This window comes from Glutamicibacter sp. AOP38-B1-38, assembly GCF_052377485.1.
Taxonomy (GTDB): Bacteria; Actinomycetota; Actinomycetes; order Actinomycetales; family Micrococcaceae; genus Glutamicibacter.
Window position 1 is genome coordinate 114,213 of record NZ_JBQSWU010000005.1, and the last position, 50,308, is coordinate 164,520.

Below are 50,308 nucleotides of genomic sequence, written 5' to 3' on the forward strand. Positions count from 1 at the left end.
ATGCTCGGTGTCGACCAAGTCATGGCCTAGCTCTTTAGCCTCGTGCAGCGATAGCTCTAAGAGTTTCTTTACATGCTTGGTGATCGGCAGCTCGCCAGTAATTCCGGACTTCTCGTTGTCTGCCAACGTGTTGACCTGCTCGCGCACATTTTCGTAGGAGATATTCAGGGCCTCAAAAGTTTTGGCAGGAATACCGTCAGGTTCTCGCACGAGAGCGAGCAGGAAATGCTCCGTGCCTAAATGATCGTCGTGTCGAGCGGTGGCTTCTTGCTGTGCCAAGACAACGACAAGCCGTGCTCGATCGGTGAATTTCTCAAACATGTCGGCACGGTCCTTCCCACCTAGTACTTCGATGCTACGCGCTTCACGGATCATGTGAAGAGAAAATGCCGTGTAGATTCTCAAAGACACAGCGCATTGGCGAGCACGGCTAGGGGCCTTTGCAACCTTATTGAGGACAGTATTTGGTTAGGGATTTTCGCACACCGAGTCATCGGCAATGCCCGGACATTAATCTACGATCGGCTATGCCGGTCCCACAACCTGGTATACCTCAGGACTGGACGACCAGGTGCAAATGACTCTAGTTCGCCAACAATGAGCGGACGTACGCGTACTTTTCCGCCAACCGGGTTCGAACCGCATCCTCTAGCAGCGCAGTGCGTTCCGGGGAGGTATTGTCCGCGAGGTCGGCGTACTTGACCATGAGCCCGATGGGGTTTGCCCGGACCCGGGCACAATAATCTTCGATTCGTTCCCCTTCGCGTTTGGTCACCGATTCGATGGCATCGATGACCTGCTGCGGAATCCCAGTAGACCGAAGATCCGAGGAAGTGACCGCGCAATCTTCAAGGACGTCGTGTAGCCAGGCCACTGCGACGGCCTCTTCGCTACCGCCTTGTTCACTAACGTTGGCCGCCACGCGAGCAGGATGCGTAATGTAATCCGCGCCTGACTTATCGTTTTGCCCTTCGTGGGCTCGACGTGCAATCGTTTCGGCCAATGCAGGCAAAGAAGACTCAGGCATAGCGCTCCTAGATCTTTTGAGATGACTCGTAATGGTCGAGAAGTTCGGCTTCCGCGGTATCCAGGTAGCCCAGTAGGGTTTGGGCTGCTTCGTTCCGTTGGCCGGAGGCCAGCAATTCAACAAGTGCAGCGTTTCGTTCCACATAGTGCGAATGGAAATCTGGGGCATCACTCATCGAATGGAAGACCAAGCGCATTTTGGCGAGAATTCGGCCCATGAGTTCGAGCAAGTGAACGCTCCCGGTGGCTCGCACCACGGACTCATGAAAGCGTTGATTGGCATCAGCCATGCCTGGAACGTCCTGCGCTTTGGCCGCGGCGCGCGCCTCGACGATCGCCTGGGCCAGTGCCGGGACATCCAAAGCGGGACCCCACGCAAGCGCTGCGGGTTCGATGGTGCGACGCACCGCGTAGATCTCACGGATGTCTGCGGCACCCGGGGAAGACACGAACACTCCACGGTTTGGAATTCGCGTGATGATCAATTCACTGTCCAAGAGTGTGAACCCCTCGCGGAGGGTATTACGTGAGACTCCCAGCGCGTCGGCCAGCGCCTGCTCCGACAGCTTAGAGCCTGGCAACAGCCGCCCCTGGGCGATTTCTTGGCGCAACGTCGAGGCCACCCAGGTGCTGGTATGCGCATGGGTGGATCCGCTGCCCAGCGGAATCGAAGTGTAGATCTCGTTCACGCTCATTCCTCTAATCTAGCCAGTGCTTCGCAGAATCCCGCATTGGCTAAGCGATGCTTCCCAATGACTCACCACGATTAATTGCCTGTCCCGGGTTAAACGATGCCGCGGTGAAGACTCCATCGCGATGCGCGATGACCGGTGATTCCATTTTCATTGCTTCCAAGACTGCCACCGTCTGGCCTTTGGCCACCGGGGTTCCGTCCTCGACCGAGAAAGAGACCAGATTTCCGGACATGGGGGACAGCAGTGCGTCGGCGTCGACCACCGAAGCCTCGCCTCCGCCTGCCCCATCCGAGGCGGAACCACCGTGGCGGATGGCGTGCACCAGCGCGGCAGGCAGGCCCAACGCCATCGCCTTGCCGTCTAGATCGATGGTGAGCACTTCACGCTCACCGCCGACGGACGTGGTGGCGATTTCCTCGCTATTTGCCAGTTCCTCGGCGAAGTCCGATTCGATCCAAGTGGTGTAGACCTTAAAGCCTTGCTCGGCGGTGAAGTCTGGATGCTTGGCGACGGCCCGGTGGAAGGGCAAAACCGTGGGAACACCCTCGATGGTGAACTCCGCCAGAGCCACCTGGGCGCGGCGCAGAGCCTGCTCGCGAGTCGCACCATGCACGATCAGCTTAGCCATCAGCGAATCATATTGCCCGGGAATATTCGAGGTGCTGCGCACCCCGGCATCGACACGAATTCCGGAGCCGGTAGGGACCTCGAACCGGGTCACGGTCCCCGGGCCGGGCAGGAAACCACGGGCCGGATCTTCGGCGTTGATGCGGAATTCGAAGGCATGGCCTACCGGCTGCGGATCTTCCTTCAAAGACAGTTCTTTGCCCTCGGCGATCCGGAACTGTTCGATGACCAGGTCCACTCCGGCAGTCTCCTCGCTAACGGGATGCTCAACCTGCAAACGGGTATTAACTTCCAGGAAGGAGATGAGTCCGTCCGGCGCAACCAGGTATTCGACGGTTCCTGCGCCTACGTAGCCTGCCTCCCGGCATATGGCCTTGGCCGACTCGTGGATCTTGGCACGCTGCTCATCCGAGAGGAATGGGGCTGGCGCTTCTTCGACGAGTTTCTGGTGACGGCGCTGCAACGAGCAATCGCGAGTACCCACCACGATGACATTGCCGTGCGTATCGGCGAGAACCTGTGCCTCGACGTGGCGCGGCTTGTCCAGGAATCGCTCCACAAAGCACTCGCCGCGGCCGAAGGCGACGGTGGCTTCACGGACCGCCGATTCGAAGGCGTCCTCGATTTCTTCCATGGTGCGCGCAACCTTCAACCCGCGTCCGCCGCCTCCGAACGCCGCCTTGATGGCTACCGGCACGCCATGCTTCTCGGCGAAGGCGCGCACCTCGGATGCGTCGGCCGCGGGTGCATCGGTACCGGGCACCAGCGGGGCACCGGCGCGTACCGCAATTTCGCGCGCCGTCACCTTATTGCCCAATAGCTCAATAGCTTCAGGGGTTGGGCCGATCCAGATCAGCCCGGCCTCGATGACTGCGCGGGCAAAGCCGGCGTTCTCCGAAAGGAACCCATAGCCCGGGTGGACCGCGTCGGCCCCGGAGCGGTTGGCAACGGCGATGATCTTGGAAATATCCAGATAGGTTTCGGCACTCGAAGTCCCACCCAGCGCGTAGGCTTCATCGGCCCGGCGCACATGCAGGGCATCCGCATCGGGATCGGAATAGACGGCAACCGATACCAAATTGGCGTCGGCTGCGGCGCGGGCAATACGAACAGCGATTTCGCCGCGGTTGGCGATCAAGACCTTTTTCATGCCTGGGATCCTTCGGTGCTTGGGGTGGATTCGGAAAGTTCAAAACGAAGCTGTGAGCCTGGCGGCAACTGTGCCGCGGCGGATAGATCCTCGGCGATGACCGTGGCGATCACCGGGTAGCCGCCGGTGACCGGGTGATCGGCCAGGAACAGCACTGGCAATCCCGAGGGAGGTACCTGCAAGGAGCCGAGCGCGACGCCTTCGCTGGAAAGCTCGCCGGACCGAACGCGTTCAAGCGCGCTGGCGTCCCCTTCCGCGCCCAGCCGCACGCCGATGCGGTTGGACTCGCTGGTGACCAGCCAGCGCTGGTCCAGTAGTTTCGCCAGTCCGGCGGGGCCGAACCAGTCATCGCGCGGGCCAGCCTGGACGCGCAGAACATAGCAGCCCTCGGCATCTGGCCGGGGCAGGGTGCTCGGTTCGCCCTGTCCCACGATTTGCAGGTTCTCCGGCAGCGATACCGGCAGGAAGCTTCCATACATCAGTGGAGCCGGACCCACCCCGGAGAGCGTGTCGGTGGACAGCGAACCCAGAATTCGGGGCAGCTGGATCTTGCCTCGAATCGAAAGGTAGCTGCGCAATCCGTTCCCGGTGGGCTCCAGATCCAGGCGCTCGCCGTCCAGCAAGGCGAAGGGCGCGTCCATGCAAACCTCGCGTTCGGCACGGAGGTCGTCGCCGGCCGCCGGAGTGATGACCAGCCTCGCTTCGGCTCCGCACACCGCAAGGACCTGGTCGCCGTGGGCGAGCAGGCTCATCCGACCGGTCAGGTTTTCGATGCAGGCAGAATCGGCCGTATTTCCAACCAGCCGATTTGCCTGATGCAAGGAGGCGAGATCGGCGGCGCCGCTGGCCGGTACGCCGAGCCCGCCAAAGCCCTGCCGGCCGGTGTCCTGGAGCAGGCTCTGCAAACCCGAATCGAGAATGGCCAATCCGGCACCCGTTGGAGCTTCGGTTTCGGTAGCGGCCGAGGCCGCCGTTTTCACGGTCAGCGCTTGGCGTGAGGCAATAAACTGCACACGGTCCTGCGGGCGGATGAGCGCCGGATTTTCTCGACCCAGATCCCACAGCGCGACATTGGTATGGCCGATCAGTTGCCATCCGCCGGGGGACTGGCGTGGGTAAACGGCCGAGTACTCACCGGCGAGGGCCACGGAACCGGTGGGCACCTGGGTACGGGGGCTCTCGCGGCGGGGAACCTGCAGGTCGGTGTTTTCTCCCAGAAGATAGGCGAAACCGGGCGCGAATCCGCCGAACGCCGCACGCCACTGCTGGCCGGTATGCGCGTTGATAACTCCCTGGGCCCCAAGGCCGGTGAGCTCCCCGACGGTTTCCAGATCCGCACCGTCGTAATAGACCTCGATGGTGACAAGTTTGCCCGTAGTTGCCGCTGCCGTGTTCAATGTCAGCTTGGGCAACAGCTGCCTGGCCTGCCGGGCCTGTTCGACGTTTTCGAATTTCACCATGAGCGTCGCGGCGGCAGCTAGGACGTCGCGTTGCCCAGGCAACGGTTGGGCCTGCAACAGGGCGTCGAGGGAAAGGACGGATTCGAGATCATCCAATTCGACGAGCACATCGTGGCTTCCGGCGGCGTGTACCGCGGTGATGCTCATGCGAAGCTCTTGATCTGCACGCCGGCCGATTCAAGTCCGGCGCGGACCGCGGCCGCCATCGCGACCGATCCTGCGGTATCGCCGTGCACGCAGATCGACTCGGCTGGCATCAGGATAATCGAACCGTCCACCGCCTTGATGGTCCCCTCGGTGGCCAGGCGGATCATGTTTTCGGTGACCAGCACGGAGTCGTGGAGCACGGCGTTCGCCTCGCGGCGCGAGACCAGGGTGCCCTCGGGGGTGTAGTTGCGGTCTGCAAAGGCTTCGGCGACCGGACGCAGCCCGGCGGCCTCGGCCTTGGCCAGTGCCACCGAACCGGGCAAGAGCAGCACCGGAAGATCGTCGCCGAACGCTTTAATGGCGTCGATGACGGCTTGAGCGTGGACCTCATGGTGCACGATGGTGTTGTAGAGGGCGCCGTGCGGCTTGACGTACTTGATGCTGGATCCCGCAGCTCGGGCCAAGCTCTGCAGTGCGCCCAGCTGGTAGAGCACGTCATCGGCGAGTTCGGTAGCGGAGCAGTCGAGGAATCGACGACCGAACCCGGCAAGATCGCGATATCCGACATGTGCACCGATGGTGACGCCCGCGGAGACTGCAGCGCGGCAGGTCTGCGCAATGCCGGTGGGGTCCCCTGCATGGAAGCCGCAAGCTACGTTGGCCGAGGAGACGGATCTGAAAATGGCCGCATCGTCGCCCATAACCCAATTGCCAAAGGATTCGCCTACGTCGGAATTCAGGTCGATGCATGTCATTTGTGATCCCCGTCTCGCTGTGCCGTTTATCTAAGCATGCACCAAAAATAGAGATTGTTCAACAATCTTTTGACTGGATCGTAAATTTGCTGTGCGGGGCGGGGTGCGGCCGAAGTGAAGGCAATCGTTAAAAGAGCGCGGGGTTCCGCAGCCACTGGCTGCTGAACCCCGCGCAATTTTGCCCGCGCTTCGGGCAATCGTGGCTAGCCGCGCTTTTCAACCTTCACGAAGAGGGAAAGCACCACGCCGGCCGTGCCGAGCAACGCACCAACGATGAAGGCAGCGTGGGCGCCGGCAAACAAGGCTTCGGCAAGCTCGGCGCCCTCTTGGAGCTTGGCGTTTGAGAGCGCCGTCAGCACGGTGATGAAGATGGTGGTGCCGATGGCACCGCCGAGCTGCTGGCCGGTGTTGAAGATGGCCGAGCCGTGGCCGTAGAGGCGTGGATTCACCGAGGCCATGGCCGAAGACATCAAGCCGGTCATGAGCAGTGCCAGGCCAATCGAGAAGACGCTGTGACTGAGCATGAACATCCATAGCTCGGTCTCGGTGGTGACCGAAACGTACATCCACTGTCCCAGCGCGAGCATGATGGCACCGGGGATCAGCACCGGGCGTGGTCCGTGCCTGTCGTAGATGCGACCAAAGATGGGCGAAACGATGGCCTGGGCCAGGCCGCCCGGCAGCAGCATCATGCCGATTGCCAGGGAGCTGATGCCCTTGCCGGATTCGAGGATGATCGGAACCATCATGATCGAGCCGAGCAAGGTGCCGAAGGCGATCATGATCATCAGAATCGCGAAGGTGAAGGTTCGCGAGGTGAACGGGGTGAGGTTCAGCAATTCCTTGCCCTCGCGGGTCAAGCGAATCTGGCGCCTGATAAATAGGGCCAGGGAGACCAAGCCGATGGCGAAGGTTGCCACGGTGAGCAGCATGTTTTCGCTGGCCTTGTCGATGGTGGAGATTCCGTAAACCAGCAGACCGAATGCAAGCGCGGAAAGAATCACGGAGATCACGTCAACGGGAAGTTTGCGCGTATTCGAGGGAAGCTTGAGGAAGATGATGCCCAAGGCCAGGATGATCATCGATAGCGGGGCCATCAGGACGAAGATGTAGTGCCATCCCCAAGCATGGACGATCGCGCCGGATACGGTTGGGCCGACTGCCGGTCCGACGGAGATCACGATGGAGTTCAGGCCCATCACCGCGCCGCGCTTGTGCATTGGAATCAGCGTCAAGGTGGTGGTCATCAGCAACGGCAAAACGATCGCGGTACCAATAGCCTGGATGATTCGGGCGGCAAGCAAGACGGCAAAGCTCGGGGCGAAGATGGCGAGCAGCGTGCCGATGAAGAAGCTGGACAGCGCGAAGATGAACAGCGAGCGGGTGCTGAAACGCTGCAGCAGGAAGCCGGTGGTGGGAATGACCACGGACATGGTGAGCAGGAATCCGGTGGTGAGCCATTGGCCGGCCGCCGCCGAAATATTCATGTCGGACATGATTCCGGGCAACGCCACGGTCAGCACGGTCTCATTGAGGATCATCAGGAAGGCGGCAAGTGCCAGTGCGCCGATGATTCCGGTGAGCTGTTTCGTGGTCAGTTCGGGTTTCTCAGGCCGCGGAGGGGCGGACTCGGCCTTGATTTCGGTGCGCTCGGAAGTCACGGATTCCTCTTTCTAGGTGATGTCAACTTTCAAATTCTGTCACAGAGTGACAGAATTTCGTAAGAAGAACTGGCAGACTGTGACAGGAAATAAGTTTTCGCCGTGCGGTCATGGGACGATAAATGCACGCAGAATGACAGGGGGAGCGCAATGGGAATTCGTGACGAACGCAAAGCCGCGACCAAACGGGAGATTCAGGCCGCGACCCTCGACCTTGTCGAAAGCTTGGGGCTAGAGGCCATCACGGTGGCGCGGATCTCCGAACGCGTAGGGATCTCGGACCGCACCTTCTTCCGCTATTTCGATTCCAAGGAATCCGCTATAGTTCCGGGCCAGCGAGAACTGATCAACGCGCTCGTCGCCGCCGAAATGACCCCGGGAAGCTCCGCCGCAGAAATTTTTCACGCACTGCTCGAAGTGTGCCGCGGGCACTTCAGCGTTGAAGTCAGGCACCATGAATTCCGCAGGATCTCAAGGCTCATGCTGCAGGATCCGAAGCTGCTCATGATCGCCACGCGGCGTGAGCAGGAACTGGTCGTAGCGCTGAGCCAATCGTTGATTGACCGCGAGCTGCTGGATTCGATCCAAGCCCTGCTGCTTGCCGAAATGCTGGCGACTACCTGGCGCGTTGCGTGGCAATGTTTCGCCCATGAAGAACGGGCGGGAATTGATTCAAAGCCTGCTGAACTTTTTGAGAAGGCGGTACTGGGTCTGGCGCAAATCGCTTCATTGCCCGCTCCGAGCGCCGAAAAGACGCCATAGCCCGCTTTGAGTTATTGCGCATTAACTTAAATGTGACGAACTGCTCTACCGCCATTCATCCCGGCATTTCGGGGCTAAACGCTGTGCTGCCCGGGGAAATCTGGGCACCCAAAAGTGTGGTGCAGGCCAAAATCAGGTAAGTTTGGAACGTTGAGTTTAGGGCGGTTAGCCCGCTTCCGCACGACGTTCAGGGAGACGCCACACCTATGGCCAAGATTATTTACACCCACACCGACGAAGCCCCGATGCTGGCAACCCACTCGTTCCTGCCGATCGTGGAGGCCTTCGCGTCGACCGCCGGTGTTGAACTTGAGACCCGCGACATTTCGCTGGCAGGACGCATCATCGCCACCTTCCCGGACTACCTCGCCGAGGAACAGCGCATCTCCGATGCCCTGGCAGAGCTTGGCGATTTGGCCAAGACCCCAGAGGCAAACATCATCAAGCTGCCGAACATCTCGGCTTCCATCCCGCAGCTGAAGGTCGCCATCGCCGAGCTCCAGGCAGCCGGCTACGCGCTTCCGGATTACCCGGAAAACCCATCCTCGGATGAGGACACCGACGTCCGCGCACGCTACGACAAGCTCAAGGGCTCGGCAGTGAACCCTGTGCTGCGCGAAGGCAACTCGGACCGCCGTGCGCCGTTGAGCGTGAAGAACTACGCACGCAAGTACCCGCACTCCATGGGTGCCTGGGCAGCCGACTCGAAGACCAATGTCGCCACCATGTCCGCCGATGACTTCGCCTCGAACGAGAAGTCCGTCGTCATCGACAAGGACAAGAGCATCTCCATCCGCTTCGTGGGCGAAGACGGAGAAGTCAAGGTTCTGAAGAAGCCATTCAAGGTCCTCGAAGGCGAAGTCATCGACGGCACCGTCCTGCACGTGGCGGCACTGTCCGAATTCCTGAAGAACGCAGTGGCCCGCGCCAAGGAAGAAGGAGTGCTCTTCTCGGCACACCTGAAAGCCACCATGATGAAGGTTTCGGACCCAATCATCTTCGGACACGTCGTCAAGGCGTACTTCGCCGAACTCTTCGAGACCTACGGCGACGAGCTGGCAGCAGCCGGCCTGAACCCGAACAACGGCCTGGCGGCCATCATCGCCGGACTGGACGAGCTCTCCGACGACGTGCGCGCCGGTGTGGAGAAGCTGATCGCCAAGGGACTTGAAGAGGGCCCAGCGGTTGCCATGGTCGATTCCGACAAGGGCATCACCAACCTGCATGTCCCTTCGGATGTGATCGTTGATGCTTCGATGCCAGCAATGATCCGCCTCGGCGGCAAGATGTGGGGCCCAGATGGCAAGGAAGCCGAGACTTTGGCAGTCCTGCCAGATTCCTCCTACTCGGGCGTCTTCCAGACCGTGATCGAGGATTGCCGTGCAAACGGCGCCTTTGACCCAACCACCATGGGCACCGTGCCAAACGTTGGCCTGATGGCTCAGAAGGCCGAAGAGTACGGCTCCCACGACAAGACCTTCGAACTGGCGGCCAACGGCCACGTCCAGATCCTGGACGAGAACGACGCGGTCCTCATCGAGCACCAGGTCTTCGCCGGTGACATCTGGCGTGCCTGCCAGACCAAGGACGTTGCCATCCGCGACTGGGTCAAGCTTGCCGTGAACCGTGCCCGCGCCTCGGCCACCCCGGCCGTATTCTGGCTGGATGAAAAGCGCGCGCACGACGCGGTGCTGATCACCAAGGTCAACGAGTACCTCAAGGATCTGGATACCGCCGGCCTGACCCTCGAGATCCTGGATCCGATTGCGGCCACCAAGTACACCATCGAACGTATCCGCCGTGGCGAGGACACCATTTCGGTGACCGGCAACGTGCTTCGCGACTACCTGACCGACCTGTTCCCAATTCTGGAACTGGGCACCTCGGCAAAGATGCTCTCGATCGTTCCGCTGCTTGCCGGCGGCGGGCTGTTCGAGACCGGTGCCGGTGGTTCGGCTCCAAAGCACGTCCAGCAGCTGGTGAACGAAAACCACCTGCGTTGGGATTCGCTCGGCGAGTTCCTGGCCCTGGCCGCTTCCTTCGAGCACCTGGCCACCACCAATGACAACGCCCGCGCTCAGGTGCTGGCTGACACCCTTGATGCCGCGACCGGCACCTTCCTGTTGGAAGACAAGTCGCCAAAGCGCAAGGTTGGCCAGCTGGACAACCGTGGCAGCCACTTCTACCTGGCTAAGTTCTGGGCAGAAGAACTGGCCAAGCAGGACAAGGACGCTCAGCTTGCTGAGGCCTTCTCCGCAGTTGCCAAGGCACTGGGCGAGAATGAGGAAGCAATCGTTTCCGAGCTTGCCGAGGTCCAGGGCAAGGCAGTGGATATCGCTGGTTACTACCGTCCGGACGAGGCCAAGACCTCAACCGTAATGCGTCCAAGCGCCACCCTGAACAAGACGCTGGAACTGCTGACCAAGTAGTCCTAGCCGGCCAAAAACCGTGGGCACCAACTCGAAAGAGTTGGTGCCCACGGTTTTAACCTGAAGTATCTGAACTCGTGCATAGAGTTTCCAGGATCAGCCTTCGACCGCGGCAATCGAGATGGTCACTTCGCTGGCGCGCAGCTGCTGAAGCTGGAATGAGACGGCCTCGGCGTAGTCAGGAAGCTCGATCTCTGCGTACCTGACCGGGCTCTCTGGCGAGCAAAGAATCTCCAGCTGGCCTCGATTGTTCTCGGTGCCGCCAGCCCAGGGGATGTGTGTTGCTTGGTCCTGACCGTTGCACCGGACCGCAATCGAATAGCGACCGCCGGCGATAGCGCGGCCGATGGAAATTTCTTGATTATTGTTCTGAACAACCGTAGATAATACGGCGATCTCATGGCCCTGCAAGGACGGCGGGGCATCGTCGTTCGATCCAGCTGGCCGTATGTCACCTGTGGCATCGCAAGCAGCCAGCTGCGTCGCCACGGCAAATGCCGCAGCCACGACTGCGAGAGGTCTTAGCTTCAATTTCATTCCTCGCTGAGTTGGTTTCGGAGCAAGCCCACGAGGGGCCGCTTATTAGCCTAGCCACTAAAAGTAAAACTACGGTAGAGAGCTCCGACGGTGTCCGACCGATTGAGCGGCGAACATACGTTGTCCAAGAAAGTAATGGTCTGTGCCTCCGAGCGCACGGGTTGATTGCCCGCTGGCACATGGCGAGTGAACGCTTCCTCCAAGGTGTTGGCCGACGCTGTGGCACACCACGCGTGTTGTTTCGCGTGGCTCCAACTGCCAGACTCTACCTATGCAAGAAGTCTGGGAACTAGTACATGCCGAACGCAAGGCACTGATCGATGACCTGTCCGTCCTGAGCCCGGAGCAGTGGGAGCGTCCATCGATGTGCTCGGGGTGGACGGTTCACGACGTCGCCGCTCATCTCGTGAACAACGCGCGCACCACCACCCCTGGGCTGCTGCTCGCCATGCTCCGGGCGCGCTTTGATTTCGACCGGCAAAACTCAAATGGAGTCGCCGCCGAAAAGGGCGCGACTCCGCAACTGACCTTGCAGCGGCTGCGCGAAGTAGCTGTGCGCAAGAGCGGGCCGCCGGCTCCGCTCGCCAGCCGACTCGTCGAAGAAGTCGCCCATGGCGAAGATATCCGCAGGCCCTTGGGGATCACCCGCAGCTATCCGGCGCAGGCCGTCACCGCGGCTATTCGCTACCAGACCCGGACGAGCCAGTCCTTTGGCGGCGCGAAGGAACTGGCCCAACGCGTCAGCCTCGTGGCCGAAGATGCGGGTGTCATCTTTGGCACCGGACCCGAAGTCCGCGGCCCGGCGCTAGAGCTGCTGATGATCGCCACCGCCCGCGAGGCGCGCGAGGGCAGCCTCTCCGGACCCGGCATCGAGTTGCTTTAGTCGGGCAATGGCTTCGGCGAGCTACAGCCCGCGCCCGGCCTCCCAGAGGTTATCCGCCGTACCTGCCAGCAAGGCATTCAGCGAGACCGCCTGGGCATCAGTGAACGAGGCAATGTAATCCACGATCGCTCGGGCCTGGCCCAAACGCTGCACCTCATCCGGTCCGGCCTGCAAGAAAAGCTCGGGGGAGTGCGCGCGCAATTGACGGTATTCGTCGGTAGCGGCTTCCACCGAATCAAGCAGCCGGCGCGGGGCACGCGCCGCATCCTCCGCGTCGTTGAGCCAACTATGGAAGCCCTCGGCCAAGGACCTGACGATGCGCGTCTGGCCACGCTGGTACACGGCCAAATCCGAGCGGTCCAGCACAAAGCGCGAGTGCACGAACTTCAGCACGCCCACATCGTGCCAGGCCTCCTTGGTGAGGCGGACGTGTCCGCTGCGGATCGTCGGATTGCGTTCCACCGTGACGGATTCCTGCAGCCGGTCGATCCAGCGCCGGGTGAAAGCGGTGACCGCCCGATCCGCCTCCAGGCCACCGTCATAAGGAACCGCCAGCAGCCCCTCGACCAGGTCATGGCCCACGCGTTGCACCGAGGCGCGGAAGGCCTCCGCGTCGGCGATCCACGGGTCCTTTGCAAAGGCGCGCCGCCAGGTGGATTCCAAGGCGTGGCCCGGCTTGCGCAGGTCGAGATCGGCCTGGCGCATGGCAGCTAGCTGCGCCGTTTGATCGAGCCAGGCACGGAACTCGGCCGAAACGGTGGTGTACTGCAAGATCCCTGCACGGTAGAAATCGTCGAGGTCGTGGACCGCGTAGGCGATATCGTCGGCGATATCCATCACGGAGCTTTCCAGGGTCTGCTGGAATTTGCCGATGGCGGGGAACACCGAGAGCACATCGCGCATTTCGGCGGCCTCGATGTCGTAGGCGGAGTACTTCAAGGCTCCCGCCGCCGGGTCGGTCCCCACCCCGCGGGGCAGCATTTCCGGGGCGAGCGGAGCCATAGTGCGCCATTCGTTGCGAGTCCACGGGTATTTCAGCACCGCGCCGCGTACGGCACGGGTCAGATTCATCCCGCGTGGTGTGGCATCGCAGCTATCCAGCGCGGTGAGGATGCGGAAGGTCTGCGCGTTGCCTTCGAAGCCGTCGGGCAACCCCAAGGTATTGCGGGCAACACGATCCAATTCCTGCTCACCCAAATGCCCGAATGGCGGGTGGCCCAAATCGTGGGCCGCGGCCGCCGCCTGCACGACCACGGGGTCGCAGCCGCCGAGCTCGGCGACGAGTTTTCGGGTTGGCTCATCTGCGGTGCGCAAGCGGATCGCGATGGTGCGGGCCACCGCGGAGACCTTCAAGGAGTGCGTCAACCGGTTGTGCACGGTGGTGCCCGAACCCGCCTGCGGAATCACCTGGGTCACCGCCGAGAGGCGCGAGAAGTACGGGGAGAATCGAATGCGCTCGATATCGATGCGGAACTCGTCCTCACCTGTACGGTTAGCCTCGTCGATCGCGCGTTCCCGGCCGCCGGTGTCATGGGTTTTCTGCCTGATATCCATCGTAGGAACCAGCCTAGGTGATCGGACCCCGGGGAGCAGGCAAGCTAGGAAAATTTGGTGATGCTAATTTTGCTTCTCCGCATGGCGGACCACATGCAGTGGCTCGACTCCCGCGGCGATGCGTTGGATCTGTTCAACGGCCAGATTCATGGACAGATCGATGAACATCCACGTGTTTCCGGCAATATGCGGGGTGATCAGGCAATTCGGGGCCGCCCACAAGGTGTGGGATTCGGGCAATGGTTCCGGATCGGTGACATCCAATGCCGCGCGCAGCCGCTCGGACTGCAATTCGGCAAGCAGCGCGTCGGTATCGACCACTGGACCACGTCCCACATTTACCAGCAGGGACTGGTCCGGCATATGGGCCAAGAACTCGGCATCGACGAGTCCGCGTGTCGACGGGGCATCGGGCAGAGCCACGATCACGACCTGTACTTGGGGCAATAGCGCTGGCAGCTCATCGATCCCATGGACCGGTGTGCCATCGGGCAGTTGCCGAGCACGGCTGGCTACCGCGATCACTTCCTTGGGCTTGAAGGGCAGCAGACGGTCGCGGATTTCCTGTCCGACGCCGCCGAATCCCAAGAGCAAGACGGTGGCTCCGTGGAGCGTGCCACCCCAGAGCGGATTCCAATCCCGCTTGAGCTGTTGAGCCCCGGCCTCCGGAAGCTCACGCAGCGAAGCCAGAACCAGAGCCAGCGTGTGCTCGGCGGTGGCGTCTTCCACCGCCCCGCGGGAATTGCTCAAGCTGACGTCGGGGTTCAGGTGTTCCAGGACCCATTCATAGCCAAGGGAGAGCAGGTGCACGTGGCGCAACCCTGGAATCTGCGCGACCCGTGCACGCCGTTCGACCAGCAGCGGACGCTCGGTGATCAGCACCTCTGCTTCCGGCGCTTCTTCGTTCGAGTCGTTGAGGTGCCAGTAGATCGGAGTGATGCCAGGTAAATCCAGTTTCATTGCCAGCCGGCCATTGGGCACGAGCACACGTAAAGTCAAAGGGTTCCCTCCAGAGCTGGCTACACCGGTGACGTAAGTTTTTGGTGCGAGCCTCGGAGCTTATTCTGCGCATCTTTGCCACACCGTGCAAGTGCCTTGTCCTTGTGTGAAGCGCGCGCTGAGTAGGCGAGTCAGGCGCTTCATGAAACCCTTCTGATTGTCAAGATGTTAGAGTTTAGGCATGCCGCAGCCGGAAGAATACGTGAATACCTCCAACAAGTCCCAGGCGAATACCAGCTCGTCGATCTTCATGTATTTGGGATGCACGGTGATGGTTCTTGGCCTCGCCAGCCTCATCCTAGGTGGTGGAATCAGCGGTGGATTGCTGCTGCTCTCCGGTGCCGTGCTCTACGTGGGAACCACCATCACCGAGGCAATCCGCACCAAATAGCCTCGCCGGCCGCGTTGGCACCTCGGTGCCAAGGTGTTGCCGCAGATCCGGATGTGCCATCCTGGCCTTGCAGTTCCGATGGGTGCCGCAGGTAGCTCTGCGATCTTTATCTTGTGATATTTCCTGCGGGATCTTCCATAGCCTGTGCGAGTATCGATTCGACGATTCTCAAATCTTCAGCAGGCTTTCGAACGATCTTGCCGCGCTTGTTGCTGAAGTCCTTGAAATCAATGATGACAAGCTTCAAGTCGTGCTCCGGAATGAGTTCTGCTTTGCGGGCATCGTAGATTCTGCGCTGTTCGCCGCGTCGTCGTCCGCTCGCCGTGATTTTGTCGTCGAAGAACGGCACCGATTCGGTGTGCTGCCTTTCGTGATATTCCACGACTACTCCTAGTTCAGCCCAATAACCGTCCACCGGTAGCGGCTTAACTTTTCCATTCTTGGCTGACGGATCGCCGACGAGCCAGGGGAACGTTTGCTGGCCTGTCCGCTTTGCCTCCAGCACCTGATCGCAGAGCTCGAGCACGTAGTGCTCGTCGCTGTCAGCGCGTTTGCTGAGCGTGGGTGCGGGCAGATGTTTCGGCGGCGCCGGCACACGGTGCCTGCTGCACCACCCCAGCTCCCAGCCGAGTGAATCGTCGAAGTAGTCGGCGTAGGCAACGGGGAGATCAGTCAGGCTATGAACTTGGGACAAAAGCATCGCGTACCAGTTGGTGTATTGCTGGTTTCCGCTCTCTTGGCGCATACCGCGCTGGAGCGACGGCATCGCCTCAAGAATTGCTTCCGCAACGCTCACATGGCTGACGTCTTCGGGAAATTGGATGTCATTGTTGAAGACGTTCTGGCCAGCGGTGGAGTAGAGGCAACGCTCTTCCGCGTTATAGGGGTCGCCGAACTCATCCTCGAAATTCCATTCCGTGACGTTGAAAATAACAATCCGCCAGGCCGTACCTGAGGCATTCATTCCGGGCAAAACACGCAGACCGTAATAGCCCAAGCGGTGCAGCAGTCCAACGGCTTCAAGTATTCGCAGAGGCAGCTGAGAGTCCAATTAATATCCTTCGATAGTGGTCTGACTCAATGCTGACATGTCCGACCGACAGTTAGGATCAACGTAGTTTGCGCAAGGTCGCATCGGCTCGATTACTTGAGAACCCGGAGAATCAGCCTAGGCGGCGGAACCGCACGAAGTAGCATCGTTGACCGTTTTGCGCATCGTGGACAGGGAGCTGGCCCCTCAGCCTTCGGTGTCGGTGGCTTCCAGCTCGGCCAGGAACTTGGCAAGCCGCGCGCTCCGGGTCTTCTCGGTCCGGGCAATCATCAGCTGGTGCAGGATGTGATAGCGCGGCTGTGACTTCAACGCGGCGAAATTCTTGGCAGCAAGCGGGGCGCGGTCCAGCGCATCTTGGAGATCTTGCGGCACCTGGGCGGTGGCTTGGCCTTGGTACGCGCGTTCCCACCGTCCATCGTCCTTCGCCTTTTGGATCTCCGCATACCCTCGCGGGCGCATGCGGCCTTGGTCGATCAGCTCCTGGGCATATCCAGTATTCTTCTCCGACCAGACAGAGGCCTTGCGCCGAGGGGTGTAGCGCTGGAGGAAGGTCGTCTCATCGCGCTTGCGACGAATGGCATCAATCCATCCGCTGCATAGCGCCTCGGGCAGGGCTTGGGTGACCGTCAGCGTTGTCGGAGTAGTTGTACCTTTTTTGGCAACTACCAGCCAAATCCCATCACTGGTTTCTTCGTGCTCGTCGAGCCATGCGCGCCAAGCGGCAACGTCGGGAAGAATCAAAGCATCGTCAGGATCCATGGCACCTATCCTGCCCCTAGTTGCTGATTGCCGCTAGGGATGCATCCGGCGCCAGGACGATTGCTCTGGACCGGTCCCTGCAATGGTGATTGTTTCCGTCCAGTGGTGGCCGGCACGCGGGTCAGAGATTGGCCCTATTTCCCGGCTCTGGAACGGCGAGACCCATCAGCCTCCGGCTGGTGCCGGGGCTGATGGGTCTTCGGCCTTCATGCAAGAACTTCGCTAGGGCCTTCCGCAGCCGGCGGCTGAGACCCAGCGTGCAAGATGAAGCCGATCCGTGAATTGGCCGTCGCCAGCTCAGACGCGTGCGGCAACCAGCTCCTCGCGCAGGATGCCGGCTCCCGCGCTGAGCGCGCTCAGCTTGGCCAGCGAGACGTCGCGGGGGAACGGTGCCATGCCGCAGTTCGTGCTGGGCACCAGCTTGTCCGCGTCGACGAATTCAAGTGCATTGCGCAGCGTCTGCGCGACCTCTTCGGGGGTTTCCACCGTTTCACTGGCCACATCGATGGCGCCGAGCATGACCTTTTTGCCGCGCACCAGCTCAACGACCTCGAGCGGGACATTGGAGTGGTGGGACTCCAGGGAGATGGTGTTGATGGAGGAGGCCTGCAGCAGTGGGAAAGACTTCTCGTAGTGGCGCCACTGGGCGCCGAGAGTTGCCTTCCAATCGTTGTTCGCCTTGATCCCGTAGCCGAAGCAGATGTGCGCCACGGTCTCAGCTTTCAGCCCCTGGCAGGCGCGCTCCAGCGCGGCGACGCCCCAGTCCGCGACCTCGTCGAAGAACACGTTGAACGCCGGTTCGTCGAATTGGATGATGTCCACCCCGGCTGCTTCGAGTTCTCTGGCCTCCTGGTTGAGGATGGCCGCGAACTCCCAGGCCAGTTTCTCGCGGCTTCGGTAGTGCGCGTCATACAGCGTGTCGACCATGGTCATCGGGCCGGGAAGGGTCCACTTGATCTGGCGGTCGGTGCACGAGCGCAGGAACTTCGCGTCCTCAACGAACACCGGCTTCTCACGCCGCACCGCACCGACCACGGTCGGCACGCTCGCGTCGTAGCGGTTGCGGATGCGCACCGTTTCGCGCTTTTCAAAATCGACCCCGGTCAGGTGCTCGATGAAGGTGGTGACGAAGTGCTGGCGGGTCTGCTCGCCGTCGCTGATGATGTCGATGCCGCGCCGGGTTTGCTCCAGCACCGCTGCGCGCATGGCGTCCTGCTTGCCTTCGCGCAGCTGCGCGCCTTCCAGCTTCCAATCAGACCAGAGGGTTTCGGGCTTCGCCAGCCAGGAAGGCTTGGGCAGGCTGCCGACAATGGAGGTGGGAAGTAGCTTTGATGTCATCGTGTGTCTTTCGGTTCTCAGGCGACGGGAGCGGGGCAAGTGGCGGCCCACTGGTCCAGCAATTCGCGGTTCGGGGTGATGAAGTGCTCCGCGGTGTACTTGCCCTGCACTGCGCCGAGCCGGGTGCGCTCTTCGCGGTCGTAGGAGATCCTGGTCGGGGCGAAATCCTGTGCCCCCAAGCTTGGGCGATAGACGGCCGGTGCAGCGGAGCTTGCGTTGTAAATCTCGGGGCGGTAGATCTTCTGGAAGGTCTCCATGGTGGCGATGGTGCTGATCAGCTGCAGATTGGTGTAATCGTTGAGCAAGTCGCCACGGAAGTAGAACGCCAGCGGAGCGACGGCGCCCGGTGGCATGAAATAGCGCACGCGCAGCCCCATCTTGCCGAAGTACGCATCGGTCAGGGAGTTCTCATCCTGCTGGTATTCCAAGCCGAGGACCGGGTGGCTGTTGCCCGTGCGGTAGTAGGTTTTGGAAGTGGAGACGCTGATGCAGACCACGGGTAGTTGCGCAAAGCGCTGACGATAAGCCTGCGAATCCAGGAAGTGCTGGAAGAGCTGGCCATGAAGTTCGCCAAAATCTTCAGGCAATTTAGGGGCACCGGAGCCGTTGCCGGCCGCCGGAAGCACCACGCTGAAGTCGTAATCGCGCACATAGGAAGAGAAATTATTGCCCACCATGCCGTGGCTGCGGGTGCTGGTGGCTCGGTCCACGATGGTGGTGTCTAAGACTTCAAGCAGCGGGAACTGCTCCGCTGCGTTCGCCGAGTCGAAGTGCACATTGGCGGAGATGATCTCCAGCTCGAGTTCATAACGATCGCCCTGAGGATTGTCCCAGTGAGCCAGGGAATTAAAGCGGCGGTTGATCATCGTCAGAGCGTTGCGCAGGTTCTCCTGGCGGTTTTCCCCGCGGGCCAGGTTGGCGAAGTTTGTCGTGACTCGTGAGCTCGCACAGGGGGTGTAGTCTTCGTCGAATTTGGTGGTGCTGATGCTGAAGGTGAACGCGTCTGCCATGGTGGCCTATCTGGTGCTCAGTGGCCTGGGCCGGCCGAAAGTAAGTCGATGCGTCCATCATGCAGTGAGATCGAGGATATCAGGTAACTCGATATAACTATGGATTCGTATAGACTCGCACTATGGTTCAGGGGACGAGTGGTTTGACACTGCAGCAGTTGCGCTATTTCATTGCGGTCGCCAGCGAGGGGTCGATCTCCGCGGCGGCTGATCTGATCTACGTCGCACAGCCGAGCATGTCGGCGGCGATGAAGGAGCTCGAAGCCCGCGTGGGACGCACCTTGCTGGTCCGCTCGGCCAGGGGAGTGACGCTCACCGCCGAGGGAGCAGAATTCCTCGGCTACGCCCGGCAGGTTCTGGAGCAGGTGGAGCTGCTTGAGCATCGCTACCTCGGGCGTCCCTCGGTCCGTCGCCTGCTCGGCGTCTCCACGCAGCACTATTCCTTCTCGGTGGATGCGTTTGTCAGGATGGTTCAGGCCAGCGGGGCCGAGGAATATCAATTCTCGCTGCGCGAGACCCGCACCGAACAGATCATCGAGGACGTGCGCACCCTGCGCAGCGACATCGGCATCCTCTATCGCAACGACTTCAACCGGAAGGTCATCGACAAGCTGCTGCGCGAGTCCCGGCTCGTCTTCCACCCGCTGTTCCTCGCCGATCCGCACATCTTCATTTCGCGCAGCAACCCGCTGGCCTCCCGGGCGCGGGTGACGCTCGAGGACCTCGAAGACCTGCCGCGCTTGACCTTCGACCAGGGTGCGAACAACTCGTTCTACTTCGCCGAGGAAGTGCTCTCCACCAGCTCCAGCAAGCGCGAAATCCAGGTTTCGGACCGCGCGACGATTTTCAACCTGATGATCGGCCTGGGCGGGTACACCATCTCCACGGGCATCATCAGCGACGAGCTGGACCCGTCCATCGTCGCCATCCCGCTGGATGTCGATGAGCGCATCGAGATCGGCTGGATCGACCATGCAGCGATTCCGCTGACCGAGCAAGCGCGGCGCTATCTGGACGAGGTGCGCTCGGTCGTCTCAAGCTTCGGAGTTGAGCTCCTGGACTGAATCCCCGGCCCCCAAGACGTAACACCGTGTCATTTGGCGGACCGCCGGCGACATAATAGTTGCGCAAAACCCTGGCTCTTCAAGGATTCTGGCGGTTGCCGCGCGTCACAAAGGGACTGCGGGCCGGGCCCCATTACGGGACTGGCGCGGGATGTGAAGCCAGGTGCCCCTGTATGAAGCGCGGGTGTGGGCGTCGTTTGCGCCGCCGGATGCCGATGTCCAACCATGGAAGAACAACAACCCATCAAGAGCGACCGAGAGATCTGGCTCGTAGACGTCGCAGCAACCATCGGGAAACCGAAAGGTGCTACTGCCAGGAACGATGGAGCAGTTCCGAACGTGCCATAAGGCGCCATGCTTCGTACCGTTGTGGCCTCAGGTCGGCCGAGGGGCGGTATGTCGCCGGGTGTTCGGTGCACTCTCTCGTGGATCAGAAACGAGAAGGAGCTATGAGCCAACGCCAAGGAACCGACGCGGTCCATGCAGGGTATCGTCCGAGCGGAGATTTCCGCCCGATGCTGCCGCCACTGCACAATTGCGCAGCGTACCAGTTCGAATCGCACGCAGAAGCGATCGAAAAATTCGCGTTGCGCCAGGCCGGCTTCACCTATTCACGCACCGGCAACCCCACCGTGGCCATCCTGGAGCAGCGCGTGGCCGCTTTGGAAGGCGGAGCCCAAGCGGTGGCCACCGCCACCGGGCAGTCCGCGGTCGCTCTTTCCCTGCTGGCCTTGACCCAGGGACCCAAGCACCTTGTGGTTTCCTCCTCGCTGTACGGCGGCACCGTGGACCTGTTTACCGACACCTTTGCCGACTTCGGCATCCGGATCAGCTTTGTCGACCAGGCCGACCCCGCAGCTTGGGCCGGGGCCATCGAGGAAGACACCCGGGCGTTCTTCCTGGAGTCCGTCTCCAACCCGCTGTGCACCGTGGCGGACCTGCCCGCCATCTCGGCGATCGCCCACGAGCACAACATTCCTGTGGTCGTCGATAATACGCTGGCCACCCCGCTGAATATTCGCCCGCTGGATTTTGGCGCCGACATTGTGGTGCACTCGGCCACCAAGGGACTAGCCGGACACGGCTCGGTGCTCGGCGGCGTGGTCGTGGACTCGGGGAAGTTCGATTTCTCGGATTCCACCCGCTGGCCGCAAATCGCCGCCCCGCGAGTGCGGCTGAACAATGCCTCGCTGCTTGAACGCCACGGATCGGCCGCCTACGCCATGCTGGTCCGCTCCAAATTCCTGCACGACCTGGGGCCGGCCTTGGCCCCGGCCAGCGCCCAAGGCATTCTGACCGGCATCGAAACCTTGCCGGTACGTGCCGCACACGTGCAGCGCAGCGTGAGCACCCTGATCCAGGAACTTGCAGATCACCCGGGCATTGCGGCCATCCACCACCCTTCGCTGCCGGCCCACCCGAGCCACGAGCTGGCCAAAAAGCTCACGCCCAAGGGCACCGGTTGCGTGCTGGCCATCGAACTGGCCCACCCCTCGCTGGTGTCCCCGGTGATCGACGGGCTGCAGCTGATTTCCCTGGCCGCAAATGTGGGCGATACCCGCACCATGGTCGCCCACCCGGCCACCATGACGCACTGCCGGCTCTCCGCGGAGCAACTTCTCGCCGCGGGCCTGAACACCTCCACCCTGCGCATTTCGGTGGGGCTTGAAGACCCCGCCGATCTGCTCGCCGACCTCACCCAAGCGCTGGACGGCGCACTAAACCGGGCCCTGGCCCCGCAAACCCAAGGAGCATCATGAGCGGCTTCAACACCCTCGCCGTGCACGCCGGCCAGCATAAAGACCCGCACACCGGAGCCGTGGTCCCACCGATCTACCAGACCAGCACGTTCATCCAGGACGGAATCAACGTCTTGCGCTCCGGGCACGAATACTCCCGCGGCTCGAACCCCACCCGCGATGGCTTCGAAGCGCAGCTCACCGCCCTGGAAGGCGGAGCCGCGGGGTTCGCCTTCGCCTCGGGCATCGCCGCCGAAGACGCACTGCTGCGTGCGGTCCTCGAACCCGGCGATCACATCGTCCTTGGCGCCGACGGCTACGGCGGCACCAACCGGCTGATCTCCAAATTGCACAGCAAATGGGGCATCACCTCTTCCGCGGTGGATATCACCAACCTGGACTCGGTGCGCGCAGCGGTGCGCCCGAACACCGCGCTGCTTTGGGTGGAGACTCCCTCCAACCCGCTGCTGGGCATCGCCGATCTTGCCGGCTGGGCGGACATCGCCCGCGAGCACGGCGCCCTGCTGGTAGTGGACAACACCTTCGCCACTCCCTACCTGCAGCGGCCTTTGGACTTCGGGGCCCACGCGGTGGTCCACTCCACCACCAAGTACATCGGGGGACACTCGGATGTGCTCGGCGGCGCGGTGATCGTCGCCGATCACCTCTTCCGTGGCCAGGCGCTGGCCGAAGCCGTCGGCTTCCAGCAATTCGCCGGCGGCGCGGTGGCCGGCCCGCAGGATTCCTACCTGGCCGCACGCGGCCTGAAGACCTTGGGATTGCGCATGGAACGCCACTGCGCCTCCGCAGCTAAGCTGGCACGCTGGCTTGATAGCCAGCCTGAGGTGACGCGGGTCTATTACCCCGGGTTGGAATCCCATCCCGGCCATGAGCTTGCGGCGCGTCAGCAGCGGGGTTTTGGCGGCATCGTCTCGTTGCAGCTCACCGACGAACCCGCCGCGCGCGCATTCGCCGAATCCATGGAGTACTTCCAGCTCTCGGTCTCCCTGGGCGGGGTGGAATCCCTGGTCTGCTACCCGCGCGAAATGACCCATGCCTCGCTGATCGGCACCGAGCTGGAAATCCCGGCCAACCTGGTCCGCCTTTCGGTGGGCATCGAGGAACCCGAGGACCTCATCGCGGATCTTTCCCGCGGGTTGGCCGCCGCGCGTAACGCCGCCGGCCCGGCACGCAACACTTGTCCACAGCCGGCGAGAGAACCCGCACTGCAGCTTTAACCACCGCGCACACTGGGGCCATGGACAACTCCCGCAGCACCGCAGAGGCCCTGGGCCAGCTGGCCCGGGGCCTGGCGCTGATGACCGCCGCGACGCAGGCCATCGCCGCCGAGACGCCCGCCCCGGGGCACGCCGCCTACTTCGCCTGGCTCACCGAGCGGGCCGCCGCGGCCGTGGCCCACGCGCAGATCCATGCGGCCGACGCGCTGCGCCGCAGCGGAGCGCACAAGCTGGACCAGCAGTCCCTCCAGAAGATTTCCGACGCCGGCTCGCAGACGGCACCCGAAGAGCTCGACGCACTGCACGGGCAGACCACCACCGGCCGGACGCAGTTCAAGGCGACCGCGGAGTTGCTGCACGGCTGGCTGGGCGTGCCCGCAACCACCGCGCGGGAACGCCTGGTGCAGGCCGATTGCCTGATCGCCGGGGTCGACGAAGCCGGGCAACGCCTCGACCCCTGGCTGCCGCAATTGGCAGAGCAGTTCGCCGATCCCGCCGCAGATCCGCGCCTGGTCGTGGGGACGGCGAAGAAGATCCACGCGGCCCGCAACGATCTGGGCCAAGGAGCCGAGGGCGAGGCCGCCAAAGCGCGGCTGCAGGCCGAAGCGGTGAGCTTTATCAAGAACGAACCGGAAACCGCGCGCAAGCATGTGGCGGATCTGGTCGCGCAGGTGAAGGCCGGGAAGCGGCCGATGAAGGCGCTGCTGGCGGAAATCGGCTTTTTCAAGCTCGGGGTGCGCAACGGGCTGGTGGAGTACTTGCTGCGCGTGCTGCCTGCGCAGGCGGCGCAGATCGAAGCGTTCCAGCAGGCGCTGAACAATCCGAAGACGATCGCGGGCAACCGGGAGGCGTTGAAGGATTTGGATGCCGAGCTGACCGGGGAGCCAGGCAGCGCGTGGGACGACTCGGATTCGATGCCCGGCTGGGCCAAAGGCGACGCGGATGCCGAGAACGTCGAAAACCGCCCAGCGCATGCCGAGCCCGGCAACGACGCCACCGAGCCCGCGGAAAACGACGAGCCAGGCAACGCCGTGGAGCGCGGCAGCGCAGCCCAGGATGAAGAACCGGCGGCTCCGGCGGCGGAAGCCGAAAGCCGCCCAGCGGATCTGCCCGGCGGCTGTCCTGCAGCGCCGGCGCTCCCGGGCACCGATGCGCCGCGGTTCTCGACCCCGGTGGCGCAGAGCCGCGATGCCGAGGACCTTCCCGATTCCGCGGTTGACCCGCCAGATCTTGCCCGTGCCGGCCCTGAGGCGCAGGCGCCGTGGGAAGAGCTGCGGCCCGAACGCCGGTATCTGATCGGCTTCATGGCGCTGCTGATGGCCGACCGCACCGGTTCGGGTGGTTCGAAGGGGAAGCGGCCGGGACTGGTCGCCCCGCAGGTGAGCATCATCTTGGACTACGAGAAGATGCGCGAGCGCGGCAAGGATTTCGCCGTAACCTCCTCGGGCATCGAGTTGTCGGCAGGCGAAACCCGGGCGGCGTTATGCAACGCGGGAGTGTACCCGTTGGTGCTCAACGGCAAGAGCCTGCCATTGGACTTGGGACGCACCCAGCGGTTGTTTTCCAAGGCTCAGGGCCGGGCGATACGCGCCGCCTATCGGGGGTGCGCCTATCCTGGATGCAGCATGCCCGCCGAGCGGTGCGAGCTGGATCATCTGGACGCCTGGGAGAAGGGCGGAGCCACGGATGTGGAATCCTCGGAGTTGGGCTGCTCGGTGCACCATATCGAGCGGCACTGCGGATTGTTCCACGCGGTGAAGATCAAGGGGTGCCGGCCAATGGTGCTGCTCTCCAAGGAGCTGGATCCACAACAGCGCCTGCGGGTCAATACGTTTTTCATGACGCCTTCGGAGGCCTTGGAAGCCGAGGAGCTGGCGCAGCGGATGACGCGGTTGTGGCGCGCGGGGCAGCTGGACGTGGAAATCGTCGATCCCTGACCGCCTGCGCTTGATCGAATTGCCGTCACAATTGGCGCAACGATGATCGATTTGCCAAGATTATCCCATGTCTTCTGATCTTCCTGTTCACTCCGCGCCCGAAAAGGCCGGCGAGGAACACAGCGCCAAAGTTGCGGTCACCCTCTTCCCGCTGCTGGTGCTGGCCGGCGGCGCGCTCGCACTGCTCACCCCCGAAACCTTCTCCGGCTTCTCCAAGCTGATCAATCCGCTGCTGATGGTCATCATGTTCGGCATGGGGCTCACGCTCACCTTGCCCGATTTTGCCCTCGTGGTGCGCAGGCCACTGCCGGTGCTCCTCGGAGTCATCGCCCAATTCGTCATCATGCCGCTGCTGGGCCTGGGCATCGCCATGGCGTTGGCGCTGCCGCCGGCGCTGGCCGCCGGCGTCATCCTGGTCGGTTGCGCCCCGGGCGGCACCGCCTCGAATGTGGTCACCTACCTGGCCAAGGGCGACGTGGCCCTCTCGGTGACGATGACCTCGGTCTCGACGCTGCTCGCGCCGGTCTTCACCCCGCTGCTGGCCCTGTGGCTCGCCGGGCAATACCTGCCGGTGGCCGCGGGAACCATGGCGCTGTCCATTGTGCAGATCGTGCTCATTCCGGTGGTCCTGGGCCTCGTCTTGCGCACGATCCTGCCGCGCCTGGTCAACATGGTGCTGCCGGCCCTGCCGTGGGTTTCGGTCATCGCGATCACCTTCGTGGTGGTCATCGTGGTGGCTGGCAGCTCGGCGGCCATCTTCAGCGCGGGCCTGCTGATCCTGCTCGCGGTGATCCTGCACAACGCCGGGGGCATCGCCCTGGGCTATGGCACCGCGAAGCTGTTCAAGCAGCCGATCGCGAGCCGCCGCACCATGGCCGTGGAGATCGGCATGCAGAACTCCGGCCTCGCCTCGGGGCTGGCCAAGGACTTCTTCACCCCCGAGGCGGCGCTTCCCGGCGCGGTCTTCTCCGTCTGGCACAACCTCTCCGGCGCGCTCATTGCCGCCTACTGGCGGCGCAGCAGCGCCAAAAATGACCAGCTGGCCACCGCGGAACAGCCCCTCAACTAGCCGCACGGCTGCACCACGCAAAAAGCGCCGGCCTCACGTTGAAATTCAGCGTGGGGCCGGCGCTTTTGTGCCGCAGAGCTTTGACGCGACCGGAGCTCAGCGCGTCACCAGATCGTTCGGGTAGACGACCCCTACAGACTCGCGGATCGTATCGAAGAGCTCCATGGTTTTCACCGAGTGCTCCCAGGGCATCGTGGGCGACTGGGTGAGCCCCTGCTGGATGCAGCGGGTCGCCTCGCGGAATTCGTATCCGTAGTTCTCGCCTACCGCCTCGAACTCTTCTACGCGGGGCGGGCCATCGGTGGGGTGGATGAATAATTTGCTCGCGTTGTTCAGCGGCGCGTTCGTGGCCAGCCATCCGCCGGTGCCGGTGACTCGCGCCTGCTGCGGGGCGCCCCCGTTGAGCGTCAGCAGCAACTGGGCATGCTTGCCACCGGCGTATGAGAGGTTCATCGCGGTCTGCGTATCCACGCCGTCCTGATTGAGCTGAGCTACCGCGTGCACCGACTCGGGGAAGCCGAGCGCGCCGATGGCCCAGGTCAGCGGGTACACGCCCAGATCCAGCAGGGCCCCGCCGCCGGCCTTCGGGTCGAAGAGGCGCGAGGCCGGATCATAGGCGGCGTGGAACCCCAGATCCGCCTGCACCCAGGTGACCTCGCCCAGTTCCCCCGATGCGAGGATCGCCAGGGCCCGGGCGAATGCCGGAGTGAAGCGTGCCCAGAGCGCTTCCATCAGGAACAGCGAACGTTCGGCCGCGAATTCCACCAGCGTGCGCGCCTCGGATGCGTTGATGGTCAGCGACTTCTCGCAGACCACATGCTTGCCGGCCGCCAGCGCAGCCATGGCGATCTCATAATGCTGCCCATGCGGGGTCGCGATGTAGACGACCTCCACCTGCTCGTCCGCGAACAGCTCCTGGTAGGACCCGTAGGCCCGATCGATGCCGTGCTCGTCGGCGAATTCCCGCGCCTTGGCCGTATTCCGCGAGGACACCGCGCAGACTTTCGCGTCGGCCAGCGCCTGCAGGTCTCCGATCACCTTGGAGACGATCCGCCCGGTGGACACCACACCCCAGTTCAGCGTCCGCCCGGTAGCTTCGGCGGCCGGCGGAGCCGCGGGCTGTGCGGTGGGCGGCGTGCGGATATGCGAGGTCATCGGCGGTGTCCTTGTACTGGGAGTCGAGAAGCGGCGGGGCGGTCAGGAACCGTTGGCGGCCAGGTGCTTGGCGGCGAGCACCAGATAGTGCTCGGCATTCACATTCAGGCTGGCGACCTCTTCCTCGGTCAGTTCGCGGCGCACCTTCGCCGGAACCCCGGCCACCAGCGAGCGCGGCGGCACCTGCGTGCCCTCAAGCACCAGGGCCCCGGCCGCCACCAGCGACTGCTCGCCGATGACCGCGCCGTTCATGATCGTCGCGCTCATCCCGACCAGGCAGCCATCGCCCACGGTGGCGCCGTGCACCACCGCGCTGTGGCCGACGGATACCGCGTCCCCGAGCGTGCAGGGGAACCCCGCATCGGCATGCAATACGACGTTGTCCTGCAGATTGGTGCCCTTGCCCACCCGGATCGGGGCCGAATCGCCGCGCACCGAGACACCGTAGAAGGCGCTGGCGCGATCTGCCAGGTGCACGTCGGCGCTCAGCGTCGCGGTCGGGGCAAGGAAAACTTCGGCGCCCACGGTAGGGGTAACGCCGTCAATGGTAATGATGTGAGCCATGGCACCCATCCTATCCGCAGCCGGGGTCCGGCTCAGCGAAGCGCTGCGCGGTGCGCGCCGCGCAGCAGTGCCTTCGAAACTAGGAGAAGACGATGGTGCGCTGCCCGTCGAGCATCACCCGGTGCTCGGCGTGCCACTGCACCGCACGGGTCAGCGTGCGGCCCTCGACGCTGCGCCCGAGCGCGACCAGCTGGGCGGGGGTGCGCGCATGGGAAACCTGGGTGACCTCCTGGTCGATAATCGGCCCCTCATCCAGGTCCGCGGTCACGTAATGGGCGGTCGCGCCGATCAGCTTCACCCCGCGGGCGTGGGCCTGGTGGTACGGCTTCGCCCCCTTGAAGGAGGGCAGGAAGGAGTGGTGGATGTTGATCACCCGTCCGGCCATCCGCTCGCACAAGGCGTCGGAGAGGATCTGCATGTAACGGGCGAGCACCACCAGTTCGATATCGTACTCATCGGCCAGGGCCAGCAGCTCCGCCTCGGCCTGCGACTTGTTCGCCGCGGTCACCGGCAGATGCACGAAGTCCACCCCGTAGAACTCGGCCATCGGCTTCAGATCCAGATGGTTGGAGACGATCACCGGCACCTCGATGGCCAGATTTCCGGCGCGCTGGGCGAAGAGCAGGTCGTTGAGCGCATGCCCCGCCTTGGAGCACATGATCATGGTTCGGGTGCGCTTGGCCGCGTCGTCCACGCGCAGCGACATCACAAAATCCTCGCGGATCGGCGCGAGCGCCGCGCGCACCTGGACCAGGGACTGTTCGGTGGCCACCTCGATGCGCATGAAAAAGGTGTTCGAATCCGGCGATTCATACTGCTGGGACTCGGTGATATTGCAACCAGCGCCCAGCAGCCCGCCGGAAATTGCATGCACGATGCCCGGTCGGTCCAGGCAGGAAAGGGTCACGATGTACTGGTTGCTCATGGATCGAGGTTAACCTCCCGGAGCCCCCTGCGCCGAATCCGGCGTCTTGCCAGCGCGATATTTACCTGGCCGTTGTCATCTGCGGCGGGCGATTTTCGGCCCCCGCTTCGCTCGCGTCCGCGGAACCAGCCGCCACCCCGAGCTCGGCCAGCCGGCGCACCGCCGCCACCGCGGCTTTCCGCCCGGCCCGGGTCGCCCCGATCGTGGAGGCCGAGGCGCCGTACCCGACGAAGAACATTCCCGGCAGCGCCGCCGCGCTCACCGAATCGGCAAGCACCCGGATCCCGCCGGCGCTGGTGTGCAGCTTCAGCCCGCGCAGGTGCCGATGGGCATGGCGGAACCCCGTGGCCCACAGGATCGCGTCGATCTTTTCGCTCGTGCCGTCGGCAAAGCGCACCGACCGTGCATCCAGCCAGGAGATGGCCCCGCGGGAGATCAGCGCGCCGGAGTCGATGCCCGCCCGCATCGCCTCGGTGAGAATCAGCCCGGTGGTGCCGACCACGGATTTCGGCGGCAGCCCGGCGGCGGTCCGCGCGTTGACCTCGCGCTCCACGGCCACGCCCCATTCGGGATCGTGGCCCACCTCCCGCCAGTCCGGGGCGCGCCGGGTGGACCAGAGGGTGTCGATCCCGGCGGCCCGCAGCGCCACGATGAACTGGGTGGCGCTCGCCCCGCCGCCGACCACCAGCACCCGCTGCCCGGCAAACTGCTCCGGCGCCACAAATCCGGCCGTATGCACCTGCGTCCCGGCAAAATCCTTGCTTCCGGGGTAGACCGGCCAGAAGGGGTTGGTCCAGGTGCCGCTGGCGTTGATCAGCGTGCGCGACGCGAGCTCCTCGCCGCTGGAAAGCCGAACGCTGAACCAGGTTCCGTCGTGGCTGACCGCCGCTACCTTCGCGGGCCGGCGCACCGCCAAGCGATGCAGCGCTTCGAACTGCGCATAGTAGTCGGAGACCACCGCGGAGGCTGGCCGCGTGGGGTCCTGGTTTTCGAAGGGGAAGTCCGGCAGCGGGTGGATCCGGTGCGTCTTGCCCAGGGTGAGGGTGTCCCAGCGGTGCTGCCACGCGCCGCCGGGGCGCTCGTTCGCGTCGAGCACCAGGAAATCCTCGCCGGGTACCAGTCCGCGCCGGTGCAATTGATAGGCCGCCGAAAGCCCCGCCTGGCCGGCGCCGATCACGATGCTCTGGTAGCTCACCCGAACCTGCTTTCTCCACGTTGCGCTCACCGGGTACAACAATCCCGGAGCGGTGCGCATTCCCGCCGCACCCGCTACATGGTGCACAGCCTTCGGCCGAGGAAATCACATTTTTCGCCCGTCATCCACCGGTGTGCGCACCGCGAAGTTCGTTAGACTTGTGCGCAGAAGCATCGTGACTGGCGTGAGGTGGATAACCACCGGGGAGCGAGCAACCTGCAGTGAATACGGACCGCGCGCCTGGGTCTGGTACCGAACAGCATCGTGAGCCGCGCAGCAGCTGCGCAGGCCACAACGGAAGGAACAGTGTGAGCGCACGTATTCTCGACGGCAAGGCCACCGCGGCAACCATCAAGGCGGAGCTGGCCGAACGCGTCGCCAAGCTCAAGGAGCAGGGTTACGCCACCGGGCTGGGCACCATCCTGGTGGGCAACGACCCGGGCTCGGCCTGGTACGTCGGCGGAAAGCACAAGGACTGCGCCGAGGTCGGCATCGAATCGATCCGCGTGGATCTGCCGGAGGAAACCACCCAGGAGGAGCTGCTGGCCAAGGTGCGCGAGCTGAACGAGAACCCGGCGTGCACCGGCTACATCGTGCAGCTGCCGCTGCCCAAGCATATCGACCAGGACACGATCCTGGAGGCGATGGATCCGCAGAAGGACGCCGACGGGCTGCACCCGATGAACCTGGGCCGCCTGGTCGCCAACGTGAACCGCCCGATGGCCTCCCCGCTGCCGTGCACCCCGCTGGGCTGCGTGGACCTGCTGGCCCGGCACGATATCGACCTGAACGGCAAGCACGTGCTGGTCCTGGGCCGCGGCGTGACCATCGGACGTCCGGTCGGACTGCTGCTCACCCGCCGGTCGGTCAACGCGACCGTCACCCTGGCGCACACCGGCACCACCAACCTGCCCGAGCTGCTGGCCCAGGCCGACGTCATCATCGCCGCCGCCGGGGTCCCGCACATCGTCAAGGCCGATGCGATCAAGCCCGGCGCGATCGTGCTCGACGTGGGGGTCTCCCGCGTGGACGGCAAGGTCACCGGCGACGTGGACCCGGCGGCCGCCGAGGTCGCTTCGTGGATCAGCCCGAACCCGGGCGGCGTAGGCCCGATGACCCGCGCGATGCTGCTGAACAATGTGGTCGAGGCGGCAGAACGCAACGCCGCCCACGCCGCCCACGCCGCCAGCTAGGCGCAACGCAACCCGAAGGCCCGTAGGCCATCCCCGCCGCGGCGGGGATGGCCCACGGGCCTTTTGCGTACCCGGAGCGCCGTCCGTCGCGGACACGCAAGTGGCATATGTGCAGCGTTCTGGGCAGCCCGGGCACGGCAATGCCCCGGCAGGAAACCGAGTTGTTTTCCTGCCGGGGCATTGCTGCATGCCAGGTGCCGTTTAGCGGTTGCTCAGATCCTTGGCAGGTTCTGCCACGCGCTTGTCGAAGACCAGCGCGCCGACTTCCTGTTCGGCCTGATTGCGGAAGGACAGGTCGATGCCTTTCCGATCGCGGATCATCGAGACTGCGATCAGCGAGATCGCCACCACGATCAGCAGGTAGGTGGCCACCGCGTTCGTCCCGCCGGTCGCTTGCACCAGCGCCTGGGCGATGGTCGGGGCGAAAGCGCCACCGACGATCGCGCCGATCGCGTAGGAGATCGACACGCCGGAGAAGCGGACCGAAGCGGGGAACATTTCGGAGTACAGCGCCGACTGGGCGCCGTAGGTCAGCCCCAGCCCGATGCCGAAGATGCCGAAGGCCAGGTAGAGCAGGCCCAGCGACCCGGTGTTGACCAGCGCGAAGACCGGGAACATCGACAGTCCCAGAATCACGAAGCCTACCTGGTAGGTGCGCACGCGGCCCAGCACGTCGGCCAGCAGTCCAGAGACCAGGGTCATGATCAGCCAGATTGCGGCCCCGAAGACCACCGCGATGAGCACGTCGGTGCGTTCCAGACCGATTGGCCCATCCGGGTCGGTGGTGTAGGACTGGAAAAAGCCGCCGGTGGTCATGTAGCCGGCCGCGTTGTTGCCCGCGAAAACCAGTGCCGCGACGACAACCAGACGCCAGTGCTTGCGGAACAGCTCGAGGATCGGCACCTTGGTCTGCGCCTTCTGCTCGGCGATCTCTTCGAAGACCGGGGACTCGTCGACCGCGCGGCGCACGAAGTAGCCCACGGCGATCAGCACGATGGAGGCCAGGAACGGCACGCGCCAACCCCACTGCACGAATTCTTCGCCCGGGGAGATGACGCCGGTCATCAGCGCCATGGTGCCCGAGGCGAGCAGCATGCCCAGCGGCACGCCGATCTGCGGGTAGGAACCGGCACGTCCGCGATGGGTATCGGGTGCGTGCTCGACGGCCATCAGGACCGCGCCGCCCCATTCGCCGCCGGCGGAGATGCCCTGCAGGATGCGCAGCGACAGCAGCAGGATCGGCGCCAGGATGCCTGCGGTCTCGTAGGTTGGCAGCACGCCGATGAGCATCGTCGCGGCGCCCATCAGGCTCAGCGTAAGCACCAGCATCGCCCGGCGGCCGATCTTGTCGCCGTAGTGCCCGGCGAGGAACGCACCCAGCGGGCGGAAGAGGAAGGACAGGCCCACCGAGGCGAAGGAGATCAGCAGGCCAATTTCCTTGCCGGCCGGTTCGAAGAACAGCTGGCTGAAGACCAGGCCGGCTGCGGTGGCGTAGATGAAGAAGTCGTACCATTCAACGGTGGTGCCGATGATGGTGGCAAAAGCGACGCGCCGTTGATTGGACTTGGCGCTCCGTCCTGCGATGTTTGCGGTGTTACCCATGGTGCTCCTCGCTGAGCTGCGCTGGCCCCAAAAAACCAGTACTGCGTGAGTTGTAAGTCACTACAGTGTCGCACCGCACAAACCTTAGGTAAACTTCAAAGATCTGCAGAACTATTGAAGGTAGACTTAACTGTATGCCGAAGTTCACCCTGCGCCATCTGGAAATCATTGCCGAATTGCCCGAACATGCCACCCTAGGCTCGGCCGCCAGCGAGCTGAAGATTTCCGAATCGGCCTTGTCCCAATCGATTACCGCAATCGAAAAAATCGCCGGCGAACCGTTGTGCCTGCGCCGCAAGGCCCATGGCGTTTCGATGACCGCCTCGGGGGAGTACTTCGCATCGATGGCGCGAAAAATCATTGCCCAGGTCGATGATCTGCAGGCGACCTTTCCGCACCAAGAGGGAAAGCTGCGCGGTCCGGTGCGTTTTGGCTGCTTCGCCTCGCTCTCACCCCATGTGGTCCCCGCGCTGCTCGAGGGCTTTCCCCGGGTGCATCCGGAGTTGGACGTCAGCGTGCGCGTGGGCACCCACGAGGAACTGATCCCGGCGTTGAACTCCGGGGATCTCGATGTTGCCTTCGTCTACGACCTGTTGCTGCCGCAAGAGATGAATAAGCAGGTCATCTACGAGACCGAGATGCAGGTGGTGCTGCACCCCGAGCATCCGCTGGCGCGCCTTGAGCGGCCACTGGAACTAAGCGATCTCGTGACGGAACCGTTGATCATGTACCAGTCGGTACCGAGCACCGAATACACCATGCAGCTTTTTGCGGCGCGCGGGCTGGTGCCGAGGATCACCGCCTCGGTGCCGCAGATGATCCTGGTCAACGCGATGGTTGGCCGCGGGCTGGGCTACGGGCTGCTGATGTCACGGCCAAACAATGCCGAGCTATCGCTCGAGGGGCGCAAACTGGCAATTCGCCGGCTCAACCCGCCGAATTATCCCAGCGCCGTCGTGGCGATCTGGCCGCGCAAGGCGCAGCTCTCGGCGCGGGTGCTCGCCCTGATCGACTATGCCATTACCGCGATGAACGAGTCCTGGCAGCGTGCGAAACCGGAGAACCAGAGCTCTGCCGGCAGTTAGTCCGAATCGGCAAAAACCCATCGCACCAAGCCATATGCCAAACCGCCGCCTAGCGTGGAATCTTGCGCCGACGGGCACTATCGCCGGGGCGTGCGGCTGGGCATAATGGGAAGCATCCGAAGCACACACGACTTTTCAAGGCGAAGGGCTAAGGAAATGATTGGCACATGGCAGGCCATGGTCATCGACTGCGAGGATCCCAGCGCGTTGGCCACATTCTATGAGCAGCTACTGGGCATGATCCGGCTCGACGATGAGCCGGACTGGGTGAGCATCGGTGACGCACCGGACCGTCCCGGACTGGCTTTCCAGGCGGTCAGCCCGTATGTGGCTCCCGAATGGCCGGGGCATCTGCACCCGCAGCAGGCGCACCTCGATGTGAAGGTCAAGGATCTGGATCTCGCGGAGCAGCAGGTGCTCGCGCTCGGCGCCGCGCTCACCGGTGAAGGCTCGAAGACCTTCCGCGTGTATTTGGACCCGCAGCAGCATCCGTTCTGCCTGGTGAGCTGGTAAGCCGCGCGGGTTTTGCCTAGCCCCAGTGCGCAAAGGCGATCTTTGCCGCCTGCAATCTGGAGCTGACCGACAACTTGCCCATCACCCGGGATACGTGGGTTTTCACCGTCGTTTCCCCGATGCCCAAGCGCGCGGCGATCTGCGGGTTGCTCAGTCCCGCGCCGAGCCCGGCCAGCACCTCCAATTCCCGCTCGGTGAGGGTCTCGGGCAGCGGGGGCGGCGCCGGTTGCGGGTCCAGTGCCGCCATCGCCTGCGCCACGACGCGGGAGGTCACTTCGGGGTCCAGCACCGAACAGCCGCGCGCGGCCGTTTTCACCCCGTCGAGGATTTGCGCCGGCGTGGAACTTTTCAGCAGGAACCCGTGAGCGCCGGCCTGCAGCGCACCGAAGAGGTAGGCGTCGTCGTCAAAGGTGGTCAGCACGAGCACGCGGGCCAAGCCAGCGGAGCTGATTTCGGCCGTCGCCGCGACCCCATCGAGGATCGGCATGCGCAGATCCATGAGCACCACGTCGGGGCGCAGCGCCCGCGCCATGCTCACCGCCTGCCGGCCGTCGGCCGCCTCGCCGAGGACTTCAATGGACGAGTCGGCCTCGAGAACCAGCCGGATCCCCATGCGCACCGTGGAATGATCGTCGACGATCAAGATTTTGACGCTCATCTCATGCGGCTCCCTTGCTGGATTTCCGGGACGGTGGGGAATTCGCACCGCGTCCAGAATGTGCTGCCGCTGCCAAATTCGCAGTGCCCGCCCAGGGCCTGCACGCGGGCACGGATATTATTCAGCCCGCTGCCTGCTCCGCCAGCGCTAGGGGCGCCGGCCGAATCGGGCGCGTCGCGCAGCGGATTGCTGGACTGCACCACCAGGGCCGCCGGCGCCTGGAGCAGCTCCAGGTGCAGCGCGCTGCCCGGCGCATGCTTTGCGTGATTGACCAGCAGCTCGCGCACCGTCCGGTAGATCGCCGTCTGGGTCTGCTCGGCTACCAGGGCCAGATCCGAATCCACGCCGGTGTCATAGCGGATTCGCTGCCCGGCCTGTTGGAAGGACTGCACCAGTTCGGGCAGCCCGCTAAGGTCCGCGCGCAGGGCCGAGCTGCTGCCCGCGTGCAGCATCCGCACCATCGAGGTCATCTCCTGCAGCCCGGCTACCGATTCGGCACGGATGCTTTCCAGCGGGGCGTGCAGATCAGGCCGGCTGGTCACCGGCTCGCGTTCGAGCAGTGCGCCGCTGAGCAGCGCGATGGAGGACAGCCGTGCGGAAAGCACGTCGTGCATCTCCCGGGCCAGCGCGGTGCGTTCCTCGATATTCGACGCCCGATGCTCGGCCACCAACAGTTCCTCGCGATCCGCCGCGGCGGCGCCTACCGCGGCGGCCCGCGCCGATTCGCTGTGCGCCAGTTCCTTGGCGGTACGCACGTTCTCGGCCCAGAGCATCGGGGTGAAGAAGACAAACCCGGCGATGAAGATCGCCAGCACCGCATCGGAGGTGGATCCGGTCTTCGCCCAGATGTACCCGGCCACGGTGAGCGTGACCAGGCTCAACACGATCAGCGTCCAGCGCCGCACCGGTGCGCCGGCCAGCAGGTAGATGGTGAATACGGATTCGAAGAGCAGGAAATACCCGCCGATGCTGCCCATCGCCAGCAGCAATGCCGCGAACAGCAGCAGCCATAAGGCGCAGAGCGTGGGCATCCGGCGGCGCAGAAACAGCGGAGCCGTGCCAAGGGCCAGCACCGGGAACCACCATCCGGCCAGCGCAGCAAAACCCGCCAGCGGCGGATTGACCAGATTTGCCAAGTGCAGCACGGAGGTGAGCAGCAAGTACATGCCTACGGTTTCGGGTTCCTGATCCCCGCTGCCCAGGCGGCGCAGCAGCTGCGCTAGTTTTCTTCTCACCCATTAAGCATGCCCGTTATTCCGGCCGCCTCGCGTCCTCCTAAAGTAGGAGGCCAGGTGGCCCGTTGCCCGATTTTCAAGCACGTAGCGAAGCCGCACAGTGAGAAGCATGAACTTCTTGATGCAGTCCCCGGGCCTGATGCTGCTAATCCTCGCGCTCATCGACGCGACAAGCATCGGCACCCTGGTCATCCCGATCTGGTTGCTGCTGCGGCGCGACTACCGGCGAGCCATCCCGCGTGTGATTGTGTATCTGGGGCTGCTCGCGGCGTTCTACTGGGTGATTGGCGTGCTGATCGGCTCGGGATGGAACCTTGGTGCGGGACTGGTTCCGGCTGGCTTCTTCCAACACCCGACGATCAGGCTGCTCAGCCTGTTGCTCGGGGCGGGCATGATCATCTGGGCGTTGACCTACAAAACCGATGCGCAAAAGGCCGCTGCGCTGCGCAAATCGGCCGTCGGTGGCGCGTCCCGAGAGCGCGCGGAGCCAACGGACCCAGCTGCGCCGGGGGCTGCCGGGCCGCACATACCGAAGAACCTGCGCGGGTTCCTGGCCCGGGCACTGGATAGCAAGTCCGGGATCGCGGTGCTGGCGCTGGTCGCGGGGTTACTGGAACTGCCCACGATGCTTCCCTACCTCGGCGCCATGGCGATACTCAAGCAGAGCGGTTGGTCCGAACCGATGCAGCTGTCCTTGCTGGCGATCTACTGCGTGGTGATGATCGTCCCGGGCCTCATTTTCGTGGCCATCCGCGCGGCGGCCGGAGACCGCTTGGATAACTGGCTGCAACGGGTGGGCAGAAAACTGGGCGGCTACGCGCAGGAAACCCTCGGTTGGGTGGTGGGCATCGCCGGCTTTCTGATCATCCGGGCGGCGCTGGACGGGATGTCTCTGGGGGACTTCATGAGTCGCGTATTCAATTCCTAGCGCCACCGAGGCACGCTGTGGGCGAACCGGGGGCCTGAAAATTGGTCAGCGCGGAGCCAAAATGAGATAATTTCAGCTATGGAACCTCTAGGCAGCACCGCGAAGCAGGGCAAGAAAGTCACCCTGAACGCATCGACTCTGGCCATGGCAGTGATGGTCGTCGTCCTCCTGGTGGCGGTCGTGTTCGCCGCCAACTCGAACGAGGTCGTCGGCTGGTTCATCGTCGCGATCTCCGCCGGCTGGCTGCTGCTTGCGGCGTTCATGATGTTCGGCCTGAAGCGTGGGGCGGATAAGATCAACAGCTCGCTGCGCGAAGCCACCGCGGCAGCCACCGGCCGCGCGCAAGGTGGCTCCACCGTCGTCGTCGACGAAGGCACGAGCCAGCGCGATATGAAGCTGGATCACTCCTTCAAGATCATCCAGGTGCAGGCCCGGGTGATCGCCGAGCAGCGCGAGCAGAACGCGGAGAACTCCGCGGAAATGATCGACCGCGCCCTGGAAACCATCCAAATGACCGCGACCAACGCGCGCGACATGATGAAGCCCTCCGGCGAGGCCATCGACGGCGAGATCGTCAACTAAATTATTTTGTTACCGCGCAGCGCAACGTTCACGCCGAACGTTGCGCTGTCTTTTTGTAAGGTGGAACTGTGATACCTACCAGCGTGGAAATTTTGAGCAAGCTTCAGGGCGCCGTGCGCGTCGCCTCGGTCAACGTCAACGGCATTCGCGCAGCCTACAAGCGCAATATGGCCGACTGGATCGCCGCCCGCGACGCGGACATCCTGTGCCTGCAGGAGGTGCGCGCGCCGGATGCGATCGTGCGCGAGCTGATCGGCGAGGGCTGGCACATTCTGCACGCCGAAGCCAAGGACAAGGGCCGCGCCGGGGTGGCGGTGCTTTCGCGCGCCGAGCCGACCGCGGTGCGCGGGGATATCGGCGAGGAGTACTTCGCCGAATCCGGGCGCTGGGTGGAAGCGGACTTCAGCATGGAAGACGGCAGCACGCTGTGCGTGGTCTCCGCCTATGTGCACTCCGGGGAGCTGAACACCCAGAAGCAGGTGGACAAGTACCGTTTCCTTCAACGCATGAACGTGCGCCTGCTCGAGCTGAAGAACGAGAAGGACCACGTGCTGGTGGTGGGCGATTTGAACGTCGTGCACACCGAGAAGGACATCAAGAACTGGAAGCCGAACCACAATAAGCGCGCCGGCGTGATGGACGAGGAGATCGCCTACTTCGACGGGTTCTTCGGCGCGGAGATCGGGTACAAGGACGTGGCCCGCGAACTGGCCGGCCCCGAAGCCCAGGGTCCCTACACCTGGTGGTCTTTCCGCGGGCAGGCCTTCGACAATAATGCCGGTTGGCGCATCGATTACCAGATGGCCACGCCGCAGCTCGCGGCGAAGGCCATCAAATCCCACGTAGACCGTGCCTCGGCCTACGATCTGCGCTTCTCCGACCATGCACCGCTGGTCGTCGACTACCAGTTCTAAAGGACCACTTCATCCCATGAGCGAAACATTCGCCACCACCACCCGTCCCCGCGTCCTGTCGGGCATGCAGCCCTCGGCCGACTCGCTGCACCTGGGCAACTACCTCGGCGCGCTGGTCAACTGGGTCAAGGCCCAGGACGACTACGAGGCGTTCTTCTTCATCCCCGATATGCACGCGATCACCGTGCCGCAGGACCCGGCCGAGCTGCGCAAGCGCACCCGGGTGACCGCGGCCCAGTACATCGCCGGCGGCATCGATCTGGAGAAATCCACGCTGTTCGTCCAGTCCCAGGTCCCCGAGCACGCGCAGCTGGCCTGGGTGCTGAACTGCCTCACCGGTTTCGGCGAGGCGAGCCGGATGACCCAGTTCAAGGACAAGAGCTCCAAGGGCGGGTCCGACCAGTCCAGCGTCGGGCTGTTCACCTACCCGATGCTGATGGCCGCGGACATCCTGCTCTACCAGCCCCAAGGCGTGCCGGTGGGCGATGACCAGCGCCAGCATGTGGAGCTGGCCCGCGACCTGGCCAAGCGCTTCAACCACCGCTTCGGCGAGACCTTTGTGGTGCCCGAGGCCTTCATCCCGAAGGAAGGGGCGCGCATCTACGACCTGGCGAACCCGACCTCCAAGATGTCCAAGTCCGCAGAGTCCCCGGCCGGGCTGATCAACGTGCTCGACGAGCCGAAGCTGATCGCCAAGCGGATCAAGTCCGCGGTCACCGATGCCGGCAGCGTCGTCGCCTACGACCGGCAGGAGCAGCCCGGCGTCTCCAACCTGCTGGACATCCTGGCCGCGGTCACCGGCAAGCACGTGCCGGAGCTGGTCGCCGAATTCGAGGGCAAGATGTACGGGCACCTGAAGGTGGCCGTGGCCGAAGCCGTGGTGGAACGGCTCACCCCGATCCGCGAGCGCACCCTGGAACTGCTGGCGGACCCGGCCGAACTGGACCGGCTGCTGCTGGCCGGCGCCACCAAGGCGCGCACGGTGGCCTCGGCCACCATAACCGACGTCTACGCAAAGGTCGGCTTCCTGCCGCCGCTGGGAAGCCACAGCTAACCGTGGCCGAGCCGCAGGACGGAATGCTCGAGCCCCGCTTCACGCTGGGGGTCGTCATTCCCGTGCCCGAACCACAGCGCAGCCTGCTGCGCGAATGGCGGCGGGTCTATGGGGGAGCGGGGACCGAGCCGATCGCCCCGCATATCACCCTGGTCTCGGGGTCCTACCGCGATTCGTGGGAGCAGGCGGCCAAGCAGGTGCGCCGAGTTGCCCAAGGCAGTGCGTGCTTTGAAGTGCGGCTCGCCTCGGTCGGTTCGTTCCGCCCGGCTAGCGAGGTGGTCTACCTGCCGCTGGCCGCGGGGGCCGAGCAGTGCTGGCAGCTGCATCGGGCGCTGCTGGCCGACCAGCTGCGCCACGAATCGCAATTCGAGTACCACCCGCACCTCACGATCGCGCAGAACGTGCCCAGCGCGGACCTGGATGCCGCGCAGGAGCAGCTGCGCGAGGTCGAGCTGAGCTTCGAGGTGCGGAGTTTGCAGTTGTTCGAGACCCGCGGCGGGGCGTGGAACCTCAGCGAGGAACTTGCGCTGGCCCGCTAGCGGAAACCGAACGCACAACAAAAATCCCGTGGAACATTTTTGTTCCACGGGATTTTTGCGTGCCGCCTCTTGCGGCCCGACAACCGGCTACTGGGCGCGCACGTTGGATTCGATCTTCGCTCCGACGTCCGGGTCGATATTCTTCCAATACTCGATGGCGTTGGTGAGCACCGGCTCGATCACTCCGCCCAGCGCGCCGGTGACGGTTTCCACGAGTTCGGCGCGCTGGGCGTCGTCCATCACCTCGCGCACCAGGATGCCCGGCTGCACGAAGTCCCCATCGTCCTCACGCAGGGTGTAGGCCTCGCGTACCAGCTCGCCGTCGGACTCGAAGGAGTTCTCCGCCGGACCGGTCTGGTCGCTGTAGCTGTCGCCGAAGGAGTTCGGGGCGTAGACGCTGCGGTCGCCGGTGTGCTCGTAGGTCATGCTTCCCTCGAAGTTGTACGAGGTGACCGGGCATTTCGGCTTATTGACCGGCAGCTGCTGGAAGTTCGTGCCGATGCGGTAGCGCTGGGCGTCCGCGTAGGCGAAGTTTCGGCCCAGCAGCATCTTGTCCGGGCTCATGCCCATGCCGGGAACCATATTGCCCGGGGAGAATGCCGCCTGTTCGATCTGCGCGAAGAAGTTCTCCGGGTTGCGGTTCAACGTCATCGTGCCCACCTTGATGCGCGGGTAGTCCTTTTTCGACCAGACCTTGGTCAGGTCGAATGGGTTGTACCGGTAGGTCTTGGCTTCCTCATAGGGCATGACCTGAATGTACAGGTCCCACTTCGGGAAGTTGCCGGCCTTGATGGCCTCGAACAGGTCGCGGCGGTGGAACTCGGCATCGGAGCCGGCCAGGGCTTCTGCCTGGTCCCCGCGCATCGTCTCGAACTTCCCGGACTGCTGGTTCAGGAAGTGGTACTTCACCCAGAATTTCTCGCCGGCGGCATTGACCCACATGTAGGTGTGCGATCCGTAGCCGTTCATTTCGCGCCAGGTCTTCGGCAGGCCACGCTGGCCCATGATGTAGGTGACCTGGTGGGCGGATTCGGGGTTCTGTGTCCAGAAGTCCCACTGCATGGTGCCGTCGCGCAGCCCCGAGTCGGGCAGGCGCTTCTGCGAGCGGATGAAGTGCGGGAACTTCATCGGGTCGCGCACGAAGAATACCGGGGTGTTATTGCCGACCAAATCGAAGTTGCCTTCGGTGGTGTAGAACTTCATCGAGAAGCCGCGCACGTCGCGCCAGGTGTCGGGGGAGCCGAGCTCGCCGGCGACGGTGGAGAAGCGCATCAGGGTCTCGGTTTTCACCCCGGGCTGGAACAGGGCCGCTTTGGTGTACCGCGAAACGTCTTCGGTGGTTTCGAATTCGCCGAAAGCGCCGGAGCCCTTGGCGTGCGGGCGGCGTTCCGGAACGTTCATCCGGTTGAAGTGCTGCAGGGTTTCGACTAGGTGGTGGTCGTGCAGGACGATCGGCCCGTCGGCGCCTACGGTGAGCGAGTTGCGATCGCTGACCGTCGGAATGCCAGCCTGGGTGGTCGAACCAGAGGGGTTCACGTTCTTGTTCTCAGCCATTGTTTCTCCTTTGCGTGGAAATTACATATTTGCCAGGAACGGGTTTACCCCGTGCGCTCCGCGGGCAGCTGCGACGCGGACGCCCTGTGCATGGGCCTCAACCACGGACGGGTGGCGTGCGTGGAAGTCTGTGAAATTTTTAGGGCTGCTGGCGTCGCCGCCAGCTCCCTTGTTGCTCATCATGCCACAAATCAGAATCGGTCAAAATACGCTGGCGGGAATTCCTCTGCTGGTTGCCAGCAGTTAACGCGAAGGGGCCCGAACCGGATGGTTCGAGCCCCTTGGCGGGTTAAGGAAGAATCCTTAGATGGTGCGCGACAGGATCGCCTGCTTGACCTCGGCGATAGCCTTGGTCACCTGGATGCCACGTGGGCAAGCTTCGGAGCAGTTGAAGGTGGTGCGGCAACGCCACACGCCTTCCTTGTCGTTCAGGATCTCCAGACGCATGTCGCCTGCATCATCGCGCGAGTCGAAGATGAAGCGGTGCGCGTTGACGATGGCTGCCGGGCCGAAGTACTGGCCGTCGGTCCAGAAGACCGGGCAAGACGAGGTGCACGCGGCGCAAAGAATGCACTTGGTAGTGTCCTCGAACTTGGCGTGGTCTTCTGCCGACTGGTAACGCTCGCCGGAAGGCTCATGGCCTTCGTTGATCAGGAACGGCATGACCTCGCGGTAGGACTGGAAGAACGGTTCCATGTCAACGATGAGATCCTTTTCAAGGGGCAGGCCCTTGATGGCTTCAACGGTGATCGGCTTGGAGGTGTCCAGATCCTTGAGCAGGGACTTGCAGGCCAGGCGGTTGCGGCCGTTGATGCGCATCGCATCGGAACCGCAGACGCCGTGGGCGCAAGAGCGGCGGAAGGACAGCGAACCGTCGTGCTCCCACTTGATCTTGTGCAGGGCGTCCAGCACGCGGTCCGTGCCGTACATGGTCAGCTTGAAGTCTTCCCAGTAAGCGTCAGCGGTGCTCTCCGGGGTGTACCGGCGAACACGCAAGGTGATGTCGAAGGTAGGGATCTCTCCGCCGCCGCCGACACCTGGCTTGAGTTCAATCTTTGATGCTGGTTCCGGAAGTTCCGTGCTCATTAGTACTTACGCTCCATCGGCTGGTAACGGGTGAAGATTACGGGCTTGGTTTCCATGCGAATGCCGGAAATGCCCTCGGTGGTAGCCGTTGCGTCGCGGTACGACATCGAGTGCTTCATGAAGTTCTCGTCGTCGCGGTTCGGGTAATCTTCGCGGTAGTGTCCGCCGCGTGATTCCTTGCGGTGCATGGCTGCAGCGGTCATGACCTCTGCCATGTCCAGCAGGAAGCCGAGCTCGATGGCCTCAAGCAGGTCAAGGTTGAAACGCTTGCCCTTGTCTTGGACCGAAACGTTCTTGTAGCGCTCGCGCAGTTCTTCGATGACTACCAGTGCACGATCCAGCGAATCCTTGTCACGGAACACCTGGACGTTCGCATCCATGATGTCCTGAAGTTCCTTGCGCAGTACCGAAACGCGCTCGGTGCCGGTGGAGTTCAGCATGGAGTCGATCTGGGAGCTGGTGAACTTCTCTGGATCTTCCGGAAGTTCCACGAAGTCCGCGGTGGCCGCGTACTTGGCCGCGGAGAGGCCAGCGCGCTTGCCGAACACGTTGATGTCCAGCAGCGAGTTGGTGCCCAGACGGTTCGAGCCGTGGACCGAAACGCAAGCAACTTCGCCGGCGGCGAAGAGGCCCGGGATCACGGTGTCGTTGTCCTGCAGGACCTCGGCCTCGATGTTGGTTGGCACGCCGCCCATCACGTAGTGCGCGGTCGGGAAGACCGGAACTGGCTCGGTGTACGGCTCAACGCCCAGGTAGGTGCGGGCGAACTCGGTGATGTCTGGAAGCTTCGCATCGATATGCGCCGGTTCCAGGTGGGTCAGGTCGAGCAGCACGTAGTCCTTGTTCGGGCCGCAGCCGCGGCCTTCACGCACCTCATTGGCCATCGAACGTGCGACGATGTCACGCGGAGCGAGGTCCTTAATGGTCGGAGCATAACGCTCCATGAAGCGCTCACCCTCGGAGTTGCGCAGGATCGCGCCTTCGCCACGGGCCGCTTCGGAAAGCAGGATGCCCAAGCCGGCCAGGCCGGTCGGGTGGAACTGCACGAATTCCATATCTTCCAGCGGGATGCCCTTGCGGAAGGCGATGCCCATGCCGTCGCCGGTCAGGGTGTGTGCGTTCGAGGTGGTCTTGAAGACCTTGCCCGCGCCGCCGGTTGCGAAGACAACCGACTTGGCCTGGAAGATGTGCAGCTCGCCGGTAGCCAGATCGTAGGAAACGACGCCGGCAACGCGCTTCTGCTTGTAGGCGGTGCCGTCCTCGCGGTAGGCATCCTCCTCAACCATGAGCATATCCAGCACGTAGTACTCGTTGTAGAACTCAACGTTGTGCTTGACGCAGTTTTGGTACAGGGTCTGCAGAATCATGTGACCGGTGCGGTCAGCTGCGTAGCAGGCGCGACGCACGGCGGCCTTGCCGTGGTCACGAGTGTGGCCGCCGAAGCGGCGCTGATCGATCTTGCCATCCGGGGTGCGGTTGAACGGAAGACCCATTTTTTCCAGGTCGAGCACGGCGTCGATGGCTTCCTTCGCCATGACCTCCGCTGCGTCCTGGTCCACCAGGTAGTCGCCACCCTTGACGGTGTCGAAGGTGTGCCACTCCCAGTTGTCTTCCTCGACGTTGGCAAGTGCTGCGCACATGCCGCCCTGGGCCGCACCTGTGTGCGAACGGGTTGGGTAAAGCTTGGTAAGCACTGCGGTGTGCGCGCGCTGACCGGACTCGATCGCGGCACGCATACCTGCACCACCGGCACCGACGATGACTACGTCGTACTTGTGTACCTGCATTCTTGATGCTCTCTTTTCTGAAAAATCTGTGTGGCTAAAAAAGGGGTTTTAGCACTGTGGCAACGGGCTGTTCACAACGCAAGGATCGAAGGTGAAGATCACCAGGGAGCCAAGCACGATGATGAAGATCGTCGACACATAGAGGACGCCCTTGAGCCAGGCACGGGTTGCGTGCTTCTCGGCGTAGTCGTTGATGATGGTACGCACACCGTTGGTGCCGTGCAGCATCGCCAACCAAAGCAGCGCCAAATCCCAGAACTGCCAGATTGGTGAGGCCCACTTGCCGGCAACGAAGCCGAAGGACAGGGCGTTGATGCCCGTGCCGGTCAGCAGGTTGGCGATCAGGTGACCGAAGATCAGAACGACCAGTACTACGCCGGATAGGCGCATGAACAGCCATGCGAGCATCTCGAAGCTGCTGCGGGACTTTGGTCCGCGAACATACTTCGGGTCTATACGCTGGCTACGGGGGGCAGCAATTTCTGCGCTCATGGTTTAGTGTCCTCCGAATGCAAGCGAGAGGTGGCGGATTGCGAAGCCGGCGAATACAACGACCCAAACGCCGATGACGCCCCACAACAGCTGGCGCTGGTACTTGGTGCCCTGCTTCCAGAAGTCAACCAAGATCAGACGCAGTCCATTGAATGCGTGGAAGAGGATGGCGGCGACCAAAGCGGTTTCACCGAGTGCCATCAGGGGGTTTTTGTACGTGGCAATCACTGCGTCGTATGCACTGGCATCGACGCGTACAAGTGCTGTATCAAGCACGTGCACTAAAAGAAAAAGGAAAATAACGACACCGGTGACCCGGTGTCCCACCCAGGACCACATGCCTTCACGGCCGCGGTATAGGGTGCCTGACGAAGTCTTCGACACTGAACTAAACCTCCAAGGCTCGCAACGGCGCATGTGTATATTGCACACAATGAGATTTGACGCACTTGTGCGAGCGTTCCTTGTGCGAGTCTAAACCACATATGAGCCTCGGTTCTATCTTGAGTCTCGCGCTTGTGAGTATGTTCACCGAATAGTGGCAAATATGCGCCAGAAGGCCGGAAATACGCGCGTAATAACGCATAGACACGTTTCGTATTTATTGATCGCCCGAGAGCTTCAATGACCGGGTTTGCCCACCGAATGAATTAGTGTTGTGCTCGTGAATGCAGACCTTTTAGCGCGATTCCATGGCGTGATTCCGGCCGGTGGCGTCGGAACCCGACTGTGGCCCCTCTCCCGAGCCTCGGCTCCCAAATTCCTGCACGATCTCACCGGCTCGGGTTCTACCCTGATCCGTGCGACGTACGACAGGTTGGTGCCATTGGCCGGTGAGCGGATTATGGTCGTCACCGGTCGTGCCCACCGCGGCGCGGTCATGGACCAGCTCCCCGAACTGTGTGACGAGAACCTGGTGCTCGAACCCGAGCCACGCGATTCGGCGGCCGCGATCGGACTCGCCGCAGCCATCCTGTATCGCCGTGACCCGAATATCATCATGGGTTCTTTCGCCGCCGACCAGGTCATCGGCCCGGTGGACATCTTCCAGAAGGCGCTGAGCGAAGCGATCCATACCGCGGCCACGGGCAAGATCGTGACGATCGGCATCCATCCGACTCATGCCTCGACGGCCTTTGGCTACATCAAGGCCGGCGATTTGCTAAAAGTTGCCAACGCGCCCACCGCCCGCGCCGTCGTGGAATTCGTGGAGAAGCCGGATGAGGATACGGCCCGCGGCTACCTGGCCGGCGGCGGATTCCTCTGGAATGCCGGAATGTTCGTCGCCCCCGTGGGGCTGATGCTCGAGCACCTCAAGTCGAACGAGCCAGATCTGCATGCCGGCCTGATGCGCATCGCCGAGGCGTGGGATACCGACGAGCGCGAAGCCGTCATGAACGAGGTCTGGACCGACCTGCCCAAGATCGCGATCGACTACGCGGTGGCCGAGCCCGCCGCGGCCGCCGGCGACGTCGCGGTGATTCCCGGCGTTTTCAACTGGGATGACGTCGGGGACTTCGCCGCCATCGGTCGGCTGAACAAGGCCAGCGAGGACACCGGGGTGATCTCCCTGGGGGAGAACGTTCGGGTGTATTCGGATAATGCCACCGGCGTGGTCTACGGGGACCGTCCCCGGGTGGTCGCGCTGATCGGAATCGACGATGTGATCGTCGTGGATACGGCGGACGCCTTGCTCGTCACGACCAAGGAGCACGCGCAGAAGGTCAAGCAGACGGTGGAGAAGCTCAAGGCCTCCGGAGCTACCGACGTGCTCTAGCGCACGCAGTTTCCGACGCCCGCGGCCGACTCGAAAGGTTAGGTCACGGGCGTTTTTGCTGGTTGTGAGGACTATCTCGAAGCAGCGGATGGCGAAGGCGGCCAGGCGCGCCAGCAAGCCGGTATAACTAGACCCGGCGGCACAAATTCGGATGCTCGCGATGCCTCGGATTCACGGTTTCGGGTGCTTTTCGGAAGGAATATGAGTAAGTTTGAAGCCATGTCAACGGCTAAGAATGTTTCCGAACCGCCAAGCAAACCCAACGACCAAGCCAAGGTGCCCGAACCGGTCCAGAAAGAAACTCGAATCAATCGAGTTGTCTTTTTCGGTTCGGCCTCGCTGGTGCTCGGCATCGCCCTGTGGGCCATTCTCGACAGGGAGTCTGCCGACGCGGTGATCGGAGCCACGGTCGCCTGGATCGGCAAGAACTTCGGCTGGTACTACACGCTCATCGTCGTCTCGGTGCTCGTCTTCGTCATCAGCATCGCCATTTCGAAGGTCGGCAAGACCCGGCTGGGGCCGGATCATTCACGGCCGACCTTCAACGTTTTCACCTGGGCTTCGATGCTTTTCGCGGCCGGCATCGGCATCGACTTGATGTTCTTCTCGGTGGCCGAACCGATCACGCAGTACCTGGCGCCACCTACCGGAGAGGGCTCAACCGTTGAGGCGGCCCGCCAAGCGGTGGTCTGGACGCTCTTCCACTACGGATTGCTGGGATGGGGGCTCTACGCGCTGATCGGACTGGCGCTGGGCTATTTTGCCTACCGGCACAATCTTCCGCTGTCGATCCGCTCCGCCCTCTACCCGCTGCTGGGCCGCCGGATCAATGGCTGGATCGGCCACTCCGTGGATATCGCGGCCATGCTGGGTACGATTTTCGGCATCGCGACCTCGCTGGGCATCGGCGTGGCCCAGCTGAACTATGGGTTGAATTTCATGTTCGGAATTCCCGAGAACATGAGCTGGCAGATCGTGCTGATCGTCTCGGCCGTCTTCATGGCCACGATCTCGGTACTGACCGGTGTGGAAAAAGGCATTCGCCGGCTATCCGAACTCAACGTGTTGCTGTGCATTGCGCTGATGCTCTTTGTGCTGATCGTCGGCGGTACCGCCTACCTCTTCGACGGCATCATCATCAACATCGGCGACAGCCTCGCGAACTTCCCGGGCATGGCGCTGGATACCTTCGCCTATGACCGGCCCGATGAGTGGCTCAATGGCTGGACGCTCTTCTTCTGGGCGTGGTGGATTGCCTGGGCGCCCTTCGTCGGACTGTTCCTCGCCCGCATTTCGCGTGGGCGAACCATTCGCCAGTTTGTCACCGGCGTTCTGGTAGTTCCTTTCGCCTTCATCCTGTTGTGGATCTCGATCTTCGGCAACAGCGCGCTGGCGCTGGTGCGCGGCGGAAATGAGGCCTTCGGCGAGGTCGCCATGAACACCCCCGAGCGGGCCTTCTATTCGCTGCTCGAGCAGTACCCGGGTACCCCCATCACCGCGGCGATCGCCACCTTCACCGGCCTGCTGTTCTACGTCACCAGCGCCGACTCCGGTGCCCTGGTGATGGCGAACTTCACCTCGCACCTGAAAGATGCGCAATCGGACGGTTCGAAGCCGGTGCGCCTGTTCTGGTCGCTGGCCACGGGCCTGCTGACCTTGGGCATGCTCTTCGTCGATGGCGTGCCCACCCTTCAAGGCGCGACCGTCATCATGGGTCTCCCCTTCTCCTTCGTGCTGCTCTTCATCATGCTGGGACTGTTTAAATCGCTGCGGGTTGAATCTGCGCTGGCCGATAGCTATCAAGGGGCCATGCACAAGGTGCTGAGCAGCCGGATGGGTCCCAGCTCCGAACGGCGCAGCTGGAAGCAGCGTCTGTCCCGGGCGATGAATTATCCCGGGCACCGGGCGGTGCAGCGTTACCTCGCTGAGGTGGCCGAGCCTGCACTGCGCGAGGTGAGCGAGGAGTTCACCGCCCGCGGCGCAGCTGTTCAGCTGGAGACCGAAGCGGTGCATAACCTGAACCTCGACTCCCTGGACCTGGTGGTCGGCAACGGGCAGGAACGTCCCTTCAAATACCAGGTGTACCCGGTCCAGCTTCCGGTACCGAGCTACGCGAGAGTCTCCGCGGGCGACGACATCTATTACCGCATCGAGGTCTTCTCCCAAGAAGGCAGCCACGGATACGACCTGATGGGGCTGAGCAAAGAGCAGCTCATCTGCGATGTGCTGGACCAGTACGAAGCGCACCTCACCTTCCTGAACGCACAGATCGAATCCGATGGACCCAGCCAGATCAACGCGGCGGGAGCCGGAAAGTCTGACTGGGAGTCGGACTTTGAAACTTCCTCTATTCCCCTGATTACTAAGACGAAGGACGAGTCATGAGTTTTCCGCAGAACCAAAACGAGCTACTGCTCAATGCAGCGACGATTTATATTGACGGCAGCTTTGGTCCGGCCAGCTCGGCCGCGACCAGGCAGATTTTCTGCCCGGCCAATGGCGAGCCGGTAGCCCTCGTCTCCGAGGCCGGGCCCGCGGACGCCGAGGCCGCGATCGCCGCGGCCCGCCGCGCCTTCGACACCGGGACCTGGTCCCAGCTCCCGGCCCCGGAACGCGGAGACTTCCTGCTGCGCGTCGCGGACCGGCTGGCCGAACGCAAGGACGAATTCGCGCTGGCCGAAACCCTGGACACCGGCAAGCGCCTGGTCGAATCCGAACTGGACATGGACGACATCATCAACTGCTTCCGCTACTTCGGCAAGCTCTCCGGAACCGATGCCGGGCGGATCGTCGACGCCGGGGACCCGCAGGTGCTCAGCCGCATCGTCTACGAACCGGTCGGCGTCGCGGCGATGATCACCCCGTGGAACTACCCGCTGCTCCAAGCCGCGTGGAAGATCGCCCCGGCGCTGGCCGCCGGCTGCTCGTTTGTGCTCAAACCGGCCGAGCTGAGCCCGTCCACCGCGATCCTGATGATGGAGGTGCTCCATGAGCTGGGTCTGCCGGCCGGGGTGGCGAACCTGGTCACCGGCACCGGCGCGCAGGTCGGCGCGGTCCTCTCCGAGCACCGCGACGTGGATCTGGTCTCCTTCACCGGCGGCCTGGCTACCGGGCGCAAGGTCGCGGCCGCGGCGGCCGGAACGGTGAAGAAGGTCGCTCTGGAGCTGGGCGGGAAGAACCCGAACGTGG

At 63.2% G+C, this 50,308-nt stretch carries 47 protein-coding genes and 2 riboswitches (1 of these 49 running past the window's edge); of the genes, 20 read left to right on the forward strand and 27 right to left on the reverse strand.

The window, feature by feature from the left end:
* The 7 genes from ACT3TP_RS04585 to ACT3TP_RS04615 all read right to left on the reverse strand — a co-directional run.
* Positions 1-375: the 5' portion of a Clp protease N-terminal domain-containing protein gene (locus ACT3TP_RS04585; RefSeq protein WP_444619551.1), read on the reverse strand. Its footprint begins 141 nt before the window's first position; 375 of the gene's 516 nt are visible here — the first part of the coding sequence; the start codon lies at positions 373-375; its stop codon lies beyond the left edge, outside the window.
* 208 nt (positions 376-583) lie between these two features.
* The gene (locus tag ACT3TP_RS04590; RefSeq protein WP_444619553.1) at positions 584-1,027 is read right to left on the reverse strand and encodes an HD domain-containing protein; all 444 of its coding nucleotides are present in this window, start codon (positions 1,025-1,027) and stop codon (positions 584-586) included.
* A gap of 7 nt (positions 1,028-1,034) precedes the next feature.
* Positions 1,035-1,721: a GntR family transcriptional regulator gene (locus ACT3TP_RS04595; RefSeq protein ID WP_444619555.1), complete on the reverse strand. Its 687-nt coding sequence runs from the start codon at positions 1,719-1,721 to the stop codon at positions 1,035-1,037.
* A 40-nt stretch (positions 1,722-1,761) separates the two neighbouring features.
* Positions 1,762-3,498 (reverse strand): acetyl/propionyl/methylcrotonyl-CoA carboxylase subunit alpha, encoded by a 1,737-nt coding sequence (locus ACT3TP_RS04600; RefSeq protein ID WP_444619556.1) that lies wholly within the window; start codon positions 3,496-3,498, stop codon positions 1,762-1,764.
* Positions 3,495-5,105: a carboxyltransferase domain-containing protein gene (locus tag ACT3TP_RS04605; RefSeq protein WP_444619557.1), complete on the reverse strand. Its 1,611-nt coding sequence runs from the start codon at positions 5,103-5,105 to the stop codon at positions 3,495-3,497. Before ACT3TP_RS04605 ends, ACT3TP_RS04600 begins: the two co-directional genes overlap by 4 nt.
* Entirely contained in the window at positions 5,102-5,860 is a 759-nt protein-coding gene (locus ACT3TP_RS04610; protein WP_096289068.1) for a LamB/YcsF family protein, read from the reverse strand. The genes ACT3TP_RS04605 and ACT3TP_RS04610 overlap by 4 nt, the downstream gene beginning before the upstream one ends.
* Positions 5,861-6,063: 203 nt before the next feature.
* Entirely contained in the window at positions 6,064-7,521 is a 1,458-nt protein-coding gene (locus tag ACT3TP_RS04615; protein ID WP_444619558.1) for an MDR family MFS transporter, read from the reverse strand.
* A 150-nt stretch (positions 7,522-7,671) separates the two neighbouring features.
* On the opposite strand from ACT3TP_RS04615, the gene ACT3TP_RS04620 reads away from it, so the two are divergent.
* Positions 7,672-8,283, forward strand: coding sequence for a TetR/AcrR family transcriptional regulator (locus ACT3TP_RS04620; protein WP_096289066.1), 612 nt, complete (start codon positions 7,672-7,674; stop codon positions 8,281-8,283).
* Positions 8,284-8,489: 206 nt separating this feature from the next.
* Positions 8,490-10,712 (forward strand): NADP-dependent isocitrate dehydrogenase, encoded by a 2,223-nt coding sequence (locus tag ACT3TP_RS04625; protein WP_096289064.1) that lies wholly within the window; start codon positions 8,490-8,492, stop codon positions 10,710-10,712.
* A gap of 96 nt (positions 10,713-10,808) precedes the next feature.
* On the opposite strand, the gene ACT3TP_RS04630 is transcribed toward ACT3TP_RS04625, so the two are convergent.
* Positions 10,809-11,243: a hypothetical protein gene (locus ACT3TP_RS04630; protein ID WP_141393620.1), complete on the reverse strand. Its 435-nt coding sequence runs from the start codon at positions 11,241-11,243 to the stop codon at positions 10,809-10,811.
* A 277-nt stretch (positions 11,244-11,520) separates the two neighbouring features.
* On the opposite strand from ACT3TP_RS04630, the gene ACT3TP_RS04635 reads away from it, so the two are divergent.
* The gene (locus ACT3TP_RS04635) at positions 11,521-12,132 is read left to right on the forward strand and encodes a maleylpyruvate isomerase family mycothiol-dependent enzyme (RefSeq protein WP_096289060.1); all 612 of its coding nucleotides are present in this window, start codon (positions 11,521-11,523) and stop codon (positions 12,130-12,132) included.
* Between the two features lie 21 nt (positions 12,133-12,153).
* Here ACT3TP_RS04635 and ACT3TP_RS04640 read toward each other — a convergent pair whose 3' ends face one another.
* On the reverse strand, positions 12,154-13,686 hold the full coding sequence (locus tag ACT3TP_RS04640; RefSeq protein ID WP_096289058.1) for a deoxyguanosinetriphosphate triphosphohydrolase family protein: 1,533 nt from the start codon (positions 13,684-13,686) through the stop codon (positions 12,154-12,156).
* A 63-nt stretch (positions 13,687-13,749) separates the two neighbouring features.
* Positions 13,750-14,685 (reverse strand): 2-hydroxyacid dehydrogenase, encoded by a 936-nt coding sequence (locus ACT3TP_RS04645; protein WP_141393619.1) that lies wholly within the window; start codon positions 14,683-14,685, stop codon positions 13,750-13,752.
* 181 nt (positions 14,686-14,866) lie between these two features.
* Here ACT3TP_RS04645 and ACT3TP_RS04650 point away from each other — a divergent pair, with 181 nt between their 5' ends.
* On the forward strand, positions 14,867-15,076 hold the full coding sequence (locus ACT3TP_RS04650) for a hypothetical protein (RefSeq protein WP_096289054.1): 210 nt from the start codon (positions 14,867-14,869) through the stop codon (positions 15,074-15,076).
* Between the two features lie 106 nt (positions 15,077-15,182).
* Here the strand turns inward: ACT3TP_RS04650 and ACT3TP_RS04655 are convergent, their stop codons facing one another.
* The 4 genes from ACT3TP_RS04655 to ACT3TP_RS04670 all read right to left on the reverse strand — a co-directional run bounded on the left by ACT3TP_RS04655 (position 15,183) and on the right by ACT3TP_RS04670 (position 19,234).
* Positions 15,183-16,127, reverse strand: coding sequence for a hypothetical protein (locus tag ACT3TP_RS04655; protein ID WP_444619559.1), 945 nt, complete (start codon positions 16,125-16,127; stop codon positions 15,183-15,185).
* Positions 16,128-16,313: 186 nt separating this feature from the next.
* A complete protein-coding gene (locus ACT3TP_RS04660; protein WP_096289052.1) occupies positions 16,314-16,886 on the reverse strand; it encodes a YdeI/OmpD-associated family protein in 573 nt (190 codons plus the stop codon).
* 297 nt (positions 16,887-17,183) lie between these two features.
* A complete protein-coding gene (locus ACT3TP_RS04665) occupies positions 17,184-18,224 on the reverse strand; it encodes a methionine synthase (protein ID WP_096289050.1) in 1,041 nt (346 codons plus the stop codon).
* A 17-nt stretch (positions 18,225-18,241) separates the two neighbouring features.
* The gene (locus ACT3TP_RS04670) at positions 18,242-19,234 is read right to left on the reverse strand and encodes a DUF1852 domain-containing protein (RefSeq protein ID WP_096289048.1); all 993 of its coding nucleotides are present in this window, start codon (positions 19,232-19,234) and stop codon (positions 18,242-18,244) included.
* A gap of 122 nt (positions 19,235-19,356) precedes the next feature.
* Here ACT3TP_RS04670 and ACT3TP_RS04675 point away from each other — a divergent pair, with 122 nt between their 5' ends.
* The 5 genes from ACT3TP_RS04675 to ACT3TP_RS04695 all read left to right on the forward strand — a co-directional run bounded on the left by ACT3TP_RS04675 (position 19,357) and on the right by ACT3TP_RS04695 (position 26,281).
* On the forward strand, positions 19,357-20,298 hold the full coding sequence (locus tag ACT3TP_RS04675) for a LysR family transcriptional regulator (RefSeq protein WP_444619561.1): 942 nt from the start codon (positions 19,357-19,359) through the stop codon (positions 20,296-20,298).
* A gap of 238 nt (positions 20,299-20,536) precedes the next feature.
* Positions 20,537-20,627, forward strand: a riboswitch (SAM riboswitch).
* A 120-nt stretch (positions 20,628-20,747) separates the two neighbouring features.
* On the forward strand, positions 20,748-22,058 hold the full coding sequence (locus tag ACT3TP_RS04680) for an O-acetylhomoserine aminocarboxypropyltransferase/cysteine synthase family protein (RefSeq protein WP_444619563.1): 1,311 nt from the start codon (positions 20,748-20,750) through the stop codon (positions 22,056-22,058).
* On the forward strand, positions 22,055-23,275 hold the full coding sequence (locus ACT3TP_RS04685) for a cystathionine gamma-synthase (protein WP_444619565.1): 1,221 nt from the start codon (positions 22,055-22,057) through the stop codon (positions 23,273-23,275). Before ACT3TP_RS04680 ends, ACT3TP_RS04685 begins: the two co-directional genes overlap by 4 nt.
* A 20-nt stretch (positions 23,276-23,295) precedes the next feature.
* Entirely contained in the window at positions 23,296-25,212 is a 1,917-nt protein-coding gene (locus tag ACT3TP_RS04690; RefSeq protein WP_096289040.1) for an HNH endonuclease, read from the forward strand.
* A gap of 67 nt (positions 25,213-25,279) precedes the next feature.
* Positions 25,280-26,281: a bile acid:sodium symporter family protein gene (locus tag ACT3TP_RS04695; RefSeq protein WP_444619567.1), complete on the forward strand. Its 1,002-nt coding sequence runs from the start codon at positions 25,280-25,282 to the stop codon at positions 26,279-26,281.
* Between the two features lie 96 nt (positions 26,282-26,377).
* On the opposite strand, the gene ACT3TP_RS04700 is transcribed toward ACT3TP_RS04695, so the two are convergent.
* From ACT3TP_RS04700 to ACT3TP_RS04715, 4 genes are all read right to left on the reverse strand, one after another.
* Positions 26,378-27,436, reverse strand: coding sequence for a Gfo/Idh/MocA family protein (locus tag ACT3TP_RS04700; protein WP_444619569.1), 1,059 nt, complete (start codon positions 27,434-27,436; stop codon positions 26,378-26,380).
* Positions 27,437-27,478: 42 nt separating this feature from the next.
* Entirely contained in the window at positions 27,479-28,000 is a 522-nt protein-coding gene (locus tag ACT3TP_RS04705) for a gamma carbonic anhydrase family protein (RefSeq protein WP_444619571.1), read from the reverse strand.
* Between the two features lie 79 nt (positions 28,001-28,079).
* Positions 28,080-28,925: a formyltetrahydrofolate deformylase gene (gene purU / locus ACT3TP_RS04710; RefSeq protein WP_444619573.1), complete on the reverse strand. Its 846-nt coding sequence runs from the start codon at positions 28,923-28,925 to the stop codon at positions 28,080-28,082.
* A gap of 61 nt (positions 28,926-28,986) precedes the next feature.
* On the reverse strand, positions 28,987-30,207 hold the full coding sequence (locus ACT3TP_RS04715; protein WP_444619575.1) for a flavin-containing monooxygenase: 1,221 nt from the start codon (positions 30,205-30,207) through the stop codon (positions 28,987-28,989).
* Between the two features lie 78 nt (positions 30,208-30,285).
* A riboswitch (ZMP/ZTP riboswitch) is annotated at positions 30,286-30,373 on the forward strand.
* 55 nt (positions 30,374-30,428) lie between these two features.
* Between ACT3TP_RS04715 and ACT3TP_RS04720 the strand changes: the two genes are divergently transcribed.
* A complete protein-coding gene (locus ACT3TP_RS04720) occupies positions 30,429-31,313 on the forward strand; it encodes a bifunctional methylenetetrahydrofolate dehydrogenase/methenyltetrahydrofolate cyclohydrolase (RefSeq protein ID WP_444619577.1) in 885 nt (294 codons plus the stop codon).
* Between the two features lie 201 nt (positions 31,314-31,514).
* On the opposite strand, the gene ACT3TP_RS04725 is transcribed toward ACT3TP_RS04720, so the two are convergent.
* Complete coding sequence (locus ACT3TP_RS04725; RefSeq protein ID WP_105650233.1) at positions 31,515-32,915, reverse strand: MFS transporter; 1,401 nt, start codon at positions 32,913-32,915, stop codon at positions 31,515-31,517.
* A 134-nt stretch (positions 32,916-33,049) separates the two neighbouring features.
* On the opposite strand from ACT3TP_RS04725, the gene ACT3TP_RS04730 reads away from it, so the two are divergent.
* Entirely contained in the window at positions 33,050-34,000 is a 951-nt protein-coding gene (locus ACT3TP_RS04730) for a LysR substrate-binding domain-containing protein (protein WP_444619580.1), read from the forward strand.
* Positions 34,001-34,156: 156 nt separating this feature from the next.
* Positions 34,157-34,513 (forward strand): VOC family protein, encoded by a 357-nt coding sequence (locus ACT3TP_RS04735; RefSeq protein ID WP_096289022.1) that lies wholly within the window; start codon positions 34,157-34,159, stop codon positions 34,511-34,513.
* Between the two features lie 16 nt (positions 34,514-34,529).
* On the opposite strand, the gene ACT3TP_RS04740 is transcribed toward ACT3TP_RS04735, so the two are convergent.
* Positions 34,530-35,171, reverse strand: coding sequence for a response regulator (locus ACT3TP_RS04740; protein WP_444619582.1), 642 nt, complete (start codon positions 35,169-35,171; stop codon positions 34,530-34,532).
* The gene (locus tag ACT3TP_RS04745) at positions 35,168-36,406 is read right to left on the reverse strand and encodes a sensor histidine kinase (protein WP_444619584.1); all 1,239 of its coding nucleotides are present in this window, start codon (positions 36,404-36,406) and stop codon (positions 35,168-35,170) included. The genes ACT3TP_RS04740 and ACT3TP_RS04745 overlap by 4 nt, the downstream gene beginning before the upstream one ends.
* A gap of 109 nt (positions 36,407-36,515) precedes the next feature.
* Between ACT3TP_RS04745 and ACT3TP_RS04750 the strand changes: the two genes are divergently transcribed.
* The 5 genes from ACT3TP_RS04750 to ACT3TP_RS04770 all read left to right on the forward strand — a co-directional run bounded on the left by ACT3TP_RS04750 (position 36,516) and on the right by ACT3TP_RS04770 (position 40,423).
* A complete protein-coding gene (locus ACT3TP_RS04750; protein WP_444619586.1) occupies positions 36,516-37,334 on the forward strand; it encodes a GAP family protein in 819 nt (272 codons plus the stop codon).
* A gap of 78 nt (positions 37,335-37,412) precedes the next feature.
* A complete protein-coding gene (locus ACT3TP_RS04755; RefSeq protein WP_105554139.1) occupies positions 37,413-37,916 on the forward strand; it encodes a hypothetical protein in 504 nt (167 codons plus the stop codon).
* Positions 37,917-37,984: 68 nt separating this feature from the next.
* A complete protein-coding gene (locus ACT3TP_RS04760) occupies positions 37,985-38,830 on the forward strand; it encodes an exodeoxyribonuclease III (protein WP_181148545.1) in 846 nt (281 codons plus the stop codon).
* A 16-nt stretch (positions 38,831-38,846) separates the two neighbouring features.
* The gene (gene trpS, locus ACT3TP_RS04765; protein WP_444619588.1) at positions 38,847-39,884 is read left to right on the forward strand and encodes a tryptophan--tRNA ligase; all 1,038 of its coding nucleotides are present in this window, start codon (positions 38,847-38,849) and stop codon (positions 39,882-39,884) included.
* 2 nt (positions 39,885-39,886) lie between these two features.
* Positions 39,887-40,423 (forward strand): 2'-5' RNA ligase family protein, encoded by a 537-nt coding sequence (locus ACT3TP_RS04770; RefSeq protein ID WP_444619590.1) that lies wholly within the window; start codon positions 39,887-39,889, stop codon positions 40,421-40,423.
* A gap of 87 nt (positions 40,424-40,510) precedes the next feature.
* Here ACT3TP_RS04770 and ACT3TP_RS04775 read toward each other — a convergent pair whose 3' ends face one another.
* The 6 genes from ACT3TP_RS04775 to sdhC form a co-directional block, all read right to left on the reverse strand.
* Positions 40,511-41,977 (reverse strand): catalase, encoded by a 1,467-nt coding sequence (locus ACT3TP_RS04775; RefSeq protein WP_444619592.1) that lies wholly within the window; start codon positions 41,975-41,977, stop codon positions 40,511-40,513.
* A 21-nt stretch (positions 41,978-41,998) separates the two neighbouring features.
* Entirely contained in the window at positions 41,999-42,160 is a 162-nt protein-coding gene (locus ACT3TP_RS04780) for a hypothetical protein (protein ID WP_176484302.1), read from the reverse strand.
* Between the two features lie 120 nt (positions 42,161-42,280).
* Positions 42,281-43,063, reverse strand: a complete 783-nt coding sequence (locus ACT3TP_RS04785; protein ID WP_096289000.1) for a succinate dehydrogenase iron-sulfur subunit — start codon at positions 43,061-43,063, stop codon at positions 42,281-42,283.
* Positions 43,063-44,850: a succinate dehydrogenase flavoprotein subunit gene (gene sdhA / locus ACT3TP_RS04790; protein ID WP_105554137.1), complete on the reverse strand. Its 1,788-nt coding sequence runs from the start codon at positions 44,848-44,850 to the stop codon at positions 43,063-43,065. Before sdhA ends, ACT3TP_RS04785 begins: the two co-directional genes overlap by 1 nt.
* 48 nt (positions 44,851-44,898) lie before the next feature.
* A complete protein-coding gene (locus ACT3TP_RS04795; RefSeq protein ID WP_096288996.1) occupies positions 44,899-45,342 on the reverse strand; it encodes a succinate dehydrogenase hydrophobic membrane anchor subunit in 444 nt (147 codons plus the stop codon).
* 3 nt (positions 45,343-45,345) lie between these two features.
* Positions 45,346-45,759 carry a succinate dehydrogenase, cytochrome b556 subunit gene (gene sdhC, locus ACT3TP_RS04800; RefSeq protein ID WP_170947871.1) on the reverse strand — a complete coding sequence of 138 codons (414 nt, stop codon included), beginning with the start codon at positions 45,757-45,759 and terminating at the stop codon, positions 45,346-45,348.
* Positions 45,760-46,006: 247 nt separating this feature from the next.
* Here sdhC and ACT3TP_RS04805 point away from each other — a divergent pair, with 247 nt between their 5' ends.
* The 3 genes from ACT3TP_RS04805 to ACT3TP_RS04815 form a co-directional block, all read left to right on the forward strand.
* A complete protein-coding gene (locus ACT3TP_RS04805) occupies positions 46,007-47,119 on the forward strand; it encodes a mannose-1-phosphate guanylyltransferase (RefSeq protein ID WP_105570080.1) in 1,113 nt (370 codons plus the stop codon).
* Positions 47,120-47,338: 219 nt separating this feature from the next.
* Positions 47,339-49,504, forward strand: coding sequence for a choline BCCT transporter BetT (gene betT, locus ACT3TP_RS04810; RefSeq protein ID WP_444619597.1), 2,166 nt, complete (start codon positions 47,339-47,341; stop codon positions 49,502-49,504).
* On the forward strand, positions 49,501-50,308 hold an 808-nt coding region (locus ACT3TP_RS04815), incomplete at its 3' end, for an aldehyde dehydrogenase family protein (protein ID WP_444619595.1). The genes betT and ACT3TP_RS04815, both read left to right, overlap by 4 nt.

Bases quoted from the DNA above. Each gene is read 5' to 3' on its own strand.
- ACT3TP_RS04590 (WP_444619553.1), bottom strand. From the start codon at position 1,027: ATGCCTGAGTCTTCTTTGCCTGCATTGGCCGAAACGATTGCACGTCGA.
- ACT3TP_RS04595 (WP_444619555.1), bottom strand. From the start codon at position 1,721: ATGAGCGTGAACGAGATCTACACTTCGATTCCGCTGGGCAGCGGATCC.
- ACT3TP_RS04600 (WP_444619556.1), bottom strand. From the start codon at position 3,498: ATGAAAAAGGTCTTGATCGCCAACCGCGGCGAAATCGCTGTTCGTATT.
- ACT3TP_RS04605 (WP_444619557.1), bottom strand. From the start codon at position 5,105: ATGAGCATCACCGCGGTACACGCCGCCGGAAGCCACGATGTGCTCGTC.
- ACT3TP_RS04610 (WP_096289068.1), bottom strand. From the start codon at position 5,860: ATGACATGCATCGACCTGAATTCCGACGTAGGCGAATCCTTTGGCAAT.
- ACT3TP_RS04620 (WP_096289066.1), top strand. From the start codon at position 7,672: ATGGGAATTCGTGACGAACGCAAAGCCGCGACCAAACGGGAGATTCAG.
- ACT3TP_RS04625 (WP_096289064.1), top strand. From the start codon at position 8,490: ATGGCCAAGATTATTTACACCCACACCGACGAAGCCCCGATGCTGGCA.
- ACT3TP_RS04635 (WP_096289060.1), top strand. From the start codon at position 11,521: ATGCAAGAAGTCTGGGAACTAGTACATGCCGAACGCAAGGCACTGATC.
- ACT3TP_RS04640 (WP_096289058.1), bottom strand. From the start codon at position 13,686: ATGGATATCAGGCAGAAAACCCATGACACCGGCGGCCGGGAACGCGCG.
- ACT3TP_RS04650 (WP_096289054.1), top strand. From the start codon at position 14,867: ATGCCGCAGCCGGAAGAATACGTGAATACCTCCAACAAGTCCCAGGCG.
- ACT3TP_RS04660 (WP_096289052.1), bottom strand. From the start codon at position 16,886: ATGGATCCTGACGATGCTTTGATTCTTCCCGACGTTGCCGCTTGGCGC.
- ACT3TP_RS04665 (WP_096289050.1), bottom strand. From the start codon at position 18,224: ATGACATCAAAGCTACTTCCCACCTCCATTGTCGGCAGCCTGCCCAAG.
- ACT3TP_RS04670 (WP_096289048.1), bottom strand. From the start codon at position 19,234: ATGGCAGACGCGTTCACCTTCAGCATCAGCACCACCAAATTCGACGAA.
- ACT3TP_RS04675 (WP_444619561.1), top strand. From the start codon at position 19,357: ATGGTTCAGGGGACGAGTGGTTTGACACTGCAGCAGTTGCGCTATTTC.
- ACT3TP_RS04680 (WP_444619563.1), top strand. From the start codon at position 20,748: ATGAGCCAACGCCAAGGAACCGACGCGGTCCATGCAGGGTATCGTCCG.
- ACT3TP_RS04685 (WP_444619565.1), top strand. From the start codon at position 22,055: ATGAGCGGCTTCAACACCCTCGCCGTGCACGCCGGCCAGCATAAAGAC.
- ACT3TP_RS04690 (WP_096289040.1), top strand. From the start codon at position 23,296: ATGGACAACTCCCGCAGCACCGCAGAGGCCCTGGGCCAGCTGGCCCGG.
- ACT3TP_RS04695 (WP_444619567.1), top strand. From the start codon at position 25,280: ATGTCTTCTGATCTTCCTGTTCACTCCGCGCCCGAAAAGGCCGGCGAG.
- ACT3TP_RS04700 (WP_444619569.1), bottom strand. From the start codon at position 27,436: ATGACCTCGCATATCCGCACGCCGCCCACCGCACAGCCCGCGGCTCCG.
- ACT3TP_RS04705 (WP_444619571.1), bottom strand. From the start codon at position 28,000: ATGGCTCACATCATTACCATTGACGGCGTTACCCCTACCGTGGGCGCC.
- purU (WP_444619573.1), bottom strand. From the start codon at position 28,925: ATGAGCAACCAGTACATCGTGACCCTTTCCTGCCTGGACCGACCGGGC.
- ACT3TP_RS04725 (WP_105650233.1), bottom strand. From the start codon at position 32,915: ATGGGTAACACCGCAAACATCGCAGGACGGAGCGCCAAGTCCAATCAA.
- ACT3TP_RS04730 (WP_444619580.1), top strand. From the start codon at position 33,050: ATGCCGAAGTTCACCCTGCGCCATCTGGAAATCATTGCCGAATTGCCC.
- ACT3TP_RS04735 (WP_096289022.1), top strand. From the start codon at position 34,157: ATGATTGGCACATGGCAGGCCATGGTCATCGACTGCGAGGATCCCAGC.
- ACT3TP_RS04740 (WP_444619582.1), bottom strand. From the start codon at position 35,171: ATGAGCGTCAAAATCTTGATCGTCGACGATCATTCCACGGTGCGCATG.
- ACT3TP_RS04750 (WP_444619586.1), top strand. From the start codon at position 36,516: ATGAACTTCTTGATGCAGTCCCCGGGCCTGATGCTGCTAATCCTCGCG.
- ACT3TP_RS04755 (WP_105554139.1), top strand. From the start codon at position 37,413: ATGGAACCTCTAGGCAGCACCGCGAAGCAGGGCAAGAAAGTCACCCTG.
- trpS (WP_444619588.1), top strand. From the start codon at position 38,847: ATGAGCGAAACATTCGCCACCACCACCCGTCCCCGCGTCCTGTCGGGC.
- ACT3TP_RS04775 (WP_444619592.1), bottom strand. From the start codon at position 41,977: ATGGCTGAGAACAAGAACGTGAACCCCTCTGGTTCGACCACCCAGGCT.
- ACT3TP_RS04780 (WP_176484302.1), bottom strand. From the start codon at position 42,160: ATGATGAGCAACAAGGGAGCTGGCGGCGACGCCAGCAGCCCTAAAAAT.
- ACT3TP_RS04785 (WP_096289000.1), bottom strand. From the start codon at position 43,063: ATGAGCACGGAACTTCCGGAACCAGCATCAAAGATTGAACTCAAGCCA.
- sdhA (WP_105554137.1), bottom strand. From the start codon at position 44,850: ATGCAGGTACACAAGTACGACGTAGTCATCGTCGGTGCCGGTGGTGCA.
- ACT3TP_RS04795 (WP_096288996.1), bottom strand. From the start codon at position 45,342: ATGAGCGCAGAAATTGCTGCCCCCCGTAGCCAGCGTATAGACCCGAAG.
- sdhC (WP_170947871.1), bottom strand. From the start codon at position 45,759: ATGCGCCGTTGCGAGCCTTGGAGGTTTAGTTCAGTGTCGAAGACTTCG.
- betT (WP_444619597.1), top strand. From the start codon at position 47,339: ATGTCAACGGCTAAGAATGTTTCCGAACCGCCAAGCAAACCCAACGAC.